49 protein-coding genes (2 of these 49 running past the window's edge) are annotated in these 57,671 nt (G+C 41.4%); 14 read left to right on the top strand and 35 right to left on the bottom strand.

The window, feature by feature from the left end:
• A protein-coding gene (locus WFY05_RS08605; protein ID WP_340112396.1) for a DUF1295 domain-containing protein crosses the window boundary here: on the bottom strand, positions 1 to 717 show its 5' portion. The gene continues 36 nt to the left of window position 1, outside the view; 717 of the gene's 753 nt are visible here — the first part of the coding sequence; its start codon is at positions 715 to 717; its stop codon lies beyond the left edge, outside the window.
• Positions 718 to 724: 7 nt separating this feature from the next.
• On the bottom strand, positions 725 to 1,708 hold the full coding sequence (locus WFY05_RS08600; RefSeq protein WP_340112395.1) for an NAD-dependent epimerase/dehydratase family protein: 984 nt from the start codon (positions 1,706 to 1,708) through the stop codon (positions 725 to 727).
• 173 nt (positions 1,709 to 1,881) lie between these two features.
• Here WFY05_RS08600 and WFY05_RS08595 point away from each other — a divergent pair, with 173 nt between their 5' ends.
• Positions 1,882 to 4,716, top strand: coding sequence for a carboxypeptidase-like regulatory domain-containing protein (locus WFY05_RS08595; protein ID WP_340112394.1), 2,835 nt, complete (start codon positions 1,882 to 1,884; stop codon positions 4,714 to 4,716).
• Positions 4,717 to 4,795: 79 nt separating this feature from the next.
• On the opposite strand, the gene WFY05_RS08590 is transcribed toward WFY05_RS08595, so the two are convergent.
• From WFY05_RS08590 to WFY05_RS08580, 3 genes are all read right to left on the bottom strand, one after another.
• Positions 4,796 to 5,365: a hypothetical protein gene (locus tag WFY05_RS08590; protein WP_340112393.1), complete on the bottom strand. Its 570-nt coding sequence runs from the start codon at positions 5,363 to 5,365 to the stop codon at positions 4,796 to 4,798.
• A gap of 87 nt (positions 5,366 to 5,452) precedes the next feature.
• Positions 5,453 to 6,046, bottom strand: a complete 594-nt coding sequence (locus WFY05_RS08585; RefSeq protein ID WP_340112392.1) for an SRPBCC family protein — start codon at positions 6,044 to 6,046, stop codon at positions 5,453 to 5,455.
• A gap of 38 nt (positions 6,047 to 6,084) precedes the next feature.
• Entirely contained in the window at positions 6,085 to 7,221 is a 1,137-nt protein-coding gene (locus WFY05_RS08580) for a sulfotransferase family protein (protein WP_340112391.1), read from the bottom strand.
• Positions 7,222 to 7,335: 114 nt separating this feature from the next.
• Here WFY05_RS08580 and WFY05_RS08575 point away from each other — a divergent pair, with 114 nt between their 5' ends.
• Positions 7,336 to 8,220, top strand: coding sequence for a DUF1295 domain-containing protein (locus tag WFY05_RS08575; RefSeq protein ID WP_340112390.1), 885 nt, complete (start codon positions 7,336 to 7,338; stop codon positions 8,218 to 8,220).
• Between the two features lie 56 nt (positions 8,221 to 8,276).
• On the opposite strand, the gene WFY05_RS08570 is transcribed toward WFY05_RS08575, so the two are convergent.
• From WFY05_RS08570 to thrS, 7 genes are all read right to left on the bottom strand, one after another.
• Entirely contained in the window at positions 8,277 to 9,008 is a 732-nt protein-coding gene (locus WFY05_RS08570) for an outer membrane lipoprotein-sorting protein (RefSeq protein WP_340112389.1), read from the bottom strand.
• Positions 9,009 to 9,012: 4 nt separating this feature from the next.
• Entirely contained in the window at positions 9,013 to 11,280 is a 2,268-nt protein-coding gene (locus WFY05_RS08565; RefSeq protein WP_340112388.1) for an efflux RND transporter permease subunit, read from the bottom strand.
• A 236-nt stretch (positions 11,281 to 11,516) separates the two neighbouring features.
• Positions 11,517 to 12,845, bottom strand: coding sequence for an MFS transporter (locus tag WFY05_RS08560; RefSeq protein ID WP_340112387.1), 1,329 nt, complete (start codon positions 12,843 to 12,845; stop codon positions 11,517 to 11,519).
• Between the two features lie 227 nt (positions 12,846 to 13,072).
• A complete protein-coding gene (rplT, locus tag WFY05_RS08555) occupies positions 13,073 to 13,417 on the bottom strand; it encodes a 50S ribosomal protein L20 (RefSeq protein WP_340112386.1) in 345 nt (114 codons plus the stop codon).
• A 123-nt stretch (positions 13,418 to 13,540) separates the two neighbouring features.
• Positions 13,541 to 13,729, bottom strand: coding sequence for a 50S ribosomal protein L35 (gene rpmI / locus WFY05_RS08550; protein WP_437127407.1), 189 nt, complete (start codon positions 13,727 to 13,729; stop codon positions 13,541 to 13,543).
• A gap of 106 nt (positions 13,730 to 13,835) precedes the next feature.
• A complete protein-coding gene (infC, locus tag WFY05_RS08545; RefSeq protein WP_340113277.1) occupies positions 13,836 to 14,390 on the bottom strand; it encodes a translation initiation factor IF-3 in 555 nt (184 codons plus the stop codon).
• Between the two features lie 24 nt (positions 14,391 to 14,414).
• The gene (thrS, locus tag WFY05_RS08540) at positions 14,415 to 16,364 is read right to left on the bottom strand and encodes a threonine--tRNA ligase (RefSeq protein ID WP_340112384.1); all 1,950 of its coding nucleotides are present in this window, start codon (positions 16,362 to 16,364) and stop codon (positions 14,415 to 14,417) included.
• A gap of 427 nt (positions 16,365 to 16,791) precedes the next feature.
• Here thrS and WFY05_RS08535 point away from each other — a divergent pair, with 427 nt between their 5' ends.
• Positions 16,792 to 17,121 (top strand): chorismate mutase, encoded by a 330-nt coding sequence (locus tag WFY05_RS08535; protein ID WP_340112383.1) that lies wholly within the window; start codon positions 16,792 to 16,794, stop codon positions 17,119 to 17,121.
• Between the two features lie 7 nt (positions 17,122 to 17,128).
• Positions 17,129 to 18,079, top strand: a complete 951-nt coding sequence (locus tag WFY05_RS08530) for an aldolase catalytic domain-containing protein (protein ID WP_340112382.1) — start codon at positions 17,129 to 17,131, stop codon at positions 18,077 to 18,079.
• Between the two features lie 56 nt (positions 18,080 to 18,135).
• Here the strand turns inward: WFY05_RS08530 and WFY05_RS08525 are convergent, their stop codons facing one another.
• Positions 18,136 to 19,068, bottom strand: a complete 933-nt coding sequence (locus WFY05_RS08525) for a PorP/SprF family type IX secretion system membrane protein (RefSeq protein ID WP_340112381.1) — start codon at positions 19,066 to 19,068, stop codon at positions 18,136 to 18,138.
• A 14-nt stretch (positions 19,069 to 19,082) separates the two neighbouring features.
• Positions 19,083 to 21,194 (bottom strand): PKD domain-containing protein, encoded by a 2,112-nt coding sequence (locus WFY05_RS08520; RefSeq protein WP_340112380.1) that lies wholly within the window; start codon positions 21,192 to 21,194, stop codon positions 19,083 to 19,085.
• 238 nt (positions 21,195 to 21,432) lie between these two features.
• On the opposite strand from WFY05_RS08520, the gene WFY05_RS08515 reads away from it, so the two are divergent.
• From WFY05_RS08515 to WFY05_RS08495, 5 genes are all read left to right on the top strand, one after another.
• Positions 21,433 to 23,649, top strand: coding sequence for a S9 family peptidase (locus WFY05_RS08515; RefSeq protein ID WP_340112379.1), 2,217 nt, complete (start codon positions 21,433 to 21,435; stop codon positions 23,647 to 23,649).
• A gap of 74 nt (positions 23,650 to 23,723) precedes the next feature.
• Positions 23,724 to 24,323, top strand: a complete 600-nt coding sequence (locus WFY05_RS08510; protein WP_340112378.1) for a DUF502 domain-containing protein — start codon at positions 23,724 to 23,726, stop codon at positions 24,321 to 24,323.
• A gap of 148 nt (positions 24,324 to 24,471) precedes the next feature.
• Positions 24,472 to 25,629 (top strand): efflux RND transporter periplasmic adaptor subunit, encoded by a 1,158-nt coding sequence (locus WFY05_RS08505; RefSeq protein ID WP_340112377.1) that lies wholly within the window; start codon positions 24,472 to 24,474, stop codon positions 25,627 to 25,629.
• 10 nt (positions 25,630 to 25,639) lie between these two features.
• Positions 25,640 to 28,801 (top strand): efflux RND transporter permease subunit, encoded by a 3,162-nt coding sequence (locus WFY05_RS08500; RefSeq protein ID WP_340112376.1) that lies wholly within the window; start codon positions 25,640 to 25,642, stop codon positions 28,799 to 28,801.
• 23 nt (positions 28,802 to 28,824) lie between these two features.
• Positions 28,825 to 30,228 (top strand): efflux transporter outer membrane subunit, encoded by a 1,404-nt coding sequence (locus WFY05_RS08495; RefSeq protein WP_340112375.1) that lies wholly within the window; start codon positions 28,825 to 28,827, stop codon positions 30,226 to 30,228.
• A gap of 71 nt (positions 30,229 to 30,299) precedes the next feature.
• Here WFY05_RS08495 and WFY05_RS08490 read toward each other — a convergent pair whose 3' ends face one another.
• The 8 genes from WFY05_RS08490 to WFY05_RS08455 form a co-directional block, all read right to left on the bottom strand.
• Positions 30,300 to 31,178, bottom strand: coding sequence for a tetratricopeptide repeat protein (locus WFY05_RS08490; RefSeq protein ID WP_340112374.1), 879 nt, complete (start codon positions 31,176 to 31,178; stop codon positions 30,300 to 30,302).
• 97 nt (positions 31,179 to 31,275) lie between these two features.
• Positions 31,276 to 32,337 carry a hypothetical protein gene (locus WFY05_RS08485; RefSeq protein ID WP_340112373.1) on the bottom strand — a complete coding sequence of 354 codons (1,062 nt, stop codon included), beginning with the start codon at positions 32,335 to 32,337 and terminating at the stop codon, positions 31,276 to 31,278.
• A gap of 59 nt (positions 32,338 to 32,396) precedes the next feature.
• Positions 32,397 to 33,116: an alpha/beta fold hydrolase gene (locus tag WFY05_RS08480; protein WP_340112372.1), complete on the bottom strand. Its 720-nt coding sequence runs from the start codon at positions 33,114 to 33,116 to the stop codon at positions 32,397 to 32,399.
• A complete protein-coding gene (locus WFY05_RS08475) occupies positions 33,116 to 34,204 on the bottom strand; it encodes an SGNH/GDSL hydrolase family protein (protein WP_340112371.1) in 1,089 nt (362 codons plus the stop codon). Before WFY05_RS08475 ends, WFY05_RS08480 begins: the two co-directional genes overlap by 1 nt.
• 74 nt (positions 34,205 to 34,278) lie before the next feature.
• Positions 34,279 to 34,572: a 4a-hydroxytetrahydrobiopterin dehydratase gene (locus WFY05_RS08470; RefSeq protein WP_340112370.1), complete on the bottom strand. Its 294-nt coding sequence runs from the start codon at positions 34,570 to 34,572 to the stop codon at positions 34,279 to 34,281.
• Between the two features lie 113 nt (positions 34,573 to 34,685).
• Positions 34,686 to 36,356 carry an FAD-dependent oxidoreductase gene (locus WFY05_RS08465; protein ID WP_340112369.1) on the bottom strand — a complete coding sequence of 557 codons (1,671 nt, stop codon included), beginning with the start codon at positions 36,354 to 36,356 and terminating at the stop codon, positions 34,686 to 34,688.
• 52 nt (positions 36,357 to 36,408) lie between these two features.
• On the bottom strand, positions 36,409 to 36,984 hold the full coding sequence (locus WFY05_RS08460) for a flavodoxin family protein (RefSeq protein WP_340112368.1): 576 nt from the start codon (positions 36,982 to 36,984) through the stop codon (positions 36,409 to 36,411).
• Between the two features lie 30 nt (positions 36,985 to 37,014).
• On the bottom strand, positions 37,015 to 39,660 hold the full coding sequence (locus tag WFY05_RS08455; protein ID WP_340112367.1) for a WD40/YVTN/BNR-like repeat-containing protein: 2,646 nt from the start codon (positions 39,658 to 39,660) through the stop codon (positions 37,015 to 37,017).
• Positions 39,661 to 39,794: 134 nt separating this feature from the next.
• Here WFY05_RS08455 and WFY05_RS08450 point away from each other — a divergent pair, with 134 nt between their 5' ends.
• Together WFY05_RS08450 and WFY05_RS08445 are read left to right on the top strand one after the other, a co-directional pair.
• Complete coding sequence (locus tag WFY05_RS08450; RefSeq protein WP_340112366.1) at positions 39,795 to 40,469, top strand: DUF6962 family protein; 675 nt, start codon at positions 39,795 to 39,797, stop codon at positions 40,467 to 40,469.
• A 170-nt stretch (positions 40,470 to 40,639) separates the two neighbouring features.
• Positions 40,640 to 43,264: a DUF5916 domain-containing protein gene (locus WFY05_RS08445; protein ID WP_340112365.1), complete on the top strand. Its 2,625-nt coding sequence runs from the start codon at positions 40,640 to 40,642 to the stop codon at positions 43,262 to 43,264.
• A gap of 3 nt (positions 43,265 to 43,267) precedes the next feature.
• On the opposite strand, the gene WFY05_RS08440 is transcribed toward WFY05_RS08445, so the two are convergent.
• Entirely contained in the window at positions 43,268 to 45,880 is a 2,613-nt protein-coding gene (locus WFY05_RS08440; RefSeq protein ID WP_340112364.1) for a glycoside hydrolase family 3 C-terminal domain-containing protein, read from the bottom strand.
• A gap of 101 nt (positions 45,881 to 45,981) precedes the next feature.
• On the opposite strand from WFY05_RS08440, the gene WFY05_RS08435 reads away from it, so the two are divergent.
• Together WFY05_RS08435 and WFY05_RS08430 are read left to right on the top strand one after the other, a co-directional pair.
• A complete protein-coding gene (locus tag WFY05_RS08435) occupies positions 45,982 to 46,509 on the top strand; it encodes a YkgJ family cysteine cluster protein (protein ID WP_340112363.1) in 528 nt (175 codons plus the stop codon).
• A gap of 2 nt (positions 46,510 to 46,511) precedes the next feature.
• Positions 46,512 to 46,931 (top strand): DsrE family protein, encoded by a 420-nt coding sequence (locus WFY05_RS08430; protein ID WP_340112362.1) that lies wholly within the window; start codon positions 46,512 to 46,514, stop codon positions 46,929 to 46,931.
• Positions 46,932 to 47,004: 73 nt separating this feature from the next.
• Here the strand turns inward: WFY05_RS08430 and WFY05_RS08425 are convergent, their stop codons facing one another.
• From WFY05_RS08425 to WFY05_RS08415, 3 genes are all read right to left on the bottom strand, one after another.
• Positions 47,005 to 47,226, bottom strand: a complete 222-nt coding sequence (locus WFY05_RS08425) for a DUF2795 domain-containing protein (RefSeq protein ID WP_038562297.1) — start codon at positions 47,224 to 47,226, stop codon at positions 47,005 to 47,007.
• Between the two features lie 92 nt (positions 47,227 to 47,318).
• Positions 47,319 to 47,876, bottom strand: coding sequence for a cob(I)yrinic acid a,c-diamide adenosyltransferase (locus WFY05_RS08420; RefSeq protein ID WP_340112361.1), 558 nt, complete (start codon positions 47,874 to 47,876; stop codon positions 47,319 to 47,321).
• Between the two features lie 81 nt (positions 47,877 to 47,957).
• Positions 47,958 to 48,659 carry an ABC transporter ATP-binding protein gene (locus WFY05_RS08415; protein WP_340112360.1) on the bottom strand — a complete coding sequence of 234 codons (702 nt, stop codon included), beginning with the start codon at positions 48,657 to 48,659 and terminating at the stop codon, positions 47,958 to 47,960.
• A 244-nt stretch (positions 48,660 to 48,903) separates the two neighbouring features.
• On the opposite strand from WFY05_RS08415, the gene recG reads away from it, so the two are divergent.
• A complete protein-coding gene (gene recG / locus WFY05_RS08410) occupies positions 48,904 to 51,006 on the top strand; it encodes an ATP-dependent DNA helicase RecG (protein ID WP_340112359.1) in 2,103 nt (700 codons plus the stop codon).
• An 89-nt stretch (positions 51,007 to 51,095) separates the two neighbouring features.
• Here recG and WFY05_RS08405 read toward each other — a convergent pair whose 3' ends face one another.
• The 9 genes from WFY05_RS08405 to WFY05_RS08365 form a co-directional block, all read right to left on the bottom strand.
• Positions 51,096 to 51,569 (bottom strand): hypothetical protein, encoded by a 474-nt coding sequence (locus tag WFY05_RS08405; protein ID WP_340112358.1) that lies wholly within the window; start codon positions 51,567 to 51,569, stop codon positions 51,096 to 51,098.
• Between the two features lie 141 nt (positions 51,570 to 51,710).
• On the bottom strand, positions 51,711 to 52,550 hold the full coding sequence (gene dat / locus WFY05_RS08400; protein ID WP_340112357.1) for a D-amino-acid transaminase: 840 nt from the start codon (positions 52,548 to 52,550) through the stop codon (positions 51,711 to 51,713).
• Between the two features lie 88 nt (positions 52,551 to 52,638).
• Positions 52,639 to 52,833 carry a cold-shock protein gene (locus WFY05_RS08395; RefSeq protein ID WP_340112356.1) on the bottom strand — a complete coding sequence of 65 codons (195 nt, stop codon included), beginning with the start codon at positions 52,831 to 52,833 and terminating at the stop codon, positions 52,639 to 52,641.
• Between the two features lie 5 nt (positions 52,834 to 52,838).
• Positions 52,839 to 53,141 carry an RNA-binding regulator gene (gene rbp, locus WFY05_RS08390; RefSeq protein WP_340112355.1) on the bottom strand — a complete coding sequence of 101 codons (303 nt, stop codon included), beginning with the start codon at positions 53,139 to 53,141 and terminating at the stop codon, positions 52,839 to 52,841.
• A gap of 317 nt (positions 53,142 to 53,458) precedes the next feature.
• Entirely contained in the window at positions 53,459 to 54,172 is a 714-nt protein-coding gene (locus WFY05_RS08385; RefSeq protein ID WP_340112354.1) for a tRNA threonylcarbamoyladenosine dehydratase, read from the bottom strand.
• Between the two features lie 25 nt (positions 54,173 to 54,197).
• On the bottom strand, positions 54,198 to 54,884 hold the full coding sequence (locus WFY05_RS08380; RefSeq protein WP_340112353.1) for a TatD family hydrolase: 687 nt from the start codon (positions 54,882 to 54,884) through the stop codon (positions 54,198 to 54,200).
• A gap of 14 nt (positions 54,885 to 54,898) precedes the next feature.
• The gene (gene elbB, locus WFY05_RS08375; RefSeq protein ID WP_340112352.1) at positions 54,899 to 55,546 is read right to left on the bottom strand and encodes an isoprenoid biosynthesis glyoxalase ElbB; all 648 of its coding nucleotides are present in this window, start codon (positions 55,544 to 55,546) and stop codon (positions 54,899 to 54,901) included.
• A gap of 91 nt (positions 55,547 to 55,637) precedes the next feature.
• On the bottom strand, positions 55,638 to 56,555 hold the full coding sequence (gene metA, locus WFY05_RS08370; protein WP_340112351.1) for a homoserine O-acetyltransferase MetA: 918 nt from the start codon (positions 56,553 to 56,555) through the stop codon (positions 55,638 to 55,640).
• Between the two features lie 78 nt (positions 56,556 to 56,633).
• Positions 56,634 to 57,671, bottom strand: the 3' portion of a protein-coding gene (locus WFY05_RS08365; protein WP_340112350.1) for an O-acetylhomoserine aminocarboxypropyltransferase/cysteine synthase family protein. Its footprint extends 267 nt past the window's final position; only the last 1,038 of its 1,305 coding nucleotides appear in the window; the start codon falls outside the window, past its right edge; it ends in the stop codon at positions 56,634 to 56,636.

The raw sequence follows: 57,671 nt of genomic DNA, 5'->3' as shown, positions 1-57,671 counted from the left end.
AGGATAATCCGGGAAATGCTTTTGATACCATTGATGATGGTCCAATGCACGGGGAACCAGGTTTACTAAAGTCCAGATCAAAAATGCGAACGCGGGTAAACTTGAGGTCACAATTAAAAATCCTGTCCAGGTAATTATTTCACCCAGATAATTTGGACACGAAATCAGTTTAAAAAATCCCCCGTGTGGTATCCGATAGCCTGCAGTATTATCCTTTCGAAGCTGAATAAGCAGCCAGTCGTGGTACTGATTGATAAGAAAACCGGACAAAAATACGATTCCACCAATAATTAAACGTGCGTTTAAAATAACCTTGTCAGTTCCATCCGGAACAAAATAAGCCAACCAATAACCATTGAAGAATCCATTAATGGTGTTAAACAAAATGGCGGAAAAGACAATTACCAAAGGCATCATTTTCCCTTTGGTTTTTAATCTGAATGGAAATATAATTGATCGGTGAATATAGTGTATCGCCCACAATACAACAGCCGCAGCTACAGTTTGATTTTTAAAATCAGAAAAACTTACAAAATAGCCAAAAACAAGTAAGGCCGGTAATTCCATTAAAAACCAGCCGGCCCGATTACGAATAACAGGCCCCCACCCTTTTGTTGCATGTCTGCCATATGGTTGTTTAACTTTTAGGAGTACAGGAAATATTACCAGTCCAATACCAATCCACAACCAACAAAACAGGTTAAATTTTTCGTGCAAAATCATTTTAATTTATGTAATCGTTTTGTTTATACCATTCAAAAGTATCCCGAAGCGATTCTTCCAGTTCCCGCGAATTATATCCGAGTTCATCGCGGGCTTTCTCACACGAAATGTTGGAAGGTGCGCTTAGCAGTAATTTTAACGACAGGCAGGTAAACATTGGCTTTGCATTGGTCACCAGGTAATAAAGCTGATAAAACGGGCAAATCAGTCGGACGATATAATCAGAAACCACGAATCGCGGAGGCTTATTTCCCGACATCTTTCCAATTAAAACAGACAAATCTTTTATCGTACAAAAATGACCTGAAAGAATATACCTCTCTCCACTTCTACCAGAATCAACTGATTGAATTGCAGCATCTACAACATCCCGAACATCAACCCAGTTATAACCACCCGGAATCAGCGCCGGAAATTTGTTTTTGTAAAGTTTTATAAGTGCCTGACCAAGGTATGATCCTCTGGAATCGTATGGGCCAAGCACTGCTGTCGGACTCAAAATTACGGCATTCAATCCTTTCAATACTGCCTCCATCACTAATCCCTCCGCCTTTGCTTTGGAAAAATTATAGATAGAATCCTTCTCCTCCGTAAGTGGACTTTCTTCGGTAATAACTTCACCTGTCTTGTCAATCTGAAAAGCATCGATACTGCTGAAGTGGACGAATTTCTTAACCCCCGCTTTTATGGCGGCTTCAAGCATATTCTTGGTCCCAGTAACATTGGTTTCAAATACCAACCTTCGGCGCCGGTTATCAATTGATATCAGAGCGGCACAATGATAAACTACATCAACACCCTTACAAAACGATTCAAGTGATTCGGGATCCAGAATATCTCCGTAAAACACTTCAATTCCCGGATCGGCTAACTCGTATTCAGACTTGTGAACAAGAACTTTCACCTCAGCATCCTTTTTTATCAGTTCACGAACAAGACAATTTCCGATATGCCCGCTTGCCCCGGTAACAGCAACTTTTAGCATTGATTATATTTTAAGATATCTAAATCTACACTTTTTCGGGAAACAGTCAAAGGCTAATTGAATGCTCCCGTAATTTACTCCTATGTGTATTTACAAATCAGAATATTGCAAGATTCTAAAAACTATCTTTATCATATATTTTATATATTGGTAAATATTTCATTCGAGTGACTATGAAAATTAGAAATGTCCTTTTATTTTTCTCTTCCCTCATTTTGTCCTCAGCATCAATTTCAGCCCAGGAAAATTATACAATCAAAGGACATGTATCGGACATCAAATCGGAAGAATCCCTGATTGGGGTTCACGTAGTTGTCAAAGACAATGTTTATGGCACCATCACAGGCAGCGACGGAGATTTTGACCTTACAACAAAGCTAAAACCTCCTTTCTATATTGATATTTCTTACATGGGATTTGAAACCCAGGAAGTTTATGTAAGTGATGTGGATACTTTTCTTGACATAAAACTTAAAGAACAATATTTGCTGGGACAGGAAGTGGTTGTTTCCTCCAGCAGAATCGAAGAAAGTATTTTACAGGCGCCGGTAAGCGTGGAAAAGATGAATGCCAGGGATTTAAAACAGGTTTCGGCGGCCAATTTTTACGACGGGCTTTACCAGTTGAAAGGCGTTGATATGAATGTGCACGGCCTTACTTTTCGTTTGCCCAATACCCGAGGATTTAATGATTACACCAATTACCGCATGAACCAGATCATTGATGGTATGGAAAACGTTGCGCCCGGGTTAAGTTTCTCAGCCGGAAATATTTTCGGACTTTCTCCAATTGATGTGGAAAGTGTTGAAATGGTAGTAGGTGCTTCCTCCGCGCTTTATGGGCCGGGTGGTGTAAACGGTACGTTGGTTATGAAAAGCAAGGGCCCATTTTTGTATCAGGGTTTATCCGTTTCGCTGCAGTCAGGAATTATGAATATTGCTGAAAGCACGCTGGATCACCCAACTCCGATGTACGATGTAAATATACGGTATGCAAAAGCATTTAGTAACCGAATGGCGGTCAAGGTGACCGGCTCTATTCTGAACGCTACCGACTGGCAGGCATCGGATGTTCGAGACCGTTCTGATTTGAATAACCCCGGTCTGAACCGGCTAACAAATCCGGGATACGACGGGGTAAATGTCTATGGCGATGAAACCCTCGTTTCTCTGAACCTAAAAGATGTTGGGCCACAAGTGATTAATGGAATAGCTGAATCGCAAGGGATTCAATCGGGCACGCCCGAATACGACGAATTGTACAACAGGGCAATCCCCTATTTCCCCGACCAGTTGGTAACCCGAACAGGTTGGCTTGAAAAGGATCTGGCTGAAGATAAAACGAAAAATCTGCGAATTGGAGGTTCATTGCATTATTTTATTACCGAAAGAACAGAATCGATTATTCAGGCTAATTATGCACAGGGAACCAGCGTTTATACCGCACAAAACAGGTTTGCCGCGCGGGAATTTTATATTTTATCGGGTAAAATCGAAATTAATAATCCGAATTATTATGTACGGGCCTGGAGTGTAAGTGATAATGCGGGATCGTCATATGACATTGGTGGTACAGCATTATTGATGAACGAAGGATGGAAGCCTTCTGAAACCTGGTTCCAAGACTACCTTGCAGCCTACACACAAACGACGCTTGTTGGTGGAAACATGAATGAGGCCCATAAATTCGCCCGGCTGGTAGCTGATAACCGTGACCCGGTAACCGGAAAAATATTTGATAACTCGAAGCCTGCAATACCTGAAAGCAGTTCACCCGAATTCAATTCACTTTTCGAGAAAATAACCAGTACTCCGTTAAATGAAGGTGGTGGACAGGTATTCGATCAAAGTAAAATCTTTCAGGTGGAAGGAATGTACGATTTTACCGACATCATCCAATTCATGGAGATGCAGGTCGGGATGTCGCACCGCTGGTATGTAGTGAATAGTAACGGAACTATATTTGCCGATGAACCCGGAGATCCAATAATTATCAATGAATTTGGCACATTTATTCAGATCAATAAAAATCTTCTGAATGATTATTTAAGGTTGACCGGAACTTTCAGGTACGACAAAAATGAAAATTTCGAAGCTCAGTATACCCCGCGTTTTTCGGTCATTCTGTTTCTAGATGATAAAAAAGAACACAGTTTCAGGGGAACTTACCAAACAGCTTATCGCTTTCCTTCTATTTCAGACCAGTGGGTAGACCTTTACACAGGGGTTTTCAGAACAGTAGGCGGCATGCCGCAGGTACAGGAAAAATACAACTTTAACACTATTCCATTATACCCAATGTCAGGGCGTAATCCAATAACAGATAAACCGGTTACCGAAAACGGGCCAATTACGCTTCCCGGATTGAGACCTGAAAAGGTAACTTCCACCGAGATCGGTTACAAAGGTTTATTCCTCGGGAAAAAGCTCTTTTTGGACACCTATATTTACTACAATAAATACAAAGGTTTTGAAGCTTCTTGGTTGCTGGCACAACTGGCTGAGGATGCAGGAACGGAGAACGATTTGTTATACAATACGTTTTTCACAACAGATGAACCGGTTTCTTCTTACGGCTGGGCTGTCGGACTTGACTATATGACGCAAATAGGTATCCTTATCAGGGGGAATGTTGCCAAAAATAAATTGATCGAAGGTATTGAAATCCCGGGGGTTGAGTCACGTTTCAATACACCCGAATACCGAACGAATATTTCATTAGGACATTTTGCTATTCTTCCAAACCTGGGATTTAATGTTAACGTCCACTGGCAAAGTAAATTTACATGGGAATCCAGTTTTGGGAAAGGTGAAATACCCGCATTCACTACATTGGATGCACAGATTTCTTACAAAGTACCTCTTATCAAAACTACATTCAAACTTGGTGGATCAAACATTCTGAATAACTATTACACCACCAGTTTTGGGAGTGCACAAATTGGAGGACTATATTACATTAGTTTGATTTACGAAGATATTTTGGGCTACCTGGAGAAAGAAAGATAAAGCAGCTAAACCTTTTGTTTTTAGCTTTGAAAAAAAACACCGAAAAGTTTCGGTGGTTCGATTAATTATATTCTTGGGATTATTGTTTACTAAACTGTATGGAAAATTTCACTATGAAAATATCCGGGTTTCCATCGGCCAGTGTTAACGGTGCAATCATTGCAGCAACCATCTCTTTAGGTAAAGGAACACTGGTGTTACCAGATAAATTCGATCCCGCTGCAGCTATATTGGTAACACTTAGAGAATAACCTGTTGGCGACGTAGGAATTGCTGCACTGTTCATATTCAGCTTTAATTCGGTATCCGATACTTCTTCCCATGTTCCGGCGTCTAACTCATTTGCTCCTTCGCAACTCATTGCTAACTTGCCACCATCTCTTAACTCAACCCACGATTTATCAGCAGAAGAACAGGTAACCGAACCTAATAAAGCATTTTGAATTGCTGGGGTTATATCAGTATCTACATCTACCGGTATATCGCCTATATTAGTTATTACCGTAAAAGATTCACTAACAGCAGCGTTACTTATTACATAGTTACCTACAAATGGAGATACTTCCTCGTTATCGTCATCATTACAACCGCTAACAAAAACTAAAGAGGCAATCAAAGCGAATAGAAATTGAGATTTTAGAATTTTCATAATATTTAAATTAATGGTTATTGACTATTTGTGACAATTTAAGGATAAAAACTTTAACTCAAATCAAATTAAAAGATATAGTACTTTTTATTTATCATTTACTAAACGCAATTTCAGGTTCCGCATTGTATTAAAAGGATGCGATACTACAAATTGATTGGCAAGAACTGCAGGTATGTTGCCTCCCGGCTCACCGTGAAACTGATAAGTAATAGTAACTGTGTTCGAATCTGACTCAATCAGTTCCCAAAAACCGGTTCCTTCCCGCATTCTTACTATGTTTTTTTTCTCTTCTATATAATCCGGTAAAGGCTCTAAACGTACTATTGCATAATTACCCTCACTGTTAACTTCTGTTGTCTGTTTGTAAATCCCGTCTCGATCCCTGACCGTGAAAGGTCCCTTGGTTTGAATATAATGAATATCGAAATATTCTCCTCTTTTTTCAAGTAGCACAGGATTTATACAATCGGCATAAAGGAGGTCATAATTTTCTACATCGAGAATTACATCCAGTACTTGTTTCAAATCCGCATTGTTTACTTCCATTATGGCTTTAAACTCGAGAAAAGATGATCCGTCTACATTTCTTGTGTAAACTTTGATATCATCTTTATCTTTTTTCAAATGCCATTTGGCATCGGCTTCGATATTTAGAACCAATAATAAAAGTATGGCCACATTTTTTATCATTATCCTCCTAAAACTTTATTGTTTGTTCATGTATCATGTTTTTCCTCTTCGGTTTTGAAATCATATGGAAGGGAATAATTGTATGCATCAATATATTTTCCCCAATGATTTTTGATTTCTTCAATAGTTCTGGCGTCCATGCTATATCGATTCTTCTTGTAACTTTTCTGAACATTAGCGTACTTTTTGATATGTGGCTCTACCATGTTGAAATCTTCTTTTAACAACTCATCGTAAATTCTTTTGATCTCTTCTACCGGATTTATCTCAAATTCTTCAAATCTTATTTCCATCAGATTCCCGGGTGGTATAAGCGATTTATGTTTTTCATACAATTCCATTAACCCGGAATATACCTTAAAGATCATTTCATCGATCATTTCATTGCTGGTCTCGTGCAACCATAAGGTCGGAAACAGTTGACGGAAAAACTTTTGGGTTGAAAGAAAAACAGTATACGGATTTCGATAGATAAACAGAAATTTTGCATCGGGGTACAGCTTAAGTAGCTTATCTATCCTTCCAGTATTCACCGGATTTTTAATAACCACTCTGTCTTTGCCGGTATTCAGAAGGGCTTTTTTTATGAGTCTGTCATATTTTTTGAACCATGTCTTTATTTCCTTATTGCTGAGTCCTTTATGGAGAATTGCACGTTCAAAAAACTCCCAATAGTTTTCGGGGAAGTAGAAAAAATTGTAATACGCGTTGGATTGGCAATTGCACAAAGCAAATTCGTCTTCCTGTGGCAAATCTACGCCGAGTTTAACATTATCGGTAGGTCTTTTATCAGGAATATTTATCCTCATAAATGTTTTGAAAATCCACTTACTCGAAAGATTATTCGGGAACAAAGATTGGTAAGTTGTAACAAATCCTATCGTGGGATCTTTTGACAACATATTTTGCAAAAGTGTGGTTCCACTCCTCCAGTGACCCAATATAAAAACTGGAGGCTTCTTAAACCTGATTTTTCTGATTCTTCTGTTATACACATAGAACTCCCATAACTGGAAAGGTGTGGAAATGATGATGATAAGCGCAGTTAAAAACAGTTTCCAGTAAAACCGTGGTGAAATATTACCTTTCCGAAGTACTTTAAAATAATTGAATAGTGTTGAACCTGCCAAGGTTGAAACTGGCGGTATTTTAAATTCATTCATACAATGCCAATTTTCAATATGTAATTTATTCAATCTATTTTTTAATTGCTATTTTTCAATTGAAAATCAATGTTAAATAAACGTAATTCATTGAGAAACATATAACTGCACACCATGAAATATGACAAAATACGAATTGCTTCTCTTGCTGCGGTATTTTTGATTTACCTGTTTTCATTTTTCCTGCTCTACGTTTTGTTCCCTCTGATCCCCTTTGAAAACAGCATGCTTAAGGTATTAACAGCTGATATTGTTGCAACAATTGTAGTTTTTGTTTTTAGTTTGATCTTTAAAAATTCAAGTATCTACGATCCATACTGGAGTGTTGTCCCTCCAATAATTGTGGTCTTTCTACTGGGAAGATTCTCCGATGGTAATAATTTGCGGCAAGCCATAATTATCTTTCTTGTTTTGTTATGGAGCCTTAGGTTAACACTGAACTGGATTAGGGGGTGGTGTGGTTTAAAACACGAAGACTGGCGTTATACTTTAATTGCAAAAAAAACCGGAAGAATGTATTGGCCGGTAAGTTTTCTTGGTATACATCTGGTTCCAACTTTGTTTGTTTATTTGGGATGCCTGCCTTTGTGGTACAGCCTGCCTCAAAATAGTCCTTTAAATATTCTCGATATTTTTGCTGCTATTTTTACCCTGGTAGCAATCGTTACCGAGTGGAAAGCCGATGAACAGTTAATCCGCTTCAGGAAAAGCAACTCTAATGACAAATTCATGCAATCCGGTTTATGGTCCATTTCAAGACACCCAAATTATCTTGGGGAAATCAGTTTTTGGTTGGGGATGTTTTTATTTGTCTTGTCTTCATCAAGATTTCAAAATTATGAAGGTTTGTGGACAGGAATTGGTTTTATATCAATGATGGTTTTGTTTACGTTTATCAGCATCCCTTTGATGGAAAAAAGAAATCTTTCGCGAAAACCCGGTTACGATGAGTATGTAAAAAACGTGCCTGCTCTGATTCCACGGTTCTTTAATAAGTAACTTACGAGTACAATTACATGCTATCCCAGCTTGTAGCATTCAGGTCAAGACACGTCCTATTTATCTTGTTTCATATTTTCCACATCGAAAATATCATCCGAAAGTCCCTGGTCGAATTTAATCCTTGAAAGATTGATGATGGTTGAATGCTCCTTTTCCAGATCTTTCATAATCACCTCTTTTGCATTCCAGTAATTACCCACCTTTTCATACTTATAACTGGCGTCTTTAAACATTCTGCCCTGTCTGTTATAATACTTCATCCAGATCGGGTAACCGTTTGCTTTATCTACTCTAAGAAGCACTTTCGAATAAATCGATTTTTCATCTTTTGGAATGAGCAACAAGACATAATCGTTTTTACCGACACTTTCCATACTGGGAGTAAAGTTGTCCGAGTAGGAAGAAATGTTCATATCCTCAAAAGAAAAATCCGTCCCCGTAAAAGACTGACTTTTTGATAGTAATGATATCTTTTTGGGTTTAGCAAATGCCGGCATGCTCATCCACATCACACCACCGGGAAGCGACAAAGTGGCTATACCTGCCTGCGATTCCGGTTTGGTGTAACGGTAAAGCTTTTTATCCGTGCCTTTCTGAAATATTTCTGCCTCCCGGACCTTTTCATCTCCATTTTTATCAACAAGTGTAATGGTAATGGTTCCGACCCTGTCTTTGGCCGAAAACATTACTTTATCCATTTTTTCTAAAATCGCCTTTGCATCATCCTGGGCCATGGCCGGGAGCATATAAATCACGAGGAACAAACTTGCAAATAAATACTTCATCACCTTATGAACTTTTCCTATTTGTAACAATTTTATTTCCTTTTCGGTTTGAAATTACCAGTATAGAAGGCAGCAAAGTCATTGCCCCTAATCCTGAGCCAACCATACTAAGTGAAACAAGCAAACCAAAATATTCCAAAGGTACCATTTCCGAAAAAAGCAAAACCAGGAAACCGGCCGAAACTGAAAAAACATTGATAATGATTGCCCTGCCACTGATCTCAATTGTTTCGTTAACAGCCTCTGAAATAGTTTCACCATTGTTAATCGCCTTTTTAAAATGTGTTATAACATGAATAGAATAATCGATTCCGATACCAACTGCAACACTGGCTACCAACACAGTTCCTATGTTTAAGGGAATTTTAGTAAAACCCATAAATCCGAATAAAATAATAATGGAAGCTATAATAGGTAATGCTGCAAATATGCCTGAAACCAGTGACCGAAGTACGATACCAACAATAAGAATAACAAAAAAGATAGCAATAAGCAAGCTGCCAATCTGGCTGTTTATTAGGCTTCTATCCATTTTTACATCGATAAAAGGCATGCCGGTAATCTGAATCTTGCAATCATCGTCTGAATTCTCATCAATAAATTTCTGCATATAATTGGCGAATATCTCTTTCGCTTCATTATCCGAAGAAACAAACTTTGAAATAATAACGGCCTCGTCAAGTTCCGGAGATACAAACTTTTGAATATTTTCATTTCCATCCAATAAAAACCAAAGTTGTTCAACAATCTCCTTTTCATCCGGAATTTTTTCGCCCTCTCCAAAAGCACCGTTTATAGCAATCACGAGATCGGCAACTGACTGTGTTGAAATAATATTCGGGTCCTTTTTCATGTACTCTTCCATCCTTACCATGGTTTTTAACACTGTCGGATCCAGGATATCTCCTTCAAAATGAACGAATACCGGTTTTGTGCCACCAAACTTTTCAGTCATTATATCCTCAGCAATTCGGGTAGGATTTTCTTTTTTAAAATAATTCCTGATATCAACATTTCTTTGAATCATGGTAATACCTGTAACAGCGGCTAAAACCAGAACAATCCAGATCCATAAAATTTGTTTAGGAGAACGGATGAGTACCTTTTTTAAAATATCCAGCAAAAAATTATGTATTTGAGTGTTCAGAAAAATCTTCTTCGGCGTTTCTTTTATTTTAATTTTGGTGTAAAAAGATGCAATGGCCGGTACAAAAACCAGCGACAAAAACACTGCAAAGAAAGTACCTAATGCAGTAAACAGTCCAAAATCACGGATCATTCGAAGATAAGCCCCAAAAATAAACGAAAGGAATCCGGCCATTGTAGTCAGCGCAGCCAGTATTACAGGCATGACAACGCTTTTAAGGGCAACAGAAATTGCCTGCTCCGGGTTGAATTTCCGGATATGATCAATCCAGTGGATTACGTGGATGGCATAAGCACTGCCAACCGCCAGTAAAATTATTGGGATATTATTTGATACCATCGACATTTCGAATCCGAGCAACGACATTGTACCAATTACCCATATAACTGAAATAATACTCACCAATAAAGGCATGAATACTCCATTGAAAGAACGAAAACTCAGAAATAAAACTAATGCAATTACCACCAATGCAACGGGAAATAAAAGCGCCATATCCTCCGAGATCAGGCGGGCAATGGAGGTAATGAGCATTGGTGAACCAGCATAAAATATTTGTTCGCGTAAATTCATTCCCTGTGTTTTCTGCTCTACCATATATGCCACTTCCTGAATATCAGCTTCATCCGATAAAGTAAATATGATAATAGTTGCAGTCCCGTCATCAGAAACGATTGTTCCCCTGAACATTTCATTGGACAAGACCTGTTCCCGAAGTGCATTCAACTCCTGCGCAGTTTCAGGCAAAATATCTTCATCAACCAGATTGCCAATTTCAATCCCTTCCTGAGTTTCACGTATGCTAACCGTATTTGTCAGGCTCGTTACTGATGAAATATTTGGAATCTGTGCAATGGAGTCAGTTATCCGTTTTACATCCTGCAGTACTTCGGTCGTAAAAATATCTTCACTATCCAAAATCACCATTCCCAGCCGGTTTCCACCAAACTGTTCGCCAATTCTTTTTAGCAAAACCACATCTTTATCATCGTTTGGCAACGAACTGACTACATCAGAATTGATCTTAATTTTTGGTATTTGCAACCCCAAGAAAACAGTTGTTACTATTACAAAAACAGTAATAAACCATCTGAATTTTAGAACAAATTTTGAAAAAATCTCCATACAAACACCCTTAATATTGTTGCTCAAAATGATGTAACAAATCCAAAAATAACAATAAACTGAATCAGAAACATCTAAAAAACTGTTTATTACAAATATGAAGGCTTCACTTGAGTATACTTTAGCTGACTAGTCCTAAATAAGCGTTACAGATTATTTAGGACTAGACAATTTTCTATTAAAAAGAGCCCTTTACAAAATCTGCAAAGGCCCCTTTTTCATGCCTTGCAAATGTCTTATTGCTGCGCTGCGTTTTTCCTGTTAATGATTATGGAAAGTAGTATAAAACTAACAATTAAAATTATCGGTAAAACAGACATATTTCTTAATGTAATATGCGGACCGGCTGTTTCAATCGACTTTCCCATAATGGGCAAAACCATGGAAGTAGCAACAAAACCGGCACCACCCAAAATAGACATTCCCAGTGCACCGCTTTTCGGAATGTATTCTGATGCCACTCCAATCATGGTTGGCCAGAAGTAACACACTCCTACTGCAAATACAGCTGCCGATAATAAAGTTGCAGCAGGTCCGTGGGAAACACTTAATAATAGCAATCCTGCAGTGGAAAGAACGGCCGATCCAAGCAAAACTCCGGGCGGATTTAAGCGGTGAACCAAACTTCCTGCAAAATAACGCCCAACCGCCATAATTCCGGTAACAACAACCAAAATGATCATCGGACTGATACCGTTTGTTTCGAGTAAAGCATTGATCCACTGTGTGGTTCCAAGTTCAGTTGAAGCGGTAAGCAACATGCAGAAAAATACAAACGGAAACAGCAAACTAATTTTATTTATTGCTTTTCCTTCAATGAGAATGAATACGGCAACGATGCCTACAATTACAATGGGATAGGCATAATTTGAAGTTATAGCATCGGAAATTGATGAAATATTGGCCACCATGATCATAAATATTACAGCCAGTGTAATGGTTACGGGTGCACCGATATTTCGCATCATCTCTTTGTAACTCACACCCGAAGCAACACGCTCAGTCTCAGGAATTGGCTGTCCGAAGAATAAGAAACCGTACAGAGCCAGCGGAATAAATAAAATACCAACCAGGGCCTGCCACGGAAGGTTTATTTGGTCCATGATCAGCCAGGCCAGTACTCCGCCGATCACGATTCCGCCCGGGAACCAAACATGGAAACGATTAAGCATTTTGGTCTTATTGTTGGGGAAAAGCGTTGCTACCAGCGGATTACATGCTGCCTCCACACTTCCGTTACCAAGCCCGATAAAAACATTGGCAATAAAAAGCGAGGTATAGTCTTTCGACAGCAACAACAGAACAATTCCTATTAAATGCATTGCAAAAGCCAGCCACACAATGGTTTTGGTTTTCACAATATCAATAAAATAACCTCCGGCAAACATGGCCACTGCAAATCCCCAGAACGCCGGGGCAAGTGCCCGTCCGACTTCTTCTTTGCTCAATCCGTAATCGGTACTGAAAACGCCTTCGATTTTTGCTCTTATCGCAAAAGTAATTGCGGTTACGAGCAAGGCCAGACAACTCGCGATAAAAAGCCTTTTTTGATTTACTTCTTTCATACTTATTATTTTAGTTACAGGTTTAGTATTTCTTCTCCGTTTTATTGAGATCGCCGCTTGTTGTTCATACTGTTTCCTGAACTAAATAATAATGATGCAAGCCATGGCCAGTTCTAAGATACATTTTTTCTGATAAATAATGAATGAGAGGATATTTTTCATAAAAAAAGCCCGCCGGAAAAATCCAGCGGGCTTCGTATGTAGTTCACCTAAAAATTCTATAGTCTTTATTTTACTTTTTCAACGATTGCTTTGAACGCTTCGGGCTGATTCATTGCTAAGTCAGCAAGTACCTTACGGTTAATCTCGATATCGTTCTTTTTTAACAATCCCATGAATTGTGAATACGACATTCCCTCAAGGCGCGCGGCAGCGTTAATACGCTGAATCCACAATGCACGGAATGTTCTTTTCTTGGTTCTTCTGTCGCGATAAGCATACTGCTGGCCTTTTTCCCAGGTATTCTTTGCAACTGTCCAAACGTTACTACGCGCTCCGAAATAACCTTTAGTTTTTTTCAGTAATTTCTTTCTCCGGGCACGTGATGCTACATGATTTACACTTCTTGGCATACTTTTTACTTTTTTGATAATCGGCGCCCTCTGTCAACCGACAGAGATACTTAAAAGCACAATCATCTGGTTTATAACTTGTTTTACCTTAAAAAGGAATATACACGGTAAGCGCCTAAGCGATTACTTCATATTCAATAAAAGTTTAACGTTGCTTTCGTTTGTCTTATCGATAGTTGTCCAATAAGTCAAATTACGCTTACGCTTTTTGCTTTTTTTAGTCAGAATATGACTTTTGTAGGCGTGCTTCCTTTTAATTTTACCACTTCCGGTGAGTCTAAAGCGTTTTTTAGCTCCGGAATTCGTTTTCATTTTTGGCATAATTCCTACTAATTAAAATGTTATCAAAGAACTATATTTTATCCGGGTGCTTTTCGAATTACTTCGTTGGCACCCTGAAACAAGTCCCTTTCGGGCCTTATTTCTTTTTAGGTGAAATAAACATCGTCATTCGTTTGCCTTCCAGTTTAGGCATTTGCTCAACATTTCCAAGTTCTTCCAGTTCGGTTGCCAATCGCAGCAACAAAATTTCTCCCTGGTCTTTAAACAAGATCGACCGACCTTTAAAGAATACAAAAGCTTTTACTTTTGCTCCTTCCTTTAAAAACTTCTCGGCATGGCGTAACTTAAATTGAAAATCATGCTCGTCGGTTTGTGGTCCAAAACGTAATTCTTTTACCACAACTTTTGTGGTTTTGGCCTTCATTTCTTTTTGTTTCTTTTTTTGCTGGTAAAGAAACTTCGAGTAGTCGATGATTTTACAAACCGGCGGATCGGCTTTTGGCGATATCTCTACCAAATCCAATTCCAGTTCATCAGCTTTTTGCAGTGCTTCGCGCAAGGGGTAAATACCGGGATTTTCAATGTTATCCCCTACCAAACGTACCTGTGGCACTCTGATCTTCTGGTTAATCCGATGTTGTGGTTCTTGTTCCCTTCTCGGTTGAAATCTTCTTGGTCCTCTTCTTTTAATAGCTATTTTACGTTCCTCCTTAAGTTAGTTATACAATCCTGATAATTGTTCTCTTACTTCTTTATTTATGAATTCAGCAAATTCATCAATACTCATCGAGCCCTTATCTCCTTCACCCTGCCGGCGCACCGAAACCGATTCTGATTCTGCTTCCTTTTCGCCAACTATAAGCAAATAAGGAACTCTTTTTAATTCGTTGTCGCGTATCTTCCTACCAATCTTTTCGTTACGGTCGTCAACGACGGTGCGAATATCGTAATTATTTAGTAAATCTGAAACTTTTTTAGCATAATCGTTATACTTTTCACTTATTGGTAAAACGACTGCCTGCTCTGGTGTCAGCCACAATGGGAACTTACCGGCGGTGTGCTCAATCAACACTGCCACAAAGCGTTCCATCGATCCAAACGGTGCACGGTGAATCATTACCGGACGATGACGATTATCGTCTGATCCAATGTATTCAAGCTCGAATCGTTCGGGCAAATTGTAATCTACCTGAATAGTTCCCAACTGCCAGCTTCGTCCCAATGCGTCTTTTATCATGAAATCGAGTTTTGGTCCGTAGAAGGCCGCTTCTCCCAATTCAGTAACTGTATTAAGCCCTTTTTCTTCGCAAGCTTCTATAATTGCACGCTCGGCTTTATCCCAGTTTTCGGGTGTTCCTATGTATTTTTCAGGCTTCTCCGGATCGCGCAAAGAGATTTGTGCTGTATAATTTTCAAAGTCGAGTGCTTTGAAAATGATGAAAATGATATCGATAACTTTTTTAAACTCATCCTTTAATTGATCCGGGCGGCAGAAAATATGTGCATCGTCCTGGGTAAAGCTGCGAACACGCGTTAAGCCGTGAAGCTCTCCACTTTGTTCGTAACGGTAAACGGTACCAAATTCGGCCATACGCACCGGAAGATCTTTGTATGAACGTGGCCAGGCTTTATAAATTTCGCAATGGTGCGGACAGTTCATTGGCTTCAACAGGTACTCCTCCCCTTCTGCTGGTGTACTGATCGGCTGAAAGGAATCCTGTCCATATTTCTGAAAATGCCCAGAAGTTTTATACAACTTAACGTCTCCAATATGCGGAGTCATCACCTGTTCGTAGCCGTATTTTTTCTGTACTTTTTTCAGGAAATTCTCGAGTTGTTCGCGCAACTGTGCACCTTTTGGTAACCACAACGGAAGTCCCTGCCCCACCGAGTCAGAGAAAGTAAACAGTTGCATTTCTTTCCCTATTTTTCGGTGATCGCGTTTTTTAGCTTCTTCCAACATCACCAGGTACTCTTCCAGCATCTTCTGCTTCGGAAAAGTAACGCCGTAAATACGGGTTAGCATTTTATTGTGCTCATCGCCACGCCAGTATGCACCGGCAATCGAGGTAAGTTTAATGGCTTTTATGTAGCTGGTATTCGGCAAGTGTGGTCCTCGGCACAAGTCGGTAAAATTCCCTTGTTTGTATAGTGTAATGCTACCATCTTCCAGTTCACTGATCAACTCTTGCTTGAGTTCATCGTGTTTTTCGGTGAACATTTCCATGGCATCATCTTTCGAAATTTCTTCACGAACAATGTCGTTTTTCTGACGTGCCAGCTCGAGCATCTTTTTTTCGATCTTCTGCAAGTCTTTCTCCGAAATCACTTTGTCTTCCGGCAGATCCACATCGTAGTAGAAACCGCTATCAACAGTTGGCCCGATACCAAACTTAGTCCCCGGATAAAACGATTCAATAGCTTCTGCCATTAAGTGCGCCGACGAATGCCAAAATGTTTCTTTCCCTTCCCTGTCTTCCCACGTATTCAACTTAATGCTTGCATCGTGGTCAATTTTTCTGGTCAGGTCCCAAACCTGGCCATCAACAGTGATCGACAAAACATCTTTTGCCAAACTATTCGAAATGGATTTGGCAATTTCATAGCCATTTACCGCCTCTTCGAATTCGCGTATGCTGTTATCGGGAAGTGTAATTTTAATCATTCTCTGTTTTTACTTTTCAGACGCTGCAATCCTTATTATCGTTCAGCTTCACATAGCTTTCAACAAATCATTGAGCGAACAGTTTATTAATCTTCAATCTTACTAAAAAATTGGGTGCAAAGATAATGAATCCTTTAATATTTCAATATTCCGAAGAGTTTCATTCTGTTTATTTTAACCTAATTTTCAACACCCTGTATTTCATAAGTTATATGCTAAATTTACTTGAGTAAAATTTTGTTTTTAGAAGCTTTTCATTTCCTAAATACAAACCGACAAAGCACTTAGCATTCGTAACGTCCGGACAGCTTAATATTTTAAATTCAATCTAAATACAGGCCAATAGCTTCAATTTGTTATTTATTTGAGAAAAATATTCCGTTATTTATGGCGACAGCAAATCGGGAAATTGATTTAAACATCAACTATGATGAACCTAAAAAATCCGAATCAGTGTAATTCGCTCGAAGAGCTACGTATTGAGATTGACAAAATTGATCATCAGGTTGTTCGCCTGCTCGCAGAACGGTTAAAGTATGTTGAGGCCGTTGTAGATTTTAAGAACGACGAAGAAGGTGTGATTGCCGCAGAACGCAAGGATTTTGTTATCCGTCAGCGCGGTGAATGGGCTCAGGAAAATGGTCTGGATCCGATTACAATTAAACAAATGTACACGGTGCTGATTGACCGAAACATACAACATGAGTTGGAATTACTGAATAACAAAATTAAACAAACCGGAACTGAAAGTAAATAACAAAATTATGTATAAAGCTGATATAAAAGTGATGGACTGCACCGTTCGCGATGGTGGATTGATGAACAAATGGCAGTTTAGCGATGAATTTGTAAAAGCTGTTTATAAAGCCTGTGTTGAATCGGGTGTCGATTACATGGAAATTGGCTATAAAAGCAGCGAATCTGCGTTTTCAAGAGACGAGGTGGGCCCGTGGAAATTTTGCGAAGATAAAGATTTACGACGGGTTGTTGGCGATAACAACACCAAGCTAAAGCTTTCGGCAATGGCGGATATTGGCCGCATTGCTCCGGAAGATATTCCACCCAAAGAAGAAAGTTTACTCGATATGATTCGGGTTGCCTGCTACGTTCATCAGGTGGATAAAGCTGTGTGGCTGGCCGAACATTGCATGGATAAAGGCTACGAAGTTACTATCAACCTCATGGCGGTTTCAAAAGTAAACGAGTCGGAATTGGATGAAGCTTTGGCGGATCTGGCGAAATCGAAAGTGCCTGTTATTTATGTAGTTGATAGTTTCGGAAGTCTGTATTGCGAAAGTATTGAACGTCTGGTAAAAAAGTACAAAGCTGCTCTTCCCGGAAAAGAATTAGGAATACATGCCCACAACAACATGCAACTGGCAATGTCGAATACCATTACAGCACTGATGAACGATACAACCATGCTCGATTCTACTTTACTTGGGATGGGACGTGGAGCCGGAAACTGCCCTACCGAAACGCTAATTGCTTTCCTGAAAAATCCGAAATACCGTTTGTTGCCATTGCTGGACGCCATTCAAAATCATGTTAAACCATGGCAGGATAAAATCGACTGGGGTTATCATATTCCCTACCTTATTACGGGTGCTTTGAATGAACACCCAAGAAGTGCTATGAAATGGATGGACTCGGAGCAAAAAGATGATTTTGTTTCTTTTATGAAAGAAATGCACGATTACGAACTATTGGAATAAATTATTGAATAAATTTTGAAAAGACGTCCTTTCTTTATGGAGGACGTTTTTTTGCCTTAGTTGTACCAGATATAATTGGTTTGCCTGGTAAGGCTAAGCGGTATTCGATATTCCAGAATGAATTCGTGTGTGCTGTTACCGTTTAGTTCAACTCCAAAATTGAAATCGTAAGTATATCCGATTCGTAGATTTCGGCTGATGTTTAATCCTGTAATCAGTGTAATTTGATTGGATGAGCGATAAGTCAGACCCAAATCGACAAGTTCCCTGGGCCCTTTTTGCAATCCGGTTGGCATTTTGATTCGTATGATTCCGGTGCCTTCAAAAATAGTTACATTGTTTCTTCTTGAAAGCTGTATACCGGCTGTAAGGTTATACAACTCCGAGTCGGTATTTTTATACAAGGCATAAATATATTGGTGATTGGTGATCAAATATTCATCATCGGGTTTCCAAAGTGCAAACAGATGCGCGGTTGAAAGCCCGGCAATAAAGTTTTTTCCTTCGAGTTCAGCTCCAAAATTGGCATCCGGCGACGTAAAACGCTGGTCGGTATAATCCAATGCCGGATCACTCACAACTTCGGGATCGTATGCAGCGGCATTTAATGTTCGGGTGTAAACTCCCGCCGCCAGACCAAACGAAAGATCCAGATATTCTTTTAGCCCAACACGATAAGCGTACTGAATAGTTGGATTAAATGCGTTAGTTAGTCCAATCTCATCGCGGATGACTGAAATACCAAATGCTGAGTTTTGTTTCTCAGAAAAGCCTGAAGCCTGAAAATTATAAACAGTAGGCGAACCGTCTATACCTGTCCATTGTTTTCTGTAATTCGAGAAAAAGTAGATGTAACCTGGGCGGGCGATGGATGCGGGATTGTAATTAGCACGATTGTACCAGTGACTGGTTGTACCCAATTCGGTTTGAGCAATACTCTGTATACTCATTAACAGGATTCCGGCAAAAAATAGTAATCGTCTTTTCATCGTATTTGCCGGATTTATCGAACCAGTGTAATATAACCTTTTCTAACCTGACTGTTTTCGTCAAAATCGATGTATCTCAGAACATAAAAATAGGTGTCCGGATCGGCAGGTTTTCCCTGATAGTATCCGTCCCAGCCCTCTCGTCCTGTATAGAAAATTACGCCATGCCTGTCGAAAACTTCAATATCATAACCAGGCATAAACAGGTCGTTGATTCCATCGTTGTTGGGTGTAAAAACATTCGGAACAAACGGTTCAACAATCACCTCTGTTGCTTTTTTTGTGAAACAACCGGCATCATTGCTTGCCATGATATTCACTGGAAATGCTTTTAACTCCGACGAAAGTGTGTAACTATGTGTAAACTGAGAACCAATGGAGGTCGTTCCATCACCCATGTTCCAGTTGTATATCAGATTGCTGTCGGAACTGGCAACACAATCCACCACATTATATCGCTTGTTAATCGTGGCAGGAGAAACGGAAAAATCGAATTCAGGATTTTTTACTTCCAGAACGTCAATGCTGAGTTCCTTTTCACATCCCCGTGCATTCTTTCCGGTAACATTATACGTTCCGCCACTGCTAATATTTATGTTAGCATTGGAAGAACCGGTACTCCAATCGTAATCTACTGCACCAAATGCCGAAAGTGTATCGGTGTCTCCGGTGCAAAGATTACTGTCGCCTGCCAATTCAAAATGCCAATCGGGTTCTTCCGAAATACTAAAAAAGCTGGTATCTGAAATACAGCCGTCTGATGAAAAGCCAAGTAACCAGTACTTGTTTTCCGGGGCACGAAAAGATAAAGATGGCGACAAAGCTCCCGTACTCCATTCATAACTGTATGCGCCATATGCGGTAAGTTCGGTTTCCAAATCGGGGCAATAGGTTGTATCTCCATGAAATCCAACCAATGCAGGCGAAAAGGATTCAACAGTTTTGTAAATGGTATCAGTGCACCCCGAAGGTGGATTATAAATAATCAGTCCCACTTTGTGTAATCCGGATGTTGCAAATTTGTGTATTAAGCTTTCCTGAGTTAATATGGTGTCTTCTAAATCCCAGGAATATTTTAACGATCCGTTGTTGGTAGAAGATTCATTTATAAACTCCACCTCATTTGATTCACAATCAATCTTATTCCACGAGAAACCAGCCTGAGGTTCGTAGCGGGCAATGGTTGACGAAAGGCTCACCTCGCAACCGGTTTCCGATTCCATGGTGCAGTAATACAGATCGCCTTCGTTCGGGTTTTCCACCAACAAATCTTGCGCCTCACCAACAATCGTGGTTTTGTCATCATGCAACCACTGGTAGGTTTGAAATCCATCGGGGGCTTCCAGAGTCGCATGTGAATCATCGGTGCAATAATCTACTGTAATGTATAAAGGCATGTAATCGACAACAAAATAGGCATATCCGTAATGGTAGTGACCGGTGCAATCGGCCGTTAAAAACTCAATCGTAATATCTTGTCCGATATATGCACTTAGATCTGCTCCAACAGTTGTCCAATCCCTCCACTTTACAGGAGTATGCGCTTCTGTAGGTGCATAAGTCTGAAATTCGGCATCCATATTTCCTGAAGAAAAAACATCGTAATTCGAACAGTCATCAATGGTATTATCATCCCTATCGTACAATGTTAGCTGGAAATGCGGTTCCATTTCACTGATGTTATCATGCGATGTTGAGTACTGTAGCACACAGGCAAACTTCATCAGCAAAAAAGCATTTGATTCGTCCACCTTCATGGTATAGCGCAAACTTTGCTGCCAGCAACGTGGACTGGCATCACGCGATATCTCGCATCCCAAACGGGCAGAATAATTGTAACCGTCGGGAATCATTTTTAAAGCACCGCCTGTATTTGCATCGTATGCCGATTTGTCAGAAATAATTACATGACGCCGCGACGTTGGAATCACAGCCGCAGCCGGTGTGGTGTTAAAACTCGAAGGTACATCGGATGCAGTACTGTATCTCCACTGATATCCCACCCAGCCATCAAAATCTCCCGATTCAAAACCAATGTTTTCCCTGCCTACCTGTTGAGCATTCAACGGTACACAAAAAACAACGAGAAAACTAACCAGGAAAAAAAATGAAACAGGTCCCCTCATAAACTCAAGCGCATTGCAGTATCGAAATACAGACAGTTGTTCGTGTTATATCCTACCAAACGGCAGTTCTTATTAATACTTGTAAAGTTACAATTTCCCTACTTTTTTTATCGGGCAAATTTTGTCGCATCAAAATAGGGATTTATATCTACTTTTTTACGACTCGAATAATGGATAAACTTTTTCTATTTTTGTTGAGTTGAAAACAGAAATCTTAAAATATATAATCATAAATTTTATGAAAAGGATATTGATCTTATTGTTGATTGCAGTTGCTTTTTCGCTTGCTGCACAAGAGAACTCAAAAATTACACTTGAAGATATTTTTGTAAAGGGTACATTTCGTGCCCAAACCGTTGACGGTCTGAAATCGATGAACGACGGCATGCATTACACCACCATGGAGCAAGGCGTTCGCATTGTAAAATACAGTTATAAAACCGGCGAAGAAGTGGCGGTACTACTCGATGTTTCAAAACTTGAAGACTCCCCCATTTCATCGTTTCAGGATTATGAATTAAGCGAAGATGAAACAAAAATTTTACTGACCACCAACAAAAAAGAAATTTACAGGCATTCCTTCACCGCCCAATATTATGTGTGGAACTCGGTGACCGAAGAGCTTACAGCGCTTTCGGATGATGGTCCGCAGCAAGGCGCCATTTTTTCACCCAATGGCGACCGTATTGCCTATGTTCGCAACAACAACATTTTTATCAAGAACCTGAAATTCGGAAGTACCAGCCAGGCCACTTTTGATGGTGAAAAGAATAAAATCATTAATGGCTTACCCGATTGGGTTTACGAGGAAGAATTTGGAGATTTTACCGCGCCAACCGGATTTAACCGATCGATGTGGTGGTCGCCAAACAGCGAATTTCTGGCGTACGTTAAGTTCGATGAAAGCGAAGTTCCTGAGTTTTCAATCCCAATTTATGCGGGCATGGCTCCTACTCACGAGGAGTTCAAACTCTACCCCGGAGAGAATACTTATAAATATCCGAAAGCCGGCGAAAAGAACTCAACGGTTCAGGTGATGAGTTATGAGATTAAAACAAAAATGAGTATTCCAGTAAGCATTGGCGAAGAGACCAACATTTACATCCCCCGCTTAAAATGGACGCCGGAAAACGATCTTGTTGTGATGCGACTAAATCGCTGGCAAAATCAGCTGGATGTTTTATATGCCAATCCATATACCGGTGAAACTCGTGAAGTGATGACTGAGAAAAACGCCCGATATATTGACGTGAATTTCTTAAATACATTTACTTATCTCGACAATGGAAATTTTGTGGTTTTGAGCGAGCGGAACGGATGGTCGCATCTGTTCTTATACGATAAAGAAGGTATTGAGATCGGACCGATCACCGAAGGAAACTTTGATGTAACGGCATTTTATGGATACGATCCTGATAAAGAAGTTTACTACTACCAGGCAGCAGCCGAATCACCATTGCAACGCGAGGTATACTACATCGGTGAAGATAAAGAAGAGCGAGGGAAAATTTCGACTTTGGAGGGCACTAACCGGGCTGATTTTAGTGCGAATTTTAGTTATTACGTCAACTATTATAATAGTGCTACAGTACCGAATTACACTACCCTGCATGAAACCAAAAAGAACGAACAGCTTCGTTATCTTCAGGACAATACGGTTTTGAAGAATACCGTGAAATCGATGAACATTCCTCAAAAGGAATTTTTCACTTTCACTACATCAGAAGGTTTAGAATTGAACGGATACATGATCAAACCTGCTGATTTTGATTCCTCGAAAAAATATCCGGTGTTTATGACGCAGTATAGCGGTCCAAATTCGCAAAGTGTCAGCGATTCGTGGGGCCGCGGAGTTGGCTGGAACGAATACCTTGCACAGGAAGGTTTCCTGGTGGTATGTGTCGATCCGCGGGGAACTGCCGCACGTGGCGAAGATTTCAGGAAAGTAACTTACATGCAGTTGGGAAAATATGAATCGGACGATCAGGTGGAAGCTGCCAAATACCTTACAAGGCTCCCTTATGTTGACGCGGAGAACATAGCTATTTTTGGATGGAGTTACGGAGGTTTCATGACTTTACTGACCATGGAAAAAGGTGGCGATCTTTTTAAAGCCGGTATCGCTGTTGCTCCGGTCACCAGTTGGCGTTTTTACGATACGGTTTATACCGAGCGTTACATGCGCACCCCGCAGGTAAATGCCGAGGGCTACGACGAAAATTCACCACTCTACCATGCCGGAGACATAAAAGGCAAGCTGCTGATCATCCATGGTTCGGCCGACGATAACGTGCACGCTCAGAACACTTACGAAATGACCGAAAAAATGGTTCAGGCCGGCGTTCAGTTCGATATGGCCATCTACACCAACCGCGATCACGGCATCCGGGGTGGAAACACAACAATGCACCTTTATACCAAAATGACCAACTTTTTGAAGGATCTTCTTCAATAATAAATGCAGATAGCTGCCTGATTTTTTCGGAAAAGATTTATTTTCACTGAAGGTTGAAACTAAATCGAAAACAAATGAAAAAGTTAGGCAGTTATTTTTTTCAGGGAATTATACTTGTAGCCCCGATTGCTATTACCATTTATATTTTGTACGCCGTTTTTGTGCGTATCGACGGTTGGTTGGTGCATAATCTCGAACCGCTGATTGGCTTTTACGTTCCCGGGCTTGGTATACTTTTCCTGCTGGTTTCAATAACACTGCTTGGTTTTATCGGGCAAACAGCACTGGTGCGCCCCATAAAAAATCTGGCCGGAAAACTTATCAGGCGGATTCCTTTGTTGAATCTCTTATATTCTGCACTAAACGATCTGTTTTCGGCCTTTGTAGGCAACGAAAAGAAATTTAACGTGCCTGTAAAGGTGCTTTTTAACCGTGAAAACAATCTGTGGAAACTTGGTTTCATTACCAAAGATTCGCTCGAAGAATTTGGTCTTGAAGAGATGACAGCCGTTTATTTTCCGCATTCCTACAATTTTTCGGGTGAACTGTATCTTGTTCATCGCGACCGTGTTCAACCGGTTTCTGTTTCGCCTGCTGAGGCCATGAAATTTGTGGTGTCGGCCGGAGTTACACGAATTGAAAAAATTGATAAGATTACCGCGCAGAACGATTAAATTTATTTTGAGTGTTGATAGATTTTAAATGGTGACTTATGAAACCGAGTCAATTTTAATCGATACAAAATGGAATTATTAAACAATAATTCTGCATAAATCATTTATATTGCATACACGTTTAATTCGACTTTAAATACTCAATAAAATGCGTAGACCAAACTTTTTAAAAGGCACATTGATCTTTGTTTTAGTTTCCGCCGCCTTTATCATGGGCTGTAACAAAGACAATCAAAAGCAAATGCCTCCGGCTGAGATCAAAGTAGTAGAAGCAGTTCAAAAAGACATTGTCGACAAAATTGATTTTGTTGGTGAGGTGTACGGATATCAGGACATCTCGATACGTGCACGTGTACCCGGTTTTTTAGAAGGGATACATTTTCGTGAAGGATTTCCGGTAAAAAAAGGACAGTTACTTTACACCATCGATCAACAGGCATATCTTGCTGAAGTGGCTGCAAAACAAAGTGCACTTGCCGAAGCAAAATCGAGATTTGCCAAAGCAAAGAGCGACCTTGAACGCTACAAGCCGCTTGCCGAATCGAATGCAGTGAGCCAGGCTGATTTGGATGCTGCCCAGCTTCAATTCGAGGCTGCCCAATCCATGGTAGAGGCCGCCGAGGCTAACCTGGAGATTTCAAAAATTAATTTAAGTTACACCCAGGTTCGGTCACCCATCGACGGAATTATTGGAAAGTCGCTTTCCAGGGTCGGCGAACTGGTCGGACAGCCACCTCATGTAATGTTGAATACTGTATCGAAAATTGATGAAATATTTGTGGAGTTTTTTCTTCCCGAAAATCAGTATTTACAGCTCGTAAAAAAAGTGACCACTGGAGAAGAGATTTTTGATGAAAGTCGCTACACAAATGATAATCTCGAGCTAGTATTAGCGGATGGAAGTATTCACGATCACACAGGGCACGTTACATTTATCGACCGTGGTGTGAACAGCAGCACCGGAACAATTCTTATACAAACCCAATTCGAAAATCCGCAGCAGATTATCCGGCCCGGTCAATATGCAAAGGTTCGCATTCCGGTCACTCATAGCAGTGCAGTTATAATTCCACAGCAATGCGTAAAGGAATTGCAGGGGCAATATTCGGTTTTTGTGGTAAATACCGATAACAAGGTAGAAACCCGGCCGATTACCGTAGACACCACAATCGGTGATCTTTGGTTAATCGACGAAGGTTTAAGTGCCGGAGATAAAGTGGTATTGGAGGGCATTCAGAAAGTAAGAAACGGAATGACGGTTTCGCCTGTTCTTGTTGATTACGAAAGCCAGGTAAGTTCAAATTAAAACGGAAGATATGTCGGAAAGTAAAGGTAACTTTTTTGTACACAGGCCAATCGTTGCGATGGTGATCGCCATTGTGATTGTGATCGTTGGCTTTGTTATGCTCAGCGGTCTTCCAATTGAACAATACCCTAACCTTACGCCTCCCATAGTGCAGGTTCGGGGAACATACACTGGTGCCAATGCACTAAATGTGGAAGAATCGATGGCCACTCCGCTCGAACAACAAATCAACGGAGTGGATAACATGATCTACATGAAATCGACCAACGCAAATGACGGGTCGATGGCGATACAAATATCCTTTGAAGTGGGTACCGATCCGGATATGAATACAGTTTTGGCACAGAACCGTGTTTCGGCAGCTACGGCCAAACTTCCCGAATCGGTAAAAAAGTTTGGTGTAACAACTGAAAAATCATTACCGAATGTGCTGATGTTAATTACACTGACTTCGGACGGACGTTACGATCAGGATTTTTTAGGTAATTACGCGCTTATAAATATTAAAGATCAGCTGGCACGATTAAAAGGAATCGGACGGGTGAATGTAATCGGAGCTTCCGATTATTCCATGCGTATTTGGGTAAAACCCGATCGGTTGGCGGCCATTGGTATAACCATTCCCGAAATTCTGAATGCGATTAACCAGCAAAATGCAATTGTGCCGGGTGGAAAATTCGGAGCAGAGCCTGCCCCGCCCGGAACTGAATTTACCTACACAGTTCGTATGCCTGAGCGATTTAATTCGCCCGAGGAATTTGGTGAGATCATCATTCGCACCGAATCGGATGGTTCGCAGGTAAAACTCAGGGATATTGCCACCATAAAACTGGGTGTTGAAACGTACAGCGCATTCACCCGTTTAAATGGAGAAGAATGTTCAATTATTGCTCTCTACCAGGCGCCGGGGTCCAATGCTGTTGAACTGGCATCTCAGGTTCAGGAAGAGATCAAAAGATTATCGGGCTCCTTCCCCGAAGGTGTAAAATACGATGTTTCGCTCGATTCCACGGCAGCTATCAATGCCGGTATCAGCGACATTGTTGAAACATTAATTATAGCCCTTGCTTTGGTTATCCTGGTCGTGTTTATTTTTATCCAGGACTGGCGAGCTACTTTGATTCCCACGATCGCTATTCCGGTTTCACTGGTTGGTGCTTTTATCTTCTTCCCAATGTTGGGATTTACCATAAACGTACTTTCATTACTTGGATTAGTGCTGGCCATCGGTATTGTAGTTGACGACGCCATTGTGGTGGTTGAAGCCGTTCAGGTAAACATTTCACACGGAATGAATCCCAAAGAGGCGACGCTCGATGCCATGCGAAAGGTAACTGCCCCGGTTATTGCCACAACTCTTGTACTTGTTGCCGTATTTATTCCTGTTGCAGGAATGGCTGGAATTACGGGACGTTTGTACCAGCAATTTGCCATCACCATTGTAGTTTCGGTAATTGTGTCGTCAGTAAACGCTTTATCGCTTAGTCCGGCTTTAGCTTCCCTATTGCTAAAAGAACCCAAGCCTTACAAAGGTCCGTTGGGCTGGTTTTTTGGTAAATTCAATAAATGGATGGGGAAATCCACCGACACCTACATGAGTTTTACAAGTGTGGTGACACGGAAGATTAAAAGAGGAGTAGTTTTCATACTTGTTCTGAGCGTTGGAATGGTAATCTTCGGTAAACTGGTTCCCGGAGGCTTTATTCCTGAGGAAGACATGGGCTATTTCTTTGTGAACATGCAATTACCCGATGCAGCTTCCCTGCAACGTTCGGATGTAGTTGCCAAACAAATTGAAGATATTTTGGCCGAATACCCCGAAGTGGAATACGTAACCAACGCAACCGGTTTTAGCATGTTATCCGGTTCGATGGCTACCAACACGGGTTTTATGTTTGTTAGCCTTATAAATTGGGACGAACGCGAAAAAACAGCAAAAGACCTTATTCAGGAGATCAATGTACGATTGGCGTTAACGGTTAAAGGCGCCCAGGCCTTTGCTTTTGGTCCACCTGCAATACCCGGATTAGGTAACGGATCGGGCTTTAGCATTATGTTGCAGGATCGCGGAGGAAATACACCTGACTACCTGGCTGCAAACTCCATGAAATTTATCCAGGCAGCCAATCAACGCGAAGAGATATCAAATGCCTTCACAACATTCCAGGCCAGCGTTCCGCAACGTTACATGAATATCGACAAAGAAAAAGCACTTAAGATGGGCATTTCGCTCAACGATCTTTATACTACCGTGGGAGCATTTATGGGAGGCGCCTATGTGAACGATTTTACGCGTTTTGGGCGGCTTTATAAAACCTACATTCAGGCTGAACATGAATACCGTGTTTCAGAGCGCGACATCAACAGCTTCTTTATTAAAAATCGAAATGGGGAAATGATCCCTCTGGCAACGTTGACAACGATTGAGCCTATCTCAGGACCGGAATATACCAACCGTTTCAACCTCTATCGAGCTGTTGAAGTTACTGGTGCTCCGGCTCCCGGATATACTTCGAAACAGGCCATGGATGCCCTTGAGCAAGTGGCAGCAGAAGTGCTTCCGGCCGATATGGGCTACCAGTGGAACGCCATGTCGTACCAGGAAAAGAAGGCTTCCGGCTCGCTGGGTATCATTATGATATTCTCGCTACTTTTCGTATTTCTGATTCTGGCAGCGCAGTATGAAAGTTGGTCGTTACCATTTAGTATTTTGTTGGGAACGCCATTTGCTATTTTCGGAGCACTATTCGCTCTATGGGCTGCGAGGTTTATGAGTGTATCTTTCGAAAACAACATCTTCGCGCAGGTGAGCTTCGTGATGCTGATCGGTATGGCAGCGAAAAATGCCATTCTGATCGTTGAGTTCGCAAAAGAGGAATTTGACAAAGGAAAAAGCCTTTTCGATGCGGCTATTGAAGCTGCACGGTCCCGGTTCAGACCGATTTTAATGACAGCCTTTTCATTCATCCTGGGAATTTTGCCATTAGTCGTTGCATCCGGATCGGGTGCCGAAGCCCGGAAAGTAATGGGAGTGGCGCTACTAGGTGGAATGGTTATCGCCACGCTGCTTGGAGTCTTCCTCTACCCCATGTTATTTGTCTTTATTGGGAAAGTGGCCAAATATGAGAAGAAACGTGATGCCTTAGCTCAAAAAATCAATGCAAAAAAATGAAGCACATCATGGAAGTACAAAAAATGAAACATATAAAATCAGCAAATCTTATTCTGCTGTTAATTAGCGCTTTTATTTTAAGCAATTGTATGGTAGGTCCTAACTTTCAGAAAGTGGAAACAGAAACGCCGGAAACATATCGGACGATGGACCACGCCGTGGATTCAGTAAACCTGCCCGATTACAATGCTATTTTTAAGGATACAATTCTACTGGCATTGATTGATTCGGCATTGAAAAATAATTTCGATTTACAAATTGCTGTTTCGCGAATAAACGAAGCAAGAGCCTATCTGGGAATGGCTGAGTCCGATTTGATGCCTTCAATAAGTGTTGGAGGAAATGGGGCGTTCGGAAACACTTTGGGTAGTTTTCCAACGGGACAATCGGCCGATGCTTGGTTTTCAGCATCGGCAAATGTGAATTGGGAACTGATATTCTGGGGTAAATACCGCCGGGCAAGTGAAGCTGCACAAGCCGAACTTGCGGCCACAGAATACGGCTATCGGGCAATTGAACTGAGCCTGATCGCGCAAGTGGCCAATACTTATTATTCGCTGCTCGATTACAAGAAACGTTTGATTGTTGCTGAGCGAACACTGAAAACACGTACTGAATTTCTGAACATTATTCAGCAACGTTACGATAAAGGAATTGTTCCTGAAATTGATTTGAATCAGGCCCAGGTACAGGAAGCAACTGCAGCAGCTTCAATCCCTGTTTATACACGTTCAGTAGCTTTTACCGAAAATGCATTAAGCGTACTTATCGGTGAAAATCCACAGGAGATCGTCACCAGTTATACGATCGACGATTTGGTAGCACCGGACAGCATACCCGTTGGTCTGCCTTCCCAGCTGCTCGAACGCCGCCCCGATATTCTGGAAGCCGAACAGCTTTTTAAGGCACAGAATGCGCGTATAGGAGTTGCACAGGCCATGCGTTTCCCGTCGATCAGTCTCACGGGATTATTGGGACTGGCCAGCACCGATTTGTCGGCTTTTAATGCCAACGATGCACTGATGGGATCGGTAGGTGCCGGTTTATTTGGACCGATCTTTCAGTTCGGTAAAAATAAAAGACGGGTAGATGCCGAGCGTGAACGCACGGAACAAATGCGATTGAATTACGAAAAAGCAGTACTATCGGCATTCCGCGAAACCGAGGATGCCTTGATTAACATTCACACGCTGGAACAGGAAATTGTTGAAATAGAAAAACAACTTAAGGCTTCAAGTAACGCCTCTTTACTATCGAGACAGCGATATGATGGAGGAATTACCAGTTACCTGGAAGTACTGGATGCCGAACGTACTTTATTCCAGATCGAACTTTATTATTCTGAATTGCAAAACCGACGTTTAACGGCTTACACCGATTTGTATAAAATATTGGGTGGCAGTTGGCCGGAGAAACCTACCGAATAGCCTTTAATGACTATTAAACAGTTTCAGGCAGCGTACAGAGTTACTTTTTGTACGCTGTTTGTTTTATTAAATTATTGCTTTATATACTTCTTATAATACTCAGCCTTTTCCTCGTTGCCAAAACGGGCGTAGATATTGGCAAAATAGGCAGCATATTCTTTTCCCGGATTTTGTTTCCAGAGTTTTTTAAGGTAAGGCAACGCCTTTTTAAAATCGGCAGTTACTTTGTCCAGTTCTTCCAATAGAATACGGTATTGCTTGCGGGTTTTATTCTGCTCATAAGCCTTCATTTCACGATCGTAGCGGTTTTGACCGGCCCAGTAGTACTTTTTTGCCATACGTTCGAGCGCATCCGGTTGATCGGGATTGATCTTTAATATTTCTGTAGCTACAGAGTCCGCAATGGCTTCATTTTCCAATTTCTCGTTTATTACCAGGTAGTTTACCAGGTGATTTTCGGTATTCTTTTCGCTCGCACTCATCTCATCCCAGGCATTTTCAGCTTTCTCAAATTCATCAATTTCTGAATAGATTGAAAACAAACGGGTATTCACTTCCGAATTTTCAGTACCATAATTCTCAGTGTAGTATTCCAGGGCCGAAAGTTCTTTTGAAATGTTATCCTGATTACGATAAATTGCTCCCAAAGTCTGATACATATCGGCGCTGGAAAAGCTTTTATAACGTGCCTGATCGAACCACGAAATGGCTTGTTCTGTTTGTCCTGCTTTGTACGCTGTTTGTGCTGCTTTTGCAAACTCTGCTCCTGTAACTTCTTCTATCGAAGTTTGATCCAGGTAACTTTTCCACGCTTTAAATGCCTGGGAATGATCACCTGCATTTTCAAAGTTTTCTGCATTGGATTTCAGGGTAGTCAACTGACTGGTTGAAGAACATCCGGCAAGAAAAATCAGGACAACAAGTCCTAATAAAAGAATATTAAATCGCATAGTTTTTGTTTTGGAAGGCTAAAACTAAATAATTAATTCCAAACAGGACTTTCCTGCTCGTTCAATCATTTAAATAAAAGAAAGATATAACTTAATCCTAATTTTTGCTTTCAATATTTCGTTCGGCCATTTCGAGTAGTGCATCCTGAACGACAGGATTTGTAAGTACATAATCGTGTCCCATACGTTTCATGTCGTCTTTGGTAATTATACCTTTTATGTTCGAAACGCTTACAAAGTCGGGCAGCTTATCCGGATCTTTTGGCCCCTTGTTGCCAATGCGGTTTTTCAGGTGCGCCACACTCGACATTTTCAACAATACATCTTTCGAATTAACGATCAATCTAACGGTGTCCACCATTTGGTCGAGATTATGAAAGGGTTCGCCTTCTTCGAAAACATCGCGCGGAGCAACGCTCCCGACAAAAATGACACTGTTATAGGTTTTTACCAGTGGGATATTCTGTTTCTCCCGTTCCACAATATAGCTACGGAACATTTCGTTAGCCATCGACGAAAATAAAATGCTGATAGTAATGTCTTTGGGATGAGTTCCCCAGTATGCGGTGTCGCTCATAAACTCGTCGAGCATGTGCTGAAAAATGGCAAAATCGGCGGCACCTCGTTTCGACACCTTCAAAGCGTGGTAATAACGGTAAGCCTTATCCTCCGTTCCCCAGGCAAAAACACTTATTGATGCTTTATGAAAAAGCGAATCGCCATAACTTTGTTTCAAACGCTGCATGTAATAGTTAATCTGTCTGTCGAAAGTCTTCCCATAACCTCCAACCACAATATAGAAGTTTTTAATCCCCCGTTGCAGGCGGTTATACTCATAAATATCGTACATAATATTATGCTTCACTTTTTGAGTGGGGTATTTATCCTCGAAGTTTATCGCTCTCAGGTTTAGCGAAATAGAATCGTTATCGTAGTTATAGTTACAGAAATAAAGGGTATTGGTTTGTTTGGTACTACTGTTTTTAAAGGTAAAAGTATTATCAGGATTGACTACGAGTTCACGATTGGTAAAGAAAGGTACCGTATTTATATCATCCTTTACGTTCGTATTTAAAATGGTGGTTTCGATCTGCGCTTTTAATATAACCGATGTAGCCAGAAAAATCAGCAACAATGGAAGTTTGAAATATTTTGTCATAATTCCCGGGTTAATTTTTACTTAAAAATAGGGAAAAATGATCGAATTCAAAGCCTGTTTTACTCAGATGTTTCCGTTAATATTTGATTCAGTAAATCGCTGATCAGGGCGCCTCGGGTGAGTACCATCATGTGCGAACCATCTTCGACCAGGTAATCGAAGGCCACATTTCGTGCAGGAATGGTTTTATCGAGATCACCTTGAATATGAACAATAGACTGATCAAATTCTGTGCGATCCCATTCCAAAATCATTTTCACGGTTCGCTTCATAAATTTCGGATCTTTATTGCGTAACATGGCTTTAAACGTCTTTGCATCCTTTCCCCGGTCGGGCTCAACAATGGGTTGCAGAATTTTAGCACTTGCCTTAATCACAGCCCCAGGAACGATTTCGTGAATTGGAATTACCCTTTGAAAGCGGTAACGAAACGGCAATTCTTTCCGGCTTTTGGCGCTGGAAATAAGGATCACTTTCCGAGGGTGCAGAAAATCGTTCATTTCGGTAGCCAACATGCCACCAAGTGAAACGCCGACAATCGAAAACGCTTGAGTGGTATCAATTTGTTTGGCTAATTGATGCGCAAACTCCTGCATATCCCATCCTTTTTCAGGTGTAAAATATTCGATATTCCGAACCTCATAAATCGAATCGAGGTGAATATTCTTGTACAAACGAGCATCGGCTCCCTGTCCCGGAATCAGGTAAACAACCTCTTTTTGTGCAAAAGCAGCAAAAGATACCAGGAACAATGCTATGGCAGCCAACTTTTTCAACATCACCACTTAATATTTTCTTCAATAAAAGTACACAAATGCTTAGCCATTGTTTGCTGTTCCTCGATTGTGGGATGTCCGGAACTGTTTTTAAATGGTTCAAAAAAAGTGTAAATCTTGGTATCGTTAATCTGCTTCACAGCTGCCTCAACCAGTCCAGTCCAGCGCGAACCTTCGCGTGTAGCATCCATATTCCCCAGAATACAAATGATCTGAGCATCGGGATATTCTATACGGATTGAATGCACGAAATCGGCATAACTATCAATGATAAAATCATTGGTTGGTTTCACGGTTCCGAACTGGCGTTTAAATTCTTCATGTTCAGGGCGTTCGACCAGCCACGAATCGTTCTGAAAAAGATTAAGAATCACTAAATCGGGTATATATTTCGAAAAGTCCCAGCGGCTTTCCGGATCAGCTGGATTGAGCCGGTTATACATTTCGGGCATGATCAGCGGAAACCAGCTGATAGTAATACCAATGCCACTTTTACAAATGCAACGGTATTCTGCATCGAAATGATCGGCAGTAAGTTTGGCATAACTTAAATAATTGTTGGTGAAAATGCTGTCGGAACGATCGCGCCCCGAGAAATCCTCAACAGCGTAACCTGCAGTGATGGAATTCCCATAGAATTCGATCTTACGTTCCTTTGCTTTTGGTTTTGGCAATACTTTGGCATCGCCTTCAATCTTAAAACCGTAAAAACGACTCCAGCCCCTGTCCCATTCTGTTCGCTTGAAAATCTCGATTTGGTGAGGTCCTTGATTCAGATTTTGGGCGAGGACATAATATTTCCGGACAGTATCGGGACGTAAAACAAACAGGCTGTCGTTATCGACAATCACATTGTAATAGTTATCTCCTTTTTCTTCATCGAACATGCCCGAAATACCGGTGCCAACGAAATTAAGGTGAATACTTGTTCCCGACCAGTATAATTCGGCAGCGTCGGTTTTCGAAGTATCAATTCTGCCCCAATATTGAATATCCTGGTTATCATAGTTTACATTTAATTCTTGTTCCGGAGCACAGTAAACTATTGCAGCAATTGTTAAAAACAATAGCAGTTTAAAGGTTGGAATCATAATTTACAGCTTATTTGTCATGCACCGCAAAAATACCATTTCCTGCAAAGTATTGCTCTATAAATGATGGATAATTACAGATAGCGTTTGGCTACCTTGTCTATTTTGGCAGCCAGTTCAAAATCTTTAGTAGTCAAACCACCGGCTTCATGCGTAGTTAACTCAATGTTTACTTTTTTATAGGTATTGTCCCAGTTAGGATGATGATCGGCTTTTTCAGCCATTATAGCTACTGCGGTCATAAAGGAAAAAGCTTCAGTAAAATCGGTGAAAATGAATTGGCTGCATATGCTGTTTTCTTTTAATTGCCACGATTTGTGTATTCGCGCTAACTTTTCCTGAATTTGTTGTGTTGTTAATTTTTCCATCTGTCTTCGTTTTAATTTCAGTGAATTGTCTTCTAAAAAGACTCCTGTAATTATAACAAAGTCAAGCGAGCAGTGTTTGCCGTTTCACCAACTTATAAAAAACAACAGAAGATTTAAAATGAATGATATTCCAACACCTGTCCTGCAGCCTCCAGTTCCTTTCTCAGCAGTTCATAATCCAGTTTTTGCAGATTTATTTCATTGTTTATAGCCATGCCGGCCATTACAGCAGCACTCTGTCCAAGTATCATAAACACCGGTTCCATGCGAATAGAACCATAAGCAATGTGCGAACTTGATATTGCCACCGGAACAAGCAGGTTAGTACATTCGGTTTCTTTGGGTAGTATCGATCCCATGGCAATCTGGTATGGTTGGTGCGGATGAACGCCAATATCACCTTCATTCTGAACAAAACCTTCAGAAGTAATGTAGCGCTGAACATTGTGTGAATCCATGGTATACGATCCCATTCCAATTGAATTTGGAACTGATTTGTTTCCCAAAATTTCATGTTCGGTCATTACAAAGTCGCCTACCATTCGGCGCGCCTCTCGCACATAAATCTGGTAAGGCCAGTTTCCGTTATCTGAAAACTCATCTTTGGCCAGTCCCCACTTTTGCATTTCTTCCTGAATCCCGGAGGGCACCCGTGGATCGCTTGCATAAAAATAGAGCAATCCTTTTTGATAGGCCTGATGTTCTTTGAGAATCCCGGTACGGCGCTCGTAGCTGGCCTCAGGATAATCGTAATTCATGCCAATATTGTCGAAACTAAACGGACCGTGGTTATTCACATCGGTTTTAAGGTTCGGTATCGGATCAAACTTGTTAAAGGTTTCATTCCAACCTTTGTTGAGCAACCTGACCAGCAGTTCGTACTGAGTCGAATCATAATCTATGGGTCGTTCAAAAGGAATCTGGTTTTCAGCCACTTTTGTCAGACACATTCGATAGCAATAAGCCTGCACTTTTTGATCGGCCTGACCTTTTTCTCCCGGAGGTTCTGTTGATATTCGAGGAAGTATCCCGCTATCAGGATCGCCTGGAATCATAAAAGGACTTATTTGCAGGTTCCCAAAATGATGACCATGATGCAGAACATCGGTTTGCACACCATTCCATTCCTCGTTGTAGGTTTTATTCGATTCGCGGCCTACGGCATAACTAACTCCGGCTGCAGCCATTAAATCACCTTCGTAAGTGGCATCAATGAACATTTGAGCAGAAAAAATCATTCCGTCCAAGGTTCGTATGGAAATGATTTTATTGTTTTCCAAAACAACACCGTTTTCACGGTCAAGCCACTTGTTGAGGTAACCTGTGATATTATTTTCGGCAACAAAGTCTTCAAAAATTTGCTCAGCAACATGGGGCTCAAAAATCCACATAGTTCTTTGGTTCCCATCGATTGCCAGAGTTCCCTGCCCTTTATTCCCATATTGTGCGTTGGTTTGCCACTTCCAGGCATCTTCTTTTTGATAATGCGAATAAACGCGCTGATAAAATTCGCGGGCCAAACCGCCGATTACTTCCTTATTTCCGGTATCAGTGAATCCCAATCCCGAAGAAGTCATTCCACCCAGGTGCTTTTCGGGACAAACAATAATTACCGATTTATTCAAGCGAACGCATTGCACCGCAGCCATTACTGCTGCTGAGGTACCGCCATAAATGATCACATCGGCTTGCAAGGTGTTTTTCTGTTTTTCCGGGCTACAGCCTGAACAAAGTATTAGAGCAAGCAGCAAAGAAATTACTATTTGTCTTTGGATTAGGATCATTGGTTTTGGTTGATTAAATAATAAGATTATTGTACCATTTGTGCGTCCAAATTTAAGTTTTCCCCGGCATCGTCTTTTTATCGGGATGCCGCTGATAATGTTCGTTTAGCGGGTGCTGATCTTTCCTGCCCTCAAAATAAACAGCCACCCATTCAGCCAGTCTTCTTCCGAGTCTTATACAGGAATCCTTTTCTTTTTCAAGTCTTGGTTCTCCGGCCTGAATAGAACCATAATGGGCCGTATACTGATGAGCGACATAGTCGGTAATACCAAAAACCAGGATTCCGAAATTCATCAAAATGGTATTCAGGGCCTGGCAGGTTAGTTCAGCTCCTCCTCCCCAGCCGCCTTGCGAACTAAAAGAACATCCCAGTTTCCCGTCAATTTTCATCCAAACAGGAATGCAATCTTCCCAGAATTTTTTCATTTCTGCAGCCACTGTTCCCAAATAAGTTGGAGATCCCAGGGCAATACCATCGCACCAAACAACATCGTCAATGCTCGCTTCACTCACTGAAAGTAAACGTATTTCATGCCCCGGAACCAGTTGCGCTCCCTGCATGACATACTCCGCCATTTTCCTGGTATTTCCATCTTTCGAATAATACAATATCAGTATTTTTCCCATAGATCGTTCTCCACCTAAAATCAAAATCTTTTACCTATAACGGTATCTCTGTCTTTCTTTTACCTCAAATTCTTTCTCAACTTCAAAGCCATCACCGGATATTGTTAGTGTATATGAACCGGCTTTAACGGCCTCCTCGTCTTTGTCCATCAAATTCCATTCAAGGTAATTCAATCCGGCTATTGCATCTTGCTTTTCAACGATGATCTCGGTCCCGTCGGCGTTGTTTATTCGCCACTCTATCTCTCCATCCGACTTTAGATAAAAAGGAGCACGCATTCCTCCGGCATTACGCATGAAATAATAACGGCCGGGAGCTGTAACATCAGGAATATCCATAATTGCCGCAGCATCATCATTATCCTTTGCTTTTGAGACCTGTTTCAACAGCCGAACATCCAGTACCCAGATACCGCGCCCGTGAGTGGCGATAACAGCCATATCGTCACGTGGATGGATTTGCAGATCATGTACATAGGTAGTGGGCAAACTTCCGGTCAGTGCATCCCAGCTTTCGCCCCTATTGGTTGAAACAAATACGCCGTAATCGGTTCCAACGTACAATATATTTTCATCTTTCGGATCTTCGCGGATTACGTTTATAGGTCCGTACGGAATATTCGCTTTAATGCTTTCCCAGTTTTGCCCGTAATCTTCCGATTTCCAGATGTAAGCGGCAAAGTCGTCATCGCGTTTGCCATTCTGAGTCATGTAAACACGGCCTTCAGCATAATTTGATGCCACCATTTGCGACACCCATTTTCGGTACGGTAATCCTTTGTTAATCTCGCTCCACTCGGTTCCGCTGTTTTTAGTTACCCATACCCGACCGTCATCGGTTCCGGCATAAATTACCCCAAACTTTAGCGGCGATTCGCTGATCGTAAAAATAGTTTGATACGGGATGTCGCCCTTCATATCCTCGTTGTTGTAGGTAAGATCGGGACTAATTCGCTCCCAGCTTTTCCCGGCGTTCATCGAACGATGTACAAACTGGGTACCGTGATATACTATACCCGGATTGTGAGGCGACAGAATAAATGGAGCCAGCCACTGACCACGAAGATTATCGACTCCTTCCGGTACCGGCGGCATTATATTTTCAGTGTTAAAGCCTTTCATCTCGGTTTTGGTAATCGTACCATAAAATCCTGCGGAATAGACTTGATTGGGATTTTCAGGATTGATAACGTGGTTGCTGCCCTCGCCTCCTGGAGCATATTCAAACTCAACGGGCGAAACGTGGTCGCGGCCACGACTTAAATCAACTGTTCCCCAGTAACTACCGTGATCCTGCACGGAGCCGTAAACTTTAAAAGGCTCTGACATATCGATGCCCACATTGAAAAACTGTACCAGGGGAAGGTTGTCATAAAATGTGCGAAAGTTTTTACCGTCGTATGAAACAGCAACGCCACCATCGTTTACGTTCACCAGATAATTCGTGTTCTCCGGATCGATCCATAAACCATGATGGTCCATGTGCATTCCGGGCAGATCATTAAAGGTTTTACCTCCGTCTTCCGAAACATTCAGGTAAAGCCCCATTACATAAATTTTTTCAGGATTAACCGGATCGACACGAATTTGCCCAAACACCCAGCCGTAAGTTCCCGACAGGTTTTCCATGTAACTGTTCTGCTCGCTTACCTGGCGCCAGTTTTCACCGCCGTCATCCGAGCGATAAACCGTTGCACCTTTTATTCTTCCACTGCTGGGGCGCCCGTAAGCATCAACATTATCACTAAATTCATCGCTATCTTCCAGCTTTTCGTAATTATCAATAAACGCATATAAAGTGCTGGGCTGAGCCTTGCACAAGTCGATTCCTATCCGCCCCCGATGTTCGGGTGCTGGTAATCCTTTATTTATCTTTTCCCATTTTTTCCCTCCATCGGTCGTTTTGTAAAGTCCGGTTTCTTTATAGTCGGATTCATTGCGTGGGTCGTTCCATTTTTTTCGAATGCGTTGCCACATACTTGCATAGATCACATCTGGATTTGACGGATCCATCACAAGGTCGTATGCTCCGGTCTTCTGATCCACATACAATATTTTTTCCCAGCTTTCGCCACCGTCGGTGGTTTTGTAAACGCCGCGTTCTTTATCGTTGGTCCATTCGTTACCTCCGGCAGCTACATATACAACATCCGAGTTTTTGGGATGAACCAGAATCCGCGCTATGGTATTGGTATTGATCAATCCCTTGTGTTCCCAGTTTTCACCTCCATCCTTCGAAACATAGACTCCGGCCCCGGCATTCGAGCTTCTAAAGATATTGGCTTCACCCGTACCGGCCCAAATCGTTTTCTGATTCTGCGGATCGAGTGCCAGATCACCAAATGCGGTCGACATTCCATGTTCAAAAACCGGTTTCCAGGTTATTCCTTCATTTTCAGTTTTCCAGATGCCTCCCGAAGCGCCGGCCACGTATATAGTATAGTTCCCGCCTTTGGGAGTAACTACCTCAACATCAGTCATTCGACCGCTGATATTAGTCGGACCAACAAACTGCCACGACAGCTGTTTATACACCGAATTATCCTTCATTTCCAGAAATTCGTTGTACCACTGTTGACGCACATCAGCCGGTGTTTTCTCGATTACTTTCTGAGCAGTAAGCGAACCAACTCCCAAAAAGAGAATAATTAGAATAAGGTAAATTCTTTTAAACATAAATTTGATTGTTAAATTTGTTGAAACGCAATTTGCTTTTAAAGCTAAATATAAAAAATAGAAATGTGAACGCTTTACAAACAAAAGTCTTGTAAAACGTGTTAGTTTACTAAACAATAAACCAGAGTATTCGCGTGGATCCCATAAATATCATTCACATAGCAGGAATTCAGATTAATGAGCCAATAGTTACCCTAACCGACCTGATGGTATCACTGGTGTGCTTTATTGCAGCCTGGAGGATCCATCGGTCAGGTAAAAAAGAAAGGGTTTTCCTGTATTTTAAACTGTATTTCCTGGTAATGGGAATTGCTACAACTTTGGGAGGCCTGATTGGTCATGCTTTTTTGTATCATTTTACGTTTTACTGGAAACTTCCCGGATGGATTACCAGTATGATCTCGATTATGTTTGTTGAACGTGCGGCTATTGAGCACACGCGTATCCAGCTGTCAAAAAAGATTGTTAAAGTTCTCAGTATCGTGAATGTTATCGAGTTTCTTACTTTTTTAACTCTGACAATCGTTACGCTTAATTTCTTTTTTGTTGAATTCCACTCAGGTTACGGATTGATGTTTGTTGTTTTATCACTCGAAGGATTCCTTTTTATCAAAACAAAAAACAACGGAAGTAAATTCATGCTTGTAGGGGTGTTTTTTGCAGCCGTTGCCGCCATGTTTTTTATGAACAAAATATCGCCGCACCAGTGGTTTAATTATTTAGCAGTGAGTCATACATTTATGGCCATTGCAGCCTTCTTTTTCTACCTTGGCGCCAGTAGAATCGACATGTCTCCCGGCACGAAATAATTGACAATTAATCTTTACGGGATTGCTTTAAATTCGCGAGATTTATTTAAGGTGATTATCTCAAAATTTATATTTCGACAACTTCGAAGCGCTTTATTTGAATTGATTACAAATTACCCTGAAGGTGTAACACCGGTGCGACATTTCAGTCATATATTAAAACCATTTTTATGAGACTAGCGTTTGTTGCCGTTTTGTTACTGTGCACATACTTTGTGTCTGCCCAGGAAAAACGCACTTACACAGCATCAACATCCGAAAACCTATCGATTAACGTAAACGGAAAACTCGATGAACCTGAGTGGCAAAATGTTGCCCGATGGGACAATGATTTCATTCAGCACGAGCCAGTTGAAGGTGATCCTCCCACACGCCAAACCGAATTTGCCATTCTTTACGATGCCAACAACATTTATGTAGCTATCAGGGCTTTCGACGATCCCGACAGTATTTCTATGCGCATGTCGAGAAGGGACCAACTTGAGGGAGATTTGGTGGGCATTGCATTTGACTCTTATTTTGATAAAAGAACACACTTTTTCTTTATCCTATCGGCTGCCGGAGTGCGATCGGATAACGTGGCAAGCAACGACGGCAACAACGAAGATTATACCTGGGATCCGATATGGATGGCTAAAACCGAAATTACTTCGAATGGTTGGACAGCGGAAATGCAGATCCCGCTTACACAACTCCGATTCAAAGAAAGCGAAGAACAGGTTTGGGGAATGAATGTATTCCGCTATATTTTCCGGGAAGATGAACTCTCGACCTGGCAGTACATGAAACGCGAAACAGCCGGATTTACATCACAATTTGGCATTTTGAGAGGAATTAAGGATATCAAGCCGAAAAACTCGCTAAACGTAACGCCTTATGCCGTAGCACGAACCGAGCGCTTTGAAAAAGAACCTGATAATCCCTTTCTGAATTCAGGGAAAAACAATGCCTTCGATGCCGGTCTGGATGCCAAGATCGGATTGACGAATAACATGACGATGGACCTAACTGTCAATCCTGATTTTGGACAGGTTGAAGCCGATCCGTCGGAAGTAAACCTGAGCACTTACGAAACTTTTTTTGAGGAAAAAAGGCCGTTTTTTATTGAAGGGAAAAATATCCTTTCCTACAGCCTTTCTTTTGGCGATGGTGATCTGGCAGCCAATAACCTGTTCTATTCTCGTCGGATTGGAAGACGCCCGCATTACTGGCCTGATTACGATGACGATGAATACCTCGATCAACCCGATTTTACCCGAATTATTGGAGCAGCTAAAATTAGTGGGAAGACTTCTGATGGCTGGTCATTCGGGGTGCTGGAAAGCGTAACGGCCAGAGAAACTGCCGAAATTGACGGCATAAACGGGAAACGCAGGCAATCGGTTGAACCTCTGACTAATTACCTCGTAGGCCGCATTCAAAAGGATTTTAACGAAGGAAATACTTATCTGGGAGGTATAGTAACCGCCGTAAACCGATCGATCAACGATGAGTACCTGGAGTTCCTGCACAAAAGTGCTTACACAGGCGGGATTGACTTTGTACATAAATGGAACGATAAAAAATGGCTGTTAGACGCAGGATTATACTTTAGCCGTGTGGCAGGCACCGAAGAAGCTATATTGAATACCCAAACCATGTATTCGCGCACGTATCAACGGCCCGATGCCGATTATGTGCACCTCGATTCCACCCGGACTTCACTGAGCGGATATGGAGGTAAATTTACTTTTGGAAAAGTTGGTGGTCGTTTCCAGGCTGCCGGTATTTTTAACTGGAAATCACCGGGTCTGGAGATCAACGATGTGGGTTTTACTCCCGAAGTTGATGAAGCGATGCAGATACTTTGGATGGGATATCGGTGGTATGAGCCGGTATCGATATTCAGAAGCGCTAATATTAACTTCAATGAATGGACGGTTTACGATTTTGGCGGGAACCTGGTAAATGTTGGCGGCAACGTGAACGGGCATGCACAATTTAAGAACTTTTGGAGCGCTTTTTCAAGTATCAACTGGGACGGCGAAACGCTTTCGCACTCCATGTTAAGAGGTGGTCCTTCGATGAAAATAACGGGTAGTACCGGATTTTACGCCGGTTTATTCTCTAATCCGCAGAAGAAGTTCACGTATGGAATTGATGGCGGCGCCAACTTCAGCAAACAAAAAGGATATAAATCAAATAAAAGTTTTGAACTGGAATTTGGATACCGACCGATTGAAGCTCTGAAGATTGAAATATCGCCTGAATTTTCGATCAACGACAATAAACTTCAATATGTTACGCAAGAAGATTATTCAAATGATACCCGTTACATTCTGAGCACCATCTATCGGAAAACTTTTGCCACTTCCATTCGCCTGAACTACAACATCACACCGGATTTGACGATTCAGTTTTGGGGACAGCCTTTTGTGGCCACCGGAGACTATCACGATTATAAATACGTTACCGACAGTAAAGCTTCGAACATTGACGACCGCTACCAACTATACACCGATCAGCAAATTACGTTTGATGCCGATGCCGAGATGTACCGGATTGACGAGAACATGGATGGTTCGACGGATTATGCCTTTGACAAGCCTGATTTTAACGTTCGCGAATTTTTATCGAACCTCGTGCTGCGCTGGGAGTATCGCCCGGGATCGATTGTTTACCTCGTGTGGTCGCAAAACAGAAGTGGCTTTGAAAACATAGGTCACTTCGATTTGGGCAATGATTTTAAATGCTTATTCGAAGAAGATCCGAAAAATGTTTTTCTGGTAAAATTTTCGTACCGGATCGGGCGGTAATTTTTAATTTTCCAGGAACTTATTTTCGCCGGTGAGTTTTATTGTCCCTGTCGTGTAAGCTACATTTTTAATAGGTTGTCCACCGCCCACAAATACTTTAAAGTCACCGCTTTCGATAACTCGTTTTTCTTCTTTTCCGATCATTGAAAACTGACGTGGATTGAGTATGAATTCTACCGTTTTGGTTTCACCTGCTTTAATAAATACGCGTTTAAAACCTTCCAGTTGATACTTAGGTCGCGGTGTACTGGCGATCTGGTCTTTCAGGTAAAGTTGCACTACTTCTTCTCCATCAATTTTGCCGCTGTTTTTAACCTGCACGCTCACCGTTACTTTTTCACCTGTGGTTACCGATTTAGGAAGTTGTAAATTGCTGTATTCAAACGAAGTATAGCTTAACCCGTAACCAAACGAATAAAGCGGCACGCCCGTAAAATATTTATAAGTACGGTCGGTCATGTTATAATCCTTGAATAGTGGCAACTGATCCACCGATTTATAATAGGTCACCGGTAATCTTCCGGCCGGGTTGTAATCGCCAAACAATATGTCAGCCACTGCATTTCCTCCTTCCTGACCGGAATAGCCGGCGGTGATGATCGCATCGAGGTTTTCCTGGGCCCAGTTTACGGCCAGTGCACTTCCGTTAAGCAATACAAGAATTACAGGTTTACCCGTGGCAGCAACGGCTTTCATCAGTTCGCGTTGCGTTTCAGGGAGTTTCAAATGTGTGCGGTCACCACCTTCAAAACCATCAACCTTTATTGGCATTTCTTCGCCTTCCAATCGCTGAGAAAGACCAAGCACCAAAACTACTGCATCGGCTTGTTTCGCAACTTCAACAGCTTCTTCCTGCATATCATCATCAGGCATCGACCATAGTAAGCGGGCATCACCATCGCCAAAATTATTCTTGTATTCGTACACCACTTTGTATTTCTTACCCGCTTCCATATTTACTGCCTTCTCGTGATGAAAAGCATGATGTTCAGACCTGTGTTTCAAAATCTCATCACCATCAAGCCAGATCTTCATGTCGGGCATTCCCCAGCATCCTATTTTGTAGATTCCCGTAACCGGAGGCACAATATAACCTGTCCATCTGATGCTGAAATTATCATCGTCGAGATTTGAGGCAGGAGCATGCGATTCCCAGTAAAAATCAACATTTTTATCGATGCGGGTAAATGCCGGATCGCCTTCCAACTGAGCATTTGCGAAATATTCGCCTTTAATGCCTTGTTGCCCGTTTTCAGTTTGTAAGTACGCAGAAGGAATGGCGTGCAAGTTACTAACACCTTCCGCCAGGTGACTTCCTTCGGCATAAAGAATTTCTGTATTTTTTACCTTACTCTGAAGTCCCTCGAGCACCGTAACCGGGTTTTTAGCAATACCGTTATAGTTTCCTACCAACGACTCCCAGTTGTCGGCATTTGGCCCGATAACGGCTAATTTCTTAATGTCGCTTGACAAGGGCAATGCGTTGTTTTTATTTTTTAGCAGCACAATACTTTTTTGCGCCGCTTCAAGTGCCAGTTTCGAATTCGCCTCTGAAGTATTTACCTCGAAGGGAATTTGTGCATAAGCTACATCTTTACCGGCATCGAACATTCCCAGTTTAAAACGTGCCAGGAAAAGACGTTTTACCGCCACATCAATTTCCTCTTCGTTGATCAGTCCCTGCTTAACAGCGTTCTCGAGCTTTGAATATGCCACACCGCAATTTAGGTCTGTTCCGGCTTTAACAGCGGCAGCACTTGCTTCCTCGGCATTGGCTGAATAGTTCTGAAAAGTATAGAAGTCGGAAATGGCCCAGCAGTCGGATACAACATAGCCTTTAAATCCCCATTCGTTGCGCAAAATATCAAACAATTCGGGACTTGCGCAACAGGGAACTCCCTCAAACTGATTGTAAGCCCCCATAACCGAATAAACGTTTGCATCTTTCACCAGAGTTCGAAATGCCGGCAAATAGGTTTCGCGAAGATCACGTTCGCTAACCACTGCATTAAATTCGTGACGAAGGGGCTCCGGGCCCGAATGAACCGCGTAATGTTTGGCAGTAGCAACTACTTTTAAATATTTTGGATCGTCTCCCTGCAGGCCTTTTACAAACTCACCTCCGAGTTCACCGGTCAGGTAGGGATCTTCACCATAAGTTTCGTGACCACGCCCCCATCTCGGATCTCGGAAAATATTGATGTTTGGCGACCAAAATGTCAATCCCTGGTACATACCATGTTTCCCTCTGCGCACAAAATCGTGGTGTTTGGCGCGTGCTTCGTCTGATATTGCGGTGGCAACACGGTTCATAAGATCTGAGTCCCAGGAAGCTGCAATACTTATCGATTGCGGAAATACAGTAGCGTAACCTGCCCTGGCCACACCGTGCAAGCATTCGTTCCACCAATTGTATTCAGGAACCTGCAGACGCTCAATAGCCGGCGAGGTGTAAACCATTTGTCCCACTTTTTCTGCAAGTGTCATCTGCGACACCAAAATATCTACTCGCTCTTCGAATGGCAAGTTTGGATCGAGAAAATCGAAGTTTTCCTCCTGTGCATAAATTCCATTGGCGAAGAGGAAAAAGCTTAGTAGTATAAGTAGTTTGTTCATTTTATGTCTGATTTAACTGTTCTGCTCTATTCTGACAAAAATAATATTTTGAAAATGTTATTTTATTTTTTTAATGTAATTTAATCGAAAATAAAAAGTGTATGCAAGAATCAATTAAACAATACAAAAGAATCAGGGACAAAGTTGACACCCTGTCAGGGAAGCTGGAAGCAGAACACCAAAAACATCTATCGTGCAAAATGGGTTGCGATCTTTGTTGCATGGATTACAGCATTCTGCCGCTTGAATATTACAGCATCCGTGATGCACTAAAAGCGAGAAACTTAGTTCCGGAGTTGCCATCTGTAAACAAACCGGGCTCTTGTGTTTTTTTGAAAGACCACAAGTGTACGATATACGACGAACGCCCTGTTATATGCAGAACACATGGTCTGCCACTACTTTTTATGGGCGAAGACGATAACTGGGAATTATCGGCTTGTGAGCTAAATTTCAATAACTTCGACTTTGCTGATTTTACAAATGAAAACACTTTTCCTCAAGACAGAATAAACAGTGAATTATTTATGGCTAACGAAACTTTTGTTCAGGAATTTGATGAGAAAAAATACGATGAATTCGATCTTATTCCCATCAGAATTCTGGCAGAGGAAATCAAAACAAAATAATTATGAGAACTACTATTCTAATTTTATTCGCTCTCATTTCGTTTAACGGAGTGTTTGCACAAAACGAAACAAAAATGGATGACAACTCAAACAAACTGGCTGTTCTCTGGACAAGCGGCGATCCGGATGTTGCTGAGAAAATGGTTTTTATGTATACACTAAATGCCAAGAAACAAGGATGGTTCGACGAAGTTGTTCTTATTATATGGGGACCGTCGGCAAAATTGTCGGTTGAGAACAAAATGATTGGTGACTATATTAAACGCATGCAGGAAGCGGGAGTGAAAACGGAAGCGTGCTATTATTGCGCACAAATGTACAATGTTCACGAAAAGCTTGCCGAAATGGGTGTGGATGTAAAAGGGATGGGAATACCTTTATCGGACTACCTTAAAGACGGCTGGAAAGTACTGAGTTTGTAAAGGTCAACGAAACCGTATTAATAAAAAAGCACCCATTAACAATGGATGCTTTTTATATGATGTTTTAAATCTACTAATACTCGTCTTCGTTAAAAAAGAAATCGTCTTTGCTCGGATAGTCGGGCCAGATGTCTTCAATGCTTTCGTACATTTCACCTTCATCCTCAATCTCCTGCAGGTTTTCAATTACTTCCAGCGGAGCACCTGAACGAATTGCATAATCTATAAGTTCATCTTTTGTTGCCGGCCAGGGTGCATCTTCCAATTTCGATGCCAGTTCCAGAGTCCAATACATGTGTCAATAATTTACGTGGTTAAACTCGTCTTTTAAATTGTCGCGAATATAACAAAAAAACGATACTAAAAAACTTTAGTGGAAAATTTTTATTAATACTCCCAACGAGTTTCATCAACACTACGCCGAAGCCCTGAAATGCGGGCCAGTACAAAGAGAAAATCGGAAAGACGGTTAATGTATTTTATCAATTCGGCTTGTACCTTTTCGTTTTCGGCAAATTCTACGATTCGTCGTTCGGCTCTCCGGCAAATCGTGCGTGCCACATGACATTGAGCCACAAGTAAATCGCCACCCGGAAGAATAAAATTTTTGAGCTCGGGAAGCTCCTTTTCAAACTGATCAATGGCGTTCTCTAAAAAGTCGATATCTTCTGTTTTAATGGCCAGGTTTGCAGTAAACTCCTCCCCTTTTTCATCGGAAGCTAAACGCGATCCTATATTGAAAAGTTTATTCTGAATGCGAATCAGTATATCTTTTATATCTTCCTCCACATCAAAAGATCTTAGCAAACCAATGGCTGCATTCAATTCGTCAACTGTGCCATAAGCCTCCAAACGTAAATCGTATTTTTTTACCCGGCTTCCACCAACCAGACCGGTAGTACCATCATCACCGGTTTTCGTATAAATTTTAATTTCCTTCGCCATAATCTTTTCTAGTAAAAAATCCCGGCAACCAATGTTGCCGGGATCGTATCAACATATACTCCAATCTACCCTTCAATAAGGTTAATAGATTGGATTTTCGTTAATCGTATCTGAATCAATCTCGCCGTCTTTCAAACGGATTATGCGGTGCGCGTGTTTTGCAATGTCTTCTTCGTGAGTAACCATTACCAGTGTATTTCCCTTTCTGTGAATATCCGCGAACAGCTTCATAATTTCTTCGGAGATCTTTGAATCGAGGTTTCCGGTTGGCTCGTCGGCCAACAGCAACGATGGTTTGTTAACCAATGCCCGCGCAATTGCAACACGCTGACGCTGACCACCCGACAACTCATTGGGGCGGTGCGTCATTCGGTCCTCCAAACCAACATCAACCAGCGTTGCCTCGGCACGTTTCAGTCTTTCGTTTTTCCGCATCCCTGCATATACCAACGGCAACATTACGTTTTCCAATGCCGAATTTCGGGGCAACAAATTAAATACCTGGAATATAAATCCGATTTCTGAATTTCTGATATCAGCCAACTCATCATCAGAAAGACTGCTGACATCTTTTCCGTTTAAAACATATTTTCCGCTGGTAGGTGTGTCGAGGCATCCGATAAGGTTCATCAAGGTAGATTTTCCGGAACCTGATGCTCCCATAATGGCCACATATTCGCCTTTGTGGATATCTAAGGAAACAGAACGTAAGGCTCTTACCCCCTGGGTACCAACCTTATAATTCTTGACAATGTCTTTAATTTCAATCACTTTATCGTTCATGGACTTTCGGTTTTTGTTTTCTGTTTTCAATTCTGACGTCTAAAGATATATACTCTGTTTCAAATTTTCGAATAAATATATCTATTCTTTTGTTATGTTGAACATGCTTCTTTACTGTTTTTATGAACTTTAAACGGTCAATTCCGTAGCTTAAGTATTTTTCACAAACAGATTTCAACATTCGGTTCATTAAATGAACCGTCTGCTGGCAAGGTTAAACAGCCGAAAAATTTATCTTTGTTTTATGTCGGATTTTCTCGATCAGGATATAAAGTTTTTACCGGGAGTAGGCCCAAAACGTGCCGAAATTTTAAAGAAGGAGTTGAACGTTTTCACTTTCAGCGACCTCATTTATTATTACCCGTATAAATACATCGACCGGACTAAGTTTTACAAAATCTCGGAAATTCATGCGCAAATGCCTTACATACAGGTGAAAGGTGTAATCCGGTCAGTTGAAACTATTGGCACCGGCCCAAAACAACGTTTAAGCGCACGTTTTTCCGACAATACAGGTAGTATTGAATTGGTGTGGTTCAGGGCCGTAAAATGGCAAAAAGAAAACCTGAAACTGAATATGGAATACATCCTGTTTGGAAAGCCGGCTGAATTTGGCGGGAAGATCAGTGTTGTTCATCCCGAACTGGAAACGGAGCAGGAAAAGCAGTTGAAACCCTCGGGACTTTTTCAGGGGTATTACAATACCACCGAAAACATGAAGAAGAAATACCTCAACTCAAAAGCCATAAACAAACTGCAGTTGACTCTGCTCAGCCTTGCCCGGGGAAAGATAAAGGAAACACTTCCTGAAACATTGGTTACTAAAATGAAACTGATGAGCCTTGAAGACGCTCTGACAAATATTCATAAACCAGAAAATACCATTTTATTGAAAAAGGCCCGATTCCGTTTAAAATTCGAAGAACTGTTCTTTATTCAGTTGAAAATTCTGGCATTAAAACATAATCGGGAGCAAAAGTTTAAGGGATTTCGTTTTGAAAATGTGGGCTATAACTTTAATACTTTTTACAAGGACTTTTTGCCGTTTAGTCTCACCGGTGCCCAGAAAAAAGTAATTAAAGAGATCAGAAAGGATGTGAACCGAAACCTGCAAATGAATCGACTGTTGCAGGGAGATGTGGGGAGTGGAAAAACACTGGTTGCACTGATGACAATGTTACTTGCTCTGGACAATGGTTATCAGAGTTGTTTGATGGCACCTACTGAAATTCTGGCTCAACAACATTTTCAATCGGTGACAAAGTTTCTGAACGGAATGAATGTAAAGGTTGGGCTTTTAACGGGCTCCACAAAAAAAAGCGAGCGACAGAATCTGCACGCAGCTTTACAATCGGGCGAAATGTCGGTTATCATTGGAACGCATGCCTTGATTGAAGATACGGTGGTTTTTGAAAAACTTGGCCTTGTGGTGATCGACGAGCAGCACCGTTTTGGTGTAGCTCAACGCGCAAAACTGTGGAAGAAAAACAACCTTATTCCTCCTCATATTTTAGTGATGACTGCCACTCCTATTCCGAGAACATTGGCCATGACCGTTTATGGTGATCTTGATGTTTCGGTGATCGATGAACTGCCACCCGGACGCAAGCCTATTCAAACCATGCATTTTTACGAGAACCGCAGAAATCAACTTTATAATTTTCTGATACAACAAATTGATAAAGGAACTCAGGTTTATGTGGTTTATCCTTTGATTTCGGAATCGGAAAAAATGGACCTTAAGGACCTTGAAAAAGGATTCCGCCATTTGTCGGAAGTATTTCCCGCTTACAAACTAAGCATGGTACACGGAAAAATGAAACCGGTGATTAAGGAGAATGCCATGCAAAAATTTAAAAATGGTGAAACACAAATAATGGTCGCAACTACAGTAATCGAAGTGGGTGTTGATGTGCCAAATGCGGCTGTAATGGTGATCGAAAGTGCCGAACGCTTTGGTCTGTCGCAATTACACCAGTTGCGTGGCCGGGTTGGTCGTGGAGCGGAACAGTCGTTCTGTATTTTAATGTCGTCGTATAAATTAAGTAACGAAAGCCGAAAACGTTTGGAAACCATGGTGCGCACGAACGATGGCTTTGAGATTGCTGAAGTAGACATGAAATTACGTGGCCCCGGCGACATGGAAGGCACACAACAGAGTGGCATGGGATTCGATTTGAAAATTGCCAACCTTAGCAAAGACGGTGAGATTCTGCAAATGGCCCGAAATGTTGCAAACGACATTCTCGACGATGATCCTTACCTGCAGAATGACCAAAACCGTTTGCTGTTAAAAAACCTGCTTTCCGCAAAAGAAACAGGTTTCGACTGGAGTTCTATCAGTTAATAATGCGAATTGTCCTCATTGTATACAAAAACAGGATGAAGTATTTGTCCTCCATCCTGCTTTTCATTGTTTCAAATGTTGCTCCCTATTTATTTTTTAGGAACATGAAACTTTTTCTCCAAATGTGGTAAATCACTTTTAAAGAATTGCCCCCGCAAAGAATCCATTTGCTGCATCATTTTATCAACATCGAAAAATTCGTCTTTAAAACGATCATGAAAGTAATTATCAGCAAAGAAATCACGACGCAGCAATGAATCGTCCATCATCGGGTTCATAAAATTTTGTCCGAAAACATCGGGCATGCGATCGTTAAAATAACTCTCGAACGAATGCATTAAACTGTCAACGTTAACATTCACCGAATCTCCGGCCATGTTTGAATACGACCAGGTATAGGTCGAATCGTATTGAATTACATTTCCGTTCTCATTAACTTGTTTGTCTACCTTCCAACTCTCAACAGGTTTGTTTTCTTTGCTCTTTTCACTCTTATCAACACTTTGAGCATTGCAACCATATGTAAAAAGAGCAACTAGTAACGTAGCAAAGATCGTTTTCATTTTTCGTTCCTCCTTTTTAGTTAAACATTTTCGGTCACATTTTGAGCAAAACCTGTTCCAGAGCCGGGTTAACAACTCTTAAAATTCGGGGGATTTAGCAAAGTTTAACAGAAGAAGATTCTGTTAAGGGAAAATGGGATATCAGCGGGTAAGTTCGGTAAACAGTTGCTGGATATTCCGGGTGAGTTGTCCCGGTACTCCGTCTCCAATTGAGTGATCTTCGATTTGCACAACCGGCATTATTTCGCTGCCCGTTCCACAAATAAATACTTCGTCCATATCGAGTAATTCTTCCTTGGAGAACAAACGCTCTTCCACCGGAATTTGATGGGTAGCACCTAACTCCATTACAACTTTACGGGTTATGCCGGGTAAAATCAGGTTAGATAAGGGGCGGGTGATCAGTATGCCATTTTTTACGGCAATCAGGCTCGAATGTGTAGCTTCAGTAACAAAACCGTCGCGAATTAGAATACATTCTCCTGCGCCCTTTTCAACGGTTTCGTTATAAAGCATGGTGTTGGGCAGTAAGGAAATCGATTTGATGTCGCAACGTTGCCAGCGAATATCTTCACGCAAAATCGTTTTTATTCCCTTCTGTAGTTTTTCGGTTGCCGATGGCAGCGCCTGGGCAAAGGCATAAAGTGTAGGTTGAATGTCTTTCGGAAAATGGTGCACCCGTTGATGTACACCGCGTGTAATTTGCCAGTAAACACCGGCATCTTCATCGGCCAGTTTATTTCTTTTCAGCAGTTCGGCCGATATACTTTCAAGTTTGTCTATTCCTTCGAAGTGAATTCCAATTTCATTCAGGCTCCGCTTTAAACGTTCAATATGATCGTTCATACGAAAGGCTTTGCCCTTATAATATTTGGTTACTTCGTAAACACCGTCGGCAAAAATAAAACCCCTGTCGTTGGGCGACAGGCAAGCTTCATTCTCTTTAACGAAATTGTCATTCAGATAAACAACTCTAGTCATACTGTTAGCTTTATTCGGCACTCGAAAACAGAATTACTGACAGCAAAAGAAAAGGGACTCAAAAACTGAATCCCTTATATTCTTTCATTTATTTTGTCTCAACATCAAAAGCCACTGGGCCTTTTTCTCCGTCTTTGACTTCGAATACGACCGATTGGCCTGCTTCGAGTGAAAACACATCGTCTTTCACTCCTGTACGATGCACAAAGTAGTCCTTGTTGTCATCACCCTGGATGAAACCGTACCCTTTAACGCTATCGTACCATTTTACGGTACCTTCCATGATGATTAGTAACGAGGTCTGCGTTGGAAGCCACCACCGCCACGACGATCACCACCACGGTTGTTTTCGCGTGGTTTCGATTCGTTTACTTTGATGTTTCTTCCACCTACTTCTGCGTTGTTAAGTTCCTGAATGGCGTTGTTGGCATTGTCATCGTCTTCCATTTCAACGAAACCAAAACCTTTGCTTCTTCCAGTCATTCTGTCAGAAATGATTTTAGCTGAAGCAACTTCACCATACTCTTCAAAAATTTCTCTCAAATCTTCTTCACCCATGTTGAAGGGTAAATTTCCAATGTAAATGTTCATTTTGTTCTTTATAAAAAATTAATAATTGTCTTTTCATTGATGACCAGCAGTAAACCATTCAAAATGGATTACTCCAAGAGTTACTTAAATGCAGTATAAAATACGGTGATTGAAATAACGTGGAAATGCCCTAGAAAGATTAACTGTCCGGTATACAAAATTCAATAAAGAAAGACCAACTCGCTAATTACCAGACTACTAAGACCAAAAATATCTTCTAATATCCAAAAATTAACTTCTCAAAGGTAGTCTATTCTTTTTAATCACAAATATTTTTTGGAAGAATTATCACATCTGCCTGATTACCAATCGATATTTTATGTGGATAAAAGATCACGAATAACGATTCCGGCAATGTGGCAGCCAAACAATGGCGGCATGTAAGAAATGGTTCCAACTGTCGATTTTTTATTTTGTCCTTCCTCAAGTCTGACAGCACTTTCGTCAATTTTTTCCGATGAAAAAACCACCTTTACTTCCTTCTTTATTCCATAACGCGATAATCGCTTACGCATCATGCGGGCCAGTTTACAGTTGTACGATTTTGAAATATCGGCTGACTCAACTTTCGAAGTATCCATTTTACCTCCTGCACCCATCGAACTAACGATGTTTAAACCAAGCTGTTTAGCCTGGTACACCAAAAAAACTTTGGGCGACAGGGTGTCAATGGCATCCACCACATAATCAAAAGGCTGACTTGTAAGCAGTTCTTTGGTTTTCTCGTCGCGAATAAATTCATTTACTACTGTCAGTTCTACATCGGGATTAATGTCGCGAAAACGTTTCGCTAATATTTCGGCTTTGGGCTGTCCCGTTGTACTTTTCAAAGCAGGCAATTGCCGGTTGCGGTTACTGGTCTCCACAACGTCACCATCAACAATGGTCATCTTACCAATTCCGGCCCGGCATAATAGTTCGGCAGCATAAGCTCCTACTCCACCTAAACCTACAATCAAAACATTTGAAGTTCTCAGTTGCTGTATTTTTTCCGATCCTATTAGCAATTCAGTTCTCTCCAGCCACTCCATAAAAATCAGATTTGTTTAACAGAATTCAGGTCCGGTCTACCAATGTCCGTTCAATGCGATTAAAATTTTTCCAAACAACTTCTCTAAGTGCATCGGCCGAAAGCCCTCTTAATTCAGCTCCTCTTTTGTACACTACACTTACGTGTTCTTCCAATTCATCAGTCTCAAAAAAGATTTTATCCAACGGAAGCCATTTAAAGGTTTCAAGCACTTTTGCATTCTGATTAAACAATAAGCTTCCAAAAGAGAACAAGAATTTAAACTTTAACAGTTGTTCTGTAATTTCAAGCCCACCGGAATAAGAATGAAGGATCCATGGCATTGCAGGTTGCATTTTCCTTCTCAATTCGAAAACCTCGTTATAGGCTTTAACGCAGTGAATTAGCAAAGGATACTGGTATTCTTCAGCCATAAAAGCCTGTGCCTTGAATACGCGTTGTTGCTCAGCGAAGTTTGTTTCTGAACGTTTATCAAGGCCTGCTTCGCCCACAAATATCACATGATCGAATTCCAGGGCTTCTTCCACCATTTGAAGGGCTTCATTATTTTCTTCTTCAGTGCTAATGTGCCAGGGATGCAAACCAACGGAATAAAAATTTCTTCCTGAAAAAGGTGCAAAACCTTCACCCGGAAATATATTCTGAACGGTCACTGTATCTTTTGTGAAACGTGTTGAATGCGTGTGAATATCGATGTAGGGTACCGGTCTCATACTTTTATATCTCCCTAGGCAATTTCCAAGACTTTGGCAACGACATTATTTGCTCCATCCGCAATCTGGCCAATAGTGGCATCCAGCATGTAACACGGAGATGTAATAACTTTGTACTTTTCATCCACTACAATTTCGCCATGAGTGGTTTTTACATGCGAAGCTCCCAGCATTTCAATGACATCAGCGGTTCCCTGATCTTGTCCTATTGTAACCTTAACATCACCTAGAACTTTGGCAATCAGTGCCGGAGAGATACAAAGTGCTCCCACAGGTTTTTCGGCTACAACAGTTGAGCGGATCGCTTCTTCCACGTCCTTATTTACCGTGCAGTCGGGTCCGTCGAAGGCAAAGGTGCAAAGGTTTTTAGCCGCACCAAATCCTCCGGGGAAAACAATGGCATCGTAATCGGCTGCCTTGTATTCTGTCAAAGGCTTAATGTTTCCGCGGGCTATGCGGGCAGCTTCAACCAGCACATTGCGTTTCTCGTCCATTTCTTCACCGTTAAGGTGATTGACTACATGTGCCTGATTTACATCAGGGGCAAAACACTGATATTCCGCCCCCTGCTGGGCTATGGCTAACATGGTTAAAGTTGATTCGTGAATTTCGGCTCCATCGTAAACGCCGCATCCGGCTAATACTACTGCTATTTTCTTCATAGAAACTGAATTTTATTTTCTATCAAAATTACAGCTAAATACCGAGATTTTGAAATGATCTGCCGGTGCATTCTGGCATTCACAGAAACAACTAACTGATTTCTTCCAGGTTGTAAGGTGTTTCCTGGTAAACGTAATAGTTGAGCCAGTTGGAGAAAAACAAATTAGCTGTTGATTGCCAACTCATAATTGGTTTTTTCTCGGGATCGTTGTTCGGATAATAGTTTACCGGAATATCAATAGGAAGTTTTTTCTTTAAATCGCGATGGTACTCACCACCCAAAGTGTGGCGCGAATATTCGGCATGCCCGGTAATAAATAACTGACGACCATTTTTAGCTTTTACAATGGAAACACCGGCTTCATCGGATGATGAAATGATTTGTAATTCCTCCACCTTTTCAATATCAGATGCACGCACTTCGGTATGCCTTGAATGCGGTATGGAAAAAACATCGTCGAATCCCCTGAAAATGGGAAGATTCTCATCGACATGTCTATGCTTAAATACTCCGAATTTTTTTGATGGTAACGGATATTTCGGAACGCCGTAATAATGGTACATTCCGGCCTGTGCAGCCCAACAAATAAACAAAGTTGAAGTTACATGATGTTCGGCCCAATCCAGTATTTGTTTCATCTCGTCCCAGTATGTCACCTCTTCAAAAGGTAAGAGCTCGACCGGTGCACCGGTAATGATCATGCCATCGTATTTTTTATCGTTCAACTCATCAAAATTCCGGTAAAAAGCGCTCATGTGCGACGAAGGCGTATTTTTTGGCGTGTGTCCTTTTATCTTCATGAAATCAATTTCAATCTGCAAAGGCGAATTCGAAAGCAAACGCAGAAGATCGGTTTCAGTGGTGATCTTTAGCGGCATCAAATTAAGGATGATGATCTTTAGAGGACGGATATCCTGGTGCGATGCCCGTGATTCATCCATTACAAAAATATTCTCATCCTGTAGAATTTTTATTGCGGGTAATTTATCCGGAACATTTAGTGGCATGCTTTTCTGTTTTTAATTTGAATGAGTAGTGAGAACGAATTCCCACTACTCTATTTTCAACTCGCGATGTTATAAAAATTAACTTATTTGATCAAGAGCTTGTTCAAAATCGGCAATAATATCGTCGATATGCTCCAAACCGACACTTACCCTTAGCTGCGTTGGATAAACTCCTGCAGCTATCTGAGCTTCTTCGGGCAATTGCTGGTGCGTGGTTGCTGCCGGCTGAATGATCAGCGTTTTAGCATCGCCAACATTGGCCAGGTGACTCACGAGTTCCATTTTGTTTACAACCTGATTGGCCGTTTCCTTATCGCCTTTTACATTAAACGACAAAACACCGCCGGCACCTTTCGGTAAGTATTTTTTTGCATTCTCGTAAGAATGGTTTCCTTCCAGCCCCGGATAATTCACACTTTCAACCTTTGGATGTTTTAGCAACCACTTGGCCAGTGCAAGTGTATTTTCCACATGACGGTCCATGCGTAACGACAAGGTTTCAAGCCCCTGAATCAAAAGGAATGAATTAAACGGACTCAGTGCTGCCCCCCAGTCGCGTAATCCTTCAACACGTGCTTTAATTATAAAAGCGATGTTACCAAATGGACCGTCGAAATTAAACACATCCCAGTATTTCAGCCCATGATAACCTTCGGAAGGCTCAGTGAATCCGGGAAATTTACCATTGCCCCAATTGTAAGTTCCTGCATCAACGATTACACCGCCAATACTGGTTCCATGTCCGCCAATCCATTTGGTGGCCGACTCTACAACGATATCGGCTCCGTGTTCGATCGGACGGAACAAATAACCACCTCCGGCAAATGTATTGTCAACAATAAAAGGAATGTCGTACTTTTTGGCGATGGCTGCAATGGCATCAAAATCCGGAATAACATAACCCGGGTTTCCAATAGTCTCCAGGTAAATCGCTTTTGTTTTGTCATCGATCAGCGACTCAAAAGATTCAGGTGCAAGATCATTGGCAAAACGTGCCTCAACTCCCAGTCGTTTAAACGAAACCTTAAACTGGTTGTAAGAACCTCCGTATAAATATGGCGATGAAACAAAGTTATCACCAATATCCAGGATGTTATTCAGTGCCAGAAACTGGGC

Source organism: Maribellus mangrovi, from assembly GCF_037646455.1.
Lineage (GTDB): Bacteria > Bacteroidota > Bacteroidia > Bacteroidales > Prolixibacteraceae > Draconibacterium > Draconibacterium mangrovi_A.
The sequence above is the reverse complement of the archived record's forward strand: the minus strand, read 5'-3'. Positions and strand labels throughout refer to the sequence as shown.

What these genes read in the sequence shown, in the direction of transcription:
- WFY05_RS08570 (WP_340112389.1), bottom strand. Translation starts at nt 9,008, where the DNA reads ATGAAGTATTTATTTGCAAGTTTGTTCCTCGTGATTTATATGCTCCCG.
- WFY05_RS08500 (WP_340112376.1), top strand. Translation starts at nt 25,640, where the DNA reads ATGTCGGAAAGTAAAGGTAACTTTTTTGTACACAGGCCAATCGTTGCG.
- WFY05_RS08580 (WP_340112391.1), bottom strand. Translation starts at nt 7,221, where the DNA reads ATGAATGAATTTAAAATACCGCCAGTTTCAACCTTGGCAGGTTCAACA.
- rplT (WP_340112386.1), bottom strand. Translation starts at nt 13,417, where the DNA reads ATGCCAAGAAGTGTAAATCATGTAGCATCACGTGCCCGGAGAAAGAAA.
- WFY05_RS08425 (WP_038562297.1), bottom strand. Translation starts at nt 47,226, where the DNA reads ATGTATTGGACTCTGGAACTGGCATCGAAATTGGAAGATGCACCCTGG.
- dat (WP_340112357.1), bottom strand. Translation starts at nt 52,550, where the DNA reads ATGACTAGAGTTGTTTATCTGAATGACAATTTCGTTAAAGAGAATGAA.
- rbp (WP_340112355.1), bottom strand. Translation starts at nt 53,141, where the DNA reads ATGAACATTTACATTGGAAATTTACCCTTCAACATGGGTGAAGAAGAT.
- WFY05_RS08505 (WP_340112377.1), top strand. Translation starts at nt 24,472, where the DNA reads ATGCGTAGACCAAACTTTTTAAAAGGCACATTGATCTTTGTTTTAGTT.
- WFY05_RS08495 (WP_340112375.1), top strand. Translation starts at nt 28,825, where the DNA reads ATGAAACATATAAAATCAGCAAATCTTATTCTGCTGTTAATTAGCGCT.
- WFY05_RS08440 (WP_340112364.1), bottom strand. Translation starts at nt 45,880, where the DNA reads ATGAACAAACTACTTATACTACTAAGCTTTTTCCTCTTCGCCAATGGA.
- WFY05_RS08510 (WP_340112378.1), top strand. Translation starts at nt 23,724, where the DNA reads ATGAAAAAGTTAGGCAGTTATTTTTTTCAGGGAATTATACTTGTAGCC.
- WFY05_RS08530 (WP_340112382.1), top strand. Translation starts at nt 17,129, where the DNA reads ATGTATAAAGCTGATATAAAAGTGATGGACTGCACCGTTCGCGATGGT.
- WFY05_RS08560 (WP_340112387.1), bottom strand. Translation starts at nt 12,845, where the DNA reads ATGAAAGAAGTAAATCAAAAAAGGCTTTTTATCGCGAGTTGTCTGGCC.
- WFY05_RS08515 (WP_340112379.1), top strand. Translation starts at nt 21,433, where the DNA reads ATGAAAAGGATATTGATCTTATTGTTGATTGCAGTTGCTTTTTCGCTT.
- WFY05_RS08520 (WP_340112380.1), bottom strand. Translation starts at nt 21,194, where the DNA reads ATGAGGGGACCTGTTTCATTTTTTTTCCTGGTTAGTTTTCTCGTTGTT.
- WFY05_RS08475 (WP_340112371.1), bottom strand. Translation starts at nt 34,204, where the DNA reads ATGATTCCAACCTTTAAACTGCTATTGTTTTTAACAATTGCTGCAATA.
- WFY05_RS08405 (WP_340112358.1), bottom strand. Translation starts at nt 51,569, where the DNA reads ATGAAAACGATCTTTGCTACGTTACTAGTTGCTCTTTTTACATATGGT.
- WFY05_RS08465 (WP_340112369.1), bottom strand. Translation starts at nt 36,356, where the DNA reads ATGATCCTAATCCAAAGACAAATAGTAATTTCTTTGCTGCTTGCTCTA.
- elbB (WP_340112352.1), bottom strand. Translation starts at nt 55,546, where the DNA reads ATGAAGAAAATAGCAGTAGTATTAGCCGGATGCGGCGTTTACGATGGA.
- WFY05_RS08445 (WP_340112365.1), top strand. Translation starts at nt 40,640, where the DNA reads ATGAGACTAGCGTTTGTTGCCGTTTTGTTACTGTGCACATACTTTGTG.
- WFY05_RS08590 (WP_340112393.1), bottom strand. Translation starts at nt 5,365, where the DNA reads ATGAAAATTCTAAAATCTCAATTTCTATTCGCTTTGATTGCCTCTTTA.
- WFY05_RS08380 (WP_340112353.1), bottom strand. Translation starts at nt 54,884, where the DNA reads ATGAGACCGGTACCCTACATCGATATTCACACGCATTCAACACGTTTC.
- rpmI (WP_437127407.1), bottom strand. Translation starts at nt 13,729, where the DNA reads ATGAAAACGAATTCCGGAGCTAAAAAACGCTTTAGACTCACCGGAAGT.
- WFY05_RS08565 (WP_340112388.1), bottom strand. Translation starts at nt 11,280, where the DNA reads ATGGAGATTTTTTCAAAATTTGTTCTAAAATTCAGATGGTTTATTACT.
- WFY05_RS08435 (WP_340112363.1), top strand. Translation starts at nt 45,982, where the DNA reads ATGCAAGAATCAATTAAACAATACAAAAGAATCAGGGACAAAGTTGAC.
- thrS (WP_340112384.1), bottom strand. Translation starts at nt 16,364, where the DNA reads ATGATTAAAATTACACTTCCCGATAACAGCATACGCGAATTCGAAGAG.
- WFY05_RS08460 (WP_340112368.1), bottom strand. Translation starts at nt 36,984, where the DNA reads ATGGGAAAAATACTGATATTGTATTATTCGAAAGATGGAAATACCAGG.
- WFY05_RS08490 (WP_340112374.1), bottom strand. Translation starts at nt 31,178, where the DNA reads ATGCGATTTAATATTCTTTTATTAGGACTTGTTGTCCTGATTTTTCTT.
- WFY05_RS08525 (WP_340112381.1), bottom strand. Translation starts at nt 19,068, where the DNA reads ATGAAAAGACGATTACTATTTTTTGCCGGAATCCTGTTAATGAGTATA.
- WFY05_RS08415 (WP_340112360.1), bottom strand. Translation starts at nt 48,659, where the DNA reads ATGAACGATAAAGTGATTGAAATTAAAGACATTGTCAAGAATTATAAG.
- WFY05_RS08480 (WP_340112372.1), bottom strand. Translation starts at nt 33,116, where the DNA reads ATGTTGAAAAAGTTGGCTGCCATAGCATTGTTCCTGGTATCTTTTGCT.
- WFY05_RS08575 (WP_340112390.1), top strand. Translation starts at nt 7,336, where the DNA reads ATGAAATATGACAAAATACGAATTGCTTCTCTTGCTGCGGTATTTTTG.
- WFY05_RS08420 (WP_340112361.1), bottom strand. Translation starts at nt 47,876, where the DNA reads ATGGCGAAGGAAATTAAAATTTATACGAAAACCGGTGATGATGGTACT.
- WFY05_RS08455 (WP_340112367.1), bottom strand. Translation starts at nt 39,660, where the DNA reads ATGTTTAAAAGAATTTACCTTATTCTAATTATTCTCTTTTTGGGAGTT.
- WFY05_RS08385 (WP_340112354.1), bottom strand. Translation starts at nt 54,172, where the DNA reads ATGGAGTGGCTGGAGAGAACTGAATTGCTAATAGGATCGGAAAAAATA.
- WFY05_RS08430 (WP_340112362.1), top strand. Translation starts at nt 46,512, where the DNA reads ATGAGAACTACTATTCTAATTTTATTCGCTCTCATTTCGTTTAACGGA.
- WFY05_RS08395 (WP_340112356.1), bottom strand. Translation starts at nt 52,833, where the DNA reads ATGGAAGGTACCGTAAAATGGTACGATAGCGTTAAAGGGTACGGTTTC.
- WFY05_RS08535 (WP_340112383.1), top strand. Translation starts at nt 16,792, where the DNA reads ATGATGAACCTAAAAAATCCGAATCAGTGTAATTCGCTCGAAGAGCTA.
- metA (WP_340112351.1), bottom strand. Translation starts at nt 56,555, where the DNA reads ATGCCACTAAATGTTCCGGATAAATTACCCGCAATAAAAATTCTACAG.
- WFY05_RS08470 (WP_340112370.1), bottom strand. Translation starts at nt 34,572, where the DNA reads ATGGAAAAATTAACAACACAACAAATTCAGGAAAAGTTAGCGCGAATA.
- WFY05_RS08595 (WP_340112394.1), top strand. Translation starts at nt 1,882, where the DNA reads ATGAAAATTAGAAATGTCCTTTTATTTTTCTCTTCCCTCATTTTGTCC.
- recG (WP_340112359.1), top strand. Translation starts at nt 48,904, where the DNA reads ATGTCGGATTTTCTCGATCAGGATATAAAGTTTTTACCGGGAGTAGGC.
- WFY05_RS08485 (WP_340112373.1), bottom strand. Translation starts at nt 32,337, where the DNA reads ATGACAAAATATTTCAAACTTCCATTGTTGCTGATTTTTCTGGCTACA.
- WFY05_RS08600 (WP_340112395.1), bottom strand. Translation starts at nt 1,708, where the DNA reads ATGCTAAAAGTTGCTGTTACCGGGGCAAGCGGGCATATCGGAAATTGT.